The organism is Streptomyces sp. NPDC048434, assembly GCF_043200375.1.
Taxonomy (GTDB): Bacteria; Actinomycetota; Actinomycetes; order Streptomycetales; family Streptomycetaceae; genus Streptomyces.
This window is the reverse complement of sequence record NZ_JBICXQ010000024.1, coordinates 56,586-112,408: the sequence shown is the minus strand read 5'-3', so window position 1 is coordinate 112,408 and position 55,823 is coordinate 56,586. Positions and strand designations below refer to the sequence as shown.

The 55,823-nt window shown below is 71.8% G+C and carries 49 protein-coding genes, 1 tRNA gene, 2 pseudogenes and 1 riboswitch (2 of these 53 cut by a window edge); of the genes and pseudogenes, 29 read left to right on the top strand and 23 right to left on the bottom strand.

Annotated elements, in window-relative coordinates:
• On the top strand, positions 1-605 hold the 3' end of the coding sequence (locus ACGFWI_RS26730; protein ID WP_393908568.1) for a DoxX family membrane protein. The gene continues 1,039 nt to the left of window position 1, outside the view; 605 of the gene's 1,644 nt are visible here — the last part of the coding sequence; the start codon falls outside the window, past its left edge; it ends in the stop codon at positions 603-605.
• Positions 606-1,183: 578 nt separating this feature from the next.
• Here ACGFWI_RS26730 and ACGFWI_RS26725 read toward each other — a convergent pair.
• The 3 genes from ACGFWI_RS26725 to ACGFWI_RS26715 all read right to left on the bottom strand — a co-directional run bounded on the left by ACGFWI_RS26725 (position 1,184) and on the right by ACGFWI_RS26715 (position 3,710).
• Complete coding sequence (locus ACGFWI_RS26725; RefSeq protein WP_393908567.1) at positions 1,184-1,912, bottom strand: NDP-sugar synthase; 729 nt, start codon at positions 1,910-1,912, stop codon at positions 1,184-1,186.
• 30 nt (positions 1,913-1,942) lie between these two features.
• Positions 1,943-2,356, bottom strand: coding sequence for a hypothetical protein (locus ACGFWI_RS26720; protein ID WP_393908566.1), 414 nt, complete (start codon positions 2,354-2,356; stop codon positions 1,943-1,945).
• A gap of 217 nt (positions 2,357-2,573) precedes the next feature.
• A complete protein-coding gene (locus tag ACGFWI_RS26715; protein WP_393908565.1) occupies positions 2,574-3,710 on the bottom strand; it encodes an ABC transporter ATP-binding protein in 1,137 nt (378 codons plus the stop codon).
• A 176-nt stretch (positions 3,711-3,886) separates the two neighbouring features.
• On the opposite strand from ACGFWI_RS26715, the gene ACGFWI_RS26710 reads away from it, so the two are divergent.
• Positions 3,887-3,960 (top strand) — tRNA-Thr (locus ACGFWI_RS26710).
• A gap of 322 nt (positions 3,961-4,282) precedes the next feature.
• Complete coding sequence (locus ACGFWI_RS26705) at positions 4,283-5,599, top strand: aromatic acid exporter family protein (RefSeq protein WP_393908564.1); 1,317 nt, start codon at positions 4,283-4,285, stop codon at positions 5,597-5,599.
• A gap of 161 nt (positions 5,600-5,760) precedes the next feature.
• On the opposite strand, the gene ACGFWI_RS26700 is transcribed toward ACGFWI_RS26705, so the two are convergent.
• Together ACGFWI_RS26700 and ACGFWI_RS26695 are read right to left on the bottom strand one after the other, a co-directional pair.
• Positions 5,761-7,194, bottom strand: a complete 1,434-nt coding sequence (locus ACGFWI_RS26700) for a sensor histidine kinase (protein WP_393908563.1) — start codon at positions 7,192-7,194, stop codon at positions 5,761-5,763.
• 1 nt (position 7,195) lies between these two features.
• Positions 7,196-7,924, bottom strand: coding sequence for a response regulator transcription factor (locus ACGFWI_RS26695; protein WP_393908562.1), 729 nt, complete (start codon positions 7,922-7,924; stop codon positions 7,196-7,198).
• A 205-nt stretch (positions 7,925-8,129) separates the two neighbouring features.
• Between ACGFWI_RS26695 and ACGFWI_RS26690 the strand changes: the two genes are divergently transcribed.
• From ACGFWI_RS26690 to ACGFWI_RS26665, 6 genes and pseudogenes are all read left to right on the top strand, one after another.
• Complete coding sequence (locus tag ACGFWI_RS26690; RefSeq protein ID WP_393908561.1) at positions 8,130-8,825, top strand: DUF3159 domain-containing protein; 696 nt, start codon at positions 8,130-8,132, stop codon at positions 8,823-8,825.
• On the top strand, positions 8,822-10,021 hold the full coding sequence (locus ACGFWI_RS26685; protein ID WP_393908560.1) for a cytochrome P450: 1,200 nt from the start codon (positions 8,822-8,824) through the stop codon (positions 10,019-10,021). Before ACGFWI_RS26690 ends, ACGFWI_RS26685 begins: the two co-directional genes overlap by 4 nt.
• 62 nt (positions 10,022-10,083) lie before the next feature.
• Positions 10,084-10,278, top strand: coding sequence for a ferredoxin (locus tag ACGFWI_RS26680; protein WP_393908559.1), 195 nt, complete (start codon positions 10,084-10,086; stop codon positions 10,276-10,278).
• A 5-nt stretch (positions 10,279-10,283) separates the two neighbouring features.
• A pseudogene (locus tag ACGFWI_RS26675) lies at positions 10,284-11,584 on the top strand (NAD(P)/FAD-dependent oxidoreductase).
• A 75-nt stretch (positions 11,585-11,659) separates the two neighbouring features.
• Positions 11,660-12,763, top strand: a complete 1,104-nt coding sequence (locus ACGFWI_RS26670) for an aminopeptidase P family protein (RefSeq protein WP_393908609.1) — start codon at positions 11,660-11,662, stop codon at positions 12,761-12,763.
• A 192-nt stretch (positions 12,764-12,955) separates the two neighbouring features.
• Complete coding sequence (locus tag ACGFWI_RS26665; protein WP_393908608.1) at positions 12,956-13,600, top strand: pentapeptide repeat-containing protein; 645 nt, start codon at positions 12,956-12,958, stop codon at positions 13,598-13,600.
• Positions 13,601-13,665: 65 nt separating this feature from the next.
• Here ACGFWI_RS26665 and ACGFWI_RS26660 read toward each other — a convergent pair whose 3' ends face one another.
• Together ACGFWI_RS26660 and ACGFWI_RS26655 are read right to left on the bottom strand one after the other, a co-directional pair.
• The gene (locus tag ACGFWI_RS26660) at positions 13,666-14,163 is read right to left on the bottom strand and encodes a hypothetical protein (protein WP_393908558.1); all 498 of its coding nucleotides are present in this window, start codon (positions 14,161-14,163) and stop codon (positions 13,666-13,668) included.
• An 85-nt stretch (positions 14,164-14,248) separates the two neighbouring features.
• A pseudogene (locus tag ACGFWI_RS26655) lies at positions 14,249-14,641 on the bottom strand (M24 family metallopeptidase); the annotation flags it as partial.
• A gap of 84 nt (positions 14,642-14,725) precedes the next feature.
• On the opposite strand from ACGFWI_RS26655, the gene ACGFWI_RS26650 reads away from it, so the two are divergent.
• Positions 14,726-14,995 carry a helix-turn-helix domain-containing protein gene (locus tag ACGFWI_RS26650; protein WP_393908557.1) on the top strand — a complete coding sequence of 90 codons (270 nt, stop codon included), beginning with the start codon at positions 14,726-14,728 and terminating at the stop codon, positions 14,993-14,995.
• Between the two features lie 114 nt (positions 14,996-15,109).
• Here the strand turns inward: ACGFWI_RS26650 and ACGFWI_RS26645 are convergent, their stop codons facing one another.
• Positions 15,110-15,685 (bottom strand): TerD family protein, encoded by a 576-nt coding sequence (locus ACGFWI_RS26645; RefSeq protein WP_393908556.1) that lies wholly within the window; start codon positions 15,683-15,685, stop codon positions 15,110-15,112.
• A gap of 202 nt (positions 15,686-15,887) precedes the next feature.
• Here ACGFWI_RS26645 and arfB point away from each other — a divergent pair, with 202 nt between their 5' ends.
• The gene (gene arfB, locus ACGFWI_RS26640; RefSeq protein WP_393908555.1) at positions 15,888-16,316 is read left to right on the top strand and encodes an alternative ribosome rescue aminoacyl-tRNA hydrolase ArfB; all 429 of its coding nucleotides are present in this window, start codon (positions 15,888-15,890) and stop codon (positions 16,314-16,316) included.
• Between the two features lie 38 nt (positions 16,317-16,354).
• Here the strand turns inward: arfB and ACGFWI_RS26635 are convergent, their stop codons facing one another.
• Positions 16,355-16,855: a flavin reductase family protein gene (locus ACGFWI_RS26635; RefSeq protein WP_393908554.1), complete on the bottom strand. Its 501-nt coding sequence runs from the start codon at positions 16,853-16,855 to the stop codon at positions 16,355-16,357.
• 428 nt (positions 16,856-17,283) lie between these two features.
• Here ACGFWI_RS26635 and cdgB point away from each other — a divergent pair, with 428 nt between their 5' ends.
• Both cdgB and ACGFWI_RS26625 read left to right on the top strand, forming a co-directional pair.
• Entirely contained in the window at positions 17,284-18,957 is a 1,674-nt protein-coding gene (gene cdgB / locus ACGFWI_RS26630) for a diguanylate cyclase CdgB (protein WP_393908553.1), read from the top strand.
• 261 nt (positions 18,958-19,218) lie between these two features.
• Complete coding sequence (locus tag ACGFWI_RS26625; protein WP_393908552.1) at positions 19,219-20,124, top strand: carbohydrate-binding protein; 906 nt, start codon at positions 19,219-19,221, stop codon at positions 20,122-20,124.
• 605 nt (positions 20,125-20,729) lie between these two features.
• Here ACGFWI_RS26625 and pfkB read toward each other — a convergent pair.
• The 3 genes from pfkB to ACGFWI_RS26610 form a co-directional block, all read right to left on the bottom strand.
• Positions 20,730-21,665, bottom strand: coding sequence for a 1-phosphofructokinase (gene pfkB, locus ACGFWI_RS26620; protein ID WP_393908551.1), 936 nt, complete (start codon positions 21,663-21,665; stop codon positions 20,730-20,732).
• A gap of 197 nt (positions 21,666-21,862) precedes the next feature.
• Positions 21,863-23,074 (bottom strand): N-acetylglucosamine-6-phosphate deacetylase, encoded by a 1,212-nt coding sequence (gene nagA / locus ACGFWI_RS26615; protein WP_393908550.1) that lies wholly within the window; start codon positions 23,072-23,074, stop codon positions 21,863-21,865.
• Positions 23,074-24,000 (bottom strand): ROK family protein, encoded by a 927-nt coding sequence (locus ACGFWI_RS26610; protein WP_393908607.1) that lies wholly within the window; start codon positions 23,998-24,000, stop codon positions 23,074-23,076. Before ACGFWI_RS26610 ends, nagA begins: the two co-directional genes overlap by 1 nt.
• A gap of 312 nt (positions 24,001-24,312) precedes the next feature.
• On the opposite strand from ACGFWI_RS26610, the gene ACGFWI_RS26605 reads away from it, so the two are divergent.
• The 4 genes from ACGFWI_RS26605 (at position 24,313) to ACGFWI_RS26590 (ending at position 27,783) form a co-directional block, all read left to right on the top strand.
• Positions 24,313-25,533: an ABC transporter substrate-binding protein gene (locus ACGFWI_RS26605; protein WP_393908549.1), complete on the top strand. Its 1,221-nt coding sequence runs from the start codon at positions 24,313-24,315 to the stop codon at positions 25,531-25,533.
• Positions 25,534-25,630: 97 nt separating this feature from the next.
• On the top strand, positions 25,631-25,927 hold the full coding sequence (locus tag ACGFWI_RS26600; RefSeq protein ID WP_393908548.1) for a DUF3263 domain-containing protein: 297 nt from the start codon (positions 25,631-25,633) through the stop codon (positions 25,925-25,927).
• A 98-nt stretch (positions 25,928-26,025) separates the two neighbouring features.
• Entirely contained in the window at positions 26,026-26,937 is a 912-nt protein-coding gene (gene otsB / locus ACGFWI_RS26595) for a trehalose-phosphatase (protein ID WP_393908547.1), read from the top strand.
• Positions 26,938-27,246: 309 nt separating this feature from the next.
• Entirely contained in the window at positions 27,247-27,783 is a 537-nt protein-coding gene (locus ACGFWI_RS26590; protein WP_393908546.1) for a hypothetical protein, read from the top strand.
• A 42-nt stretch (positions 27,784-27,825) separates the two neighbouring features.
• Here ACGFWI_RS26590 and ACGFWI_RS26585 read toward each other — a convergent pair whose 3' ends face one another.
• From ACGFWI_RS26585 to ACGFWI_RS26575, 3 genes are all read right to left on the bottom strand, one after another.
• Positions 27,826-29,301: a trehalose-6-phosphate synthase gene (locus ACGFWI_RS26585; RefSeq protein ID WP_393908545.1), complete on the bottom strand. Its 1,476-nt coding sequence runs from the start codon at positions 29,299-29,301 to the stop codon at positions 27,826-27,828.
• 215 nt (positions 29,302-29,516) lie between these two features.
• Positions 29,517-30,128, bottom strand: coding sequence for a hypothetical protein (locus ACGFWI_RS26580; protein WP_393908544.1), 612 nt, complete (start codon positions 30,126-30,128; stop codon positions 29,517-29,519).
• A gap of 283 nt (positions 30,129-30,411) precedes the next feature.
• Positions 30,412-31,374 (bottom strand): glucosyl-3-phosphoglycerate synthase, encoded by a 963-nt coding sequence (locus tag ACGFWI_RS26575; RefSeq protein WP_393908543.1) that lies wholly within the window; start codon positions 31,372-31,374, stop codon positions 30,412-30,414.
• A 170-nt stretch (positions 31,375-31,544) separates the two neighbouring features.
• Positions 31,545-31,707, top strand: a riboswitch (SAM riboswitch).
• 17 nt (positions 31,708-31,724) lie between these two features.
• Between ACGFWI_RS26575 and thrC the strand changes: the two genes are divergently transcribed.
• The 5 genes from thrC (at position 31,725) to ACGFWI_RS26550 (ending at position 37,318) form a co-directional block, all read left to right on the top strand.
• Positions 31,725-33,008: a threonine synthase gene (gene thrC, locus ACGFWI_RS26570; protein ID WP_393908542.1), complete on the top strand. Its 1,284-nt coding sequence runs from the start codon at positions 31,725-31,727 to the stop codon at positions 33,006-33,008.
• A 77-nt stretch (positions 33,009-33,085) separates the two neighbouring features.
• Positions 33,086-33,364 (top strand): MoaD/ThiS family protein, encoded by a 279-nt coding sequence (locus tag ACGFWI_RS26565; RefSeq protein WP_393908541.1) that lies wholly within the window; start codon positions 33,086-33,088, stop codon positions 33,362-33,364.
• A gap of 423 nt (positions 33,365-33,787) precedes the next feature.
• The gene (locus ACGFWI_RS26560; RefSeq protein ID WP_003986833.1) at positions 33,788-33,991 is read left to right on the top strand and encodes a cold-shock protein; all 204 of its coding nucleotides are present in this window, start codon (positions 33,788-33,790) and stop codon (positions 33,989-33,991) included.
• A 346-nt stretch (positions 33,992-34,337) separates the two neighbouring features.
• Positions 34,338-35,963: a chaperonin GroEL gene (gene groL / locus ACGFWI_RS26555; RefSeq protein WP_393908540.1), complete on the top strand. Its 1,626-nt coding sequence runs from the start codon at positions 34,338-34,340 to the stop codon at positions 35,961-35,963.
• A 1,145-nt stretch (positions 35,964-37,108) separates the two neighbouring features.
• The gene (locus ACGFWI_RS26550; RefSeq protein ID WP_393908539.1) at positions 37,109-37,318 is read left to right on the top strand and encodes a hypothetical protein; all 210 of its coding nucleotides are present in this window, start codon (positions 37,109-37,111) and stop codon (positions 37,316-37,318) included.
• A 260-nt stretch (positions 37,319-37,578) separates the two neighbouring features.
• Here ACGFWI_RS26550 and ACGFWI_RS26545 read toward each other — a convergent pair whose 3' ends face one another.
• The 3 genes from ACGFWI_RS26545 to ACGFWI_RS26535 form a co-directional block, all read right to left on the bottom strand.
• Positions 37,579-39,234, bottom strand: coding sequence for a PTS transporter subunit EIIC (locus tag ACGFWI_RS26545; protein ID WP_393908538.1), 1,656 nt, complete (start codon positions 39,232-39,234; stop codon positions 37,579-37,581).
• A 130-nt stretch (positions 39,235-39,364) separates the two neighbouring features.
• Positions 39,365-40,303 (bottom strand): N-acetylmuramic acid 6-phosphate etherase, encoded by a 939-nt coding sequence (gene murQ, locus ACGFWI_RS26540; RefSeq protein ID WP_393908537.1) that lies wholly within the window; start codon positions 40,301-40,303, stop codon positions 39,365-39,367.
• A gap of 129 nt (positions 40,304-40,432) precedes the next feature.
• Positions 40,433-41,380 (bottom strand): MurR/RpiR family transcriptional regulator, encoded by a 948-nt coding sequence (locus ACGFWI_RS26535; RefSeq protein ID WP_393908536.1) that lies wholly within the window; start codon positions 41,378-41,380, stop codon positions 40,433-40,435.
• Between the two features lie 128 nt (positions 41,381-41,508).
• Here ACGFWI_RS26535 and ACGFWI_RS26530 point away from each other — a divergent pair, with 128 nt between their 5' ends.
• The 3 genes from ACGFWI_RS26530 (at position 41,509) to ACGFWI_RS26520 (ending at position 42,934) form a co-directional block, all read left to right on the top strand.
• A complete protein-coding gene (locus tag ACGFWI_RS26530) occupies positions 41,509-41,871 on the top strand; it encodes a hypothetical protein (protein ID WP_393908535.1) in 363 nt (120 codons plus the stop codon).
• A 51-nt stretch (positions 41,872-41,922) separates the two neighbouring features.
• Positions 41,923-42,198, top strand: coding sequence for a DUF4031 domain-containing protein (locus ACGFWI_RS26525; RefSeq protein ID WP_393908534.1), 276 nt, complete (start codon positions 41,923-41,925; stop codon positions 42,196-42,198).
• Positions 42,199-42,391: 193 nt separating this feature from the next.
• Positions 42,392-42,934, top strand: coding sequence for a pyridoxamine 5'-phosphate oxidase family protein (locus ACGFWI_RS26520; protein ID WP_393908533.1), 543 nt, complete (start codon positions 42,392-42,394; stop codon positions 42,932-42,934).
• 221 nt (positions 42,935-43,155) lie between these two features.
• On the opposite strand, the gene ACGFWI_RS26515 is transcribed toward ACGFWI_RS26520, so the two are convergent.
• Both ACGFWI_RS26515 and ACGFWI_RS26510 read right to left on the bottom strand, forming a co-directional pair.
• The gene (locus ACGFWI_RS26515; RefSeq protein ID WP_393908532.1) at positions 43,156-44,511 is read right to left on the bottom strand and encodes a Cmx/CmrA family chloramphenicol efflux MFS transporter; all 1,356 of its coding nucleotides are present in this window, start codon (positions 44,509-44,511) and stop codon (positions 43,156-43,158) included.
• A gap of 243 nt (positions 44,512-44,754) precedes the next feature.
• The gene (locus ACGFWI_RS26510; RefSeq protein ID WP_393908531.1) at positions 44,755-45,438 is read right to left on the bottom strand and encodes a hypothetical protein; all 684 of its coding nucleotides are present in this window, start codon (positions 45,436-45,438) and stop codon (positions 44,755-44,757) included.
• Positions 45,439-45,787: 349 nt separating this feature from the next.
• Here ACGFWI_RS26510 and ACGFWI_RS26505 point away from each other — a divergent pair, with 349 nt between their 5' ends.
• On the top strand, positions 45,788-46,510 hold the full coding sequence (locus tag ACGFWI_RS26505; RefSeq protein ID WP_393908530.1) for a copper homeostasis protein CutC: 723 nt from the start codon (positions 45,788-45,790) through the stop codon (positions 46,508-46,510).
• 149 nt (positions 46,511-46,659) lie between these two features.
• A complete protein-coding gene (locus tag ACGFWI_RS26500; RefSeq protein ID WP_393908529.1) occupies positions 46,660-48,804 on the top strand; it encodes a serine/threonine-protein kinase in 2,145 nt (714 codons plus the stop codon).
• Positions 48,805-48,823: 19 nt separating this feature from the next.
• On the opposite strand, the gene ACGFWI_RS26495 is transcribed toward ACGFWI_RS26500, so the two are convergent.
• The gene (locus ACGFWI_RS26495; RefSeq protein WP_393908528.1) at positions 48,824-51,079 is read right to left on the bottom strand and encodes a HelD family protein; all 2,256 of its coding nucleotides are present in this window, start codon (positions 51,077-51,079) and stop codon (positions 48,824-48,826) included.
• A 370-nt stretch (positions 51,080-51,449) separates the two neighbouring features.
• Between ACGFWI_RS26495 and ACGFWI_RS26490 the strand changes: the two genes are divergently transcribed.
• Both ACGFWI_RS26490 and ACGFWI_RS26485 read left to right on the top strand, forming a co-directional pair.
• Positions 51,450-51,659 carry a hypothetical protein gene (locus ACGFWI_RS26490; protein WP_393908527.1) on the top strand — a complete coding sequence of 70 codons (210 nt, stop codon included), beginning with the start codon at positions 51,450-51,452 and terminating at the stop codon, positions 51,657-51,659.
• Positions 51,660-51,934: 275 nt separating this feature from the next.
• Positions 51,935-53,137, top strand: coding sequence for a glycosyltransferase 87 family protein (locus ACGFWI_RS26485; RefSeq protein ID WP_393908606.1), 1,203 nt, complete (start codon positions 51,935-51,937; stop codon positions 53,135-53,137).
• A 42-nt stretch (positions 53,138-53,179) separates the two neighbouring features.
• Here ACGFWI_RS26485 and ACGFWI_RS26480 read toward each other — a convergent pair whose 3' ends face one another.
• Both ACGFWI_RS26480 and ACGFWI_RS26475 read right to left on the bottom strand, forming a co-directional pair.
• Positions 53,180-54,832, bottom strand: coding sequence for a DNA repair helicase XPB (locus ACGFWI_RS26480; protein ID WP_393908526.1), 1,653 nt, complete (start codon positions 54,830-54,832; stop codon positions 53,180-53,182).
• Positions 54,833-55,061: 229 nt separating this feature from the next.
• Positions 55,062-55,823: the end of a helicase-associated domain-containing protein gene (locus ACGFWI_RS26475; RefSeq protein ID WP_393908525.1), read on the bottom strand. Its footprint extends 1,788 nt past the window's final position; only the last 762 of its 2,550 coding nucleotides appear in the window; its start codon lies beyond the right edge, outside the window; it ends in the stop codon at positions 55,062-55,064.

Genomic DNA, 55,823 nt, shown 5'->3' with positions numbered 1-55,823 from the left:
CGGGTGCCCCCGTCTACTCCATGGACGGACGGCTGGCCGGCGAGGCGTGGAGGCGTCTCGGCCCCCGCGTCGAGGTGGCCGACCTGCGGCGCCGGGTGCTGCGCCGCGGCGCCGTGATGACCGCGGTGGTGGCCGGACTGACCCTGCTCGTCGGCTCGCTGCTCGGCGGCGCCGTACGGTCCGCGACGGTCGCGACCGTGCCGCGGCCCGGCGAGCCCGCGATCAACAACCTCCCCGGCTCCCCGCTGCCCCGCCCTGGCAAGCACGCCACCCGGCCCGGCCAGCGGCACAAGGGCAGCGCCGCACCGCGTCCCGGAACGCCCTCGGCAAACGCCTCGCACAAGGCCCGCAAGCCCGGCACGCCGTCCGCGTCGACCTCCGGCACGGGACGGTCGACGGGCAGCACCAGCGGCCTCTCCCAGCAGCCGGGAGCGACCACCAGCGCACCCCAGCAGACCGTGCCGACCCACGCCCCGGCACCGACCCGGGTGCCGACCTCGGCGGGCGGCACCGGCGGCGGCACCACCGGCACCGGCAGCACCGGCACCGGCGGCTCCGGAGGCGACTCCGGCCGCGGCGACACCCTGGGCGGCCTCCTGGGCTGACCGGCTTCCCCGCACCTGTCCCCGATCGCCCCGCTCTCTCCGTACGGCCCGGATCCACCGGCCGTTACGGGGAGGGGAGCGGTCGGGGACAGGTGTGTGCGGGGGCATCGAGGGCGGGCCAGCGGGGGCGTGGCCGGCGGGGCGGCAGCGGGGCGGGCGCCGCGGCGGGACAGACGCGGAGGTGCAGGGGGAACGGACACGGACGCACAGGGGGAGAGGCGCGGGCCCTCGGGGGCGTGTCGGGGCGCTGGGAGGCGGCTTCGGGGCCTCGGTGCCCCTCTGAGGCCCTCTTTGAGCGGCACGCCGCGGGGTGCCGCTTCTCGACGTCCCTGGATGCGGCTCCGTGCCCCCTGGGCCCGGCTCAACGCCCTTGGGGCGGCCCGACGCGTCCCGTGCCGTCACGTCGCCCCTGCGGGGGCTCCACGCGCCCCCGTGCGGGCTCAGTCCCTGTACGGGCTCAACCCCCGTGCACGCTCAACCCCCGTGCACGCTCAATCCCCGTAGGGGCACAACCTCCCGCGCGCGCTCGACCCCGTACGGGCTCAACCCCCGTCCCGGGTCCAACCCCCGTCCCGGGCTCAACCCCCGTGTGCGTTCAGCTCGTTGGCGGCCTCGGTGAGGTCCTTGGCGGTGTCGATGGCGCGCCAGTAGGCGCCCTGGGGCAGCGGGAAGCCGGCCAGGCGGCGTTCGCGGGCGAGGCGCGGGAAGGTGGTGCGCTCATGGTCGCCGCGGGTGGGGAGCAGCTCCGTGAAGGCGGCGGAGAAGACGTAGACGCCGGCGTTGATGAGATACGGCGAGGGCGGCGACTCGATGAAGTCGAGGACGTGCCCGAACGCGTCGGTCTCCACGGCGCCCCAGGGGATGCGGGGGCGGGCCAGCGCGAGGGTGGCCTCGGCGCCGCGCTCGTGATGGAAGGCGGCCATCTCGCGGAGCGGGAAGCGGGTCCAGATGTCGCCGTTGGTGGCGTACCAGGGCTCGTCCGGGCGGGGGAGGGACCGGGCCGCGTACTTGAGGCCGCCGCCGCGGCCCAGCGGCTCGGTTTCGACAACGGTCGTGACGCGCAACGGGAGTTGGGCGTGCTCCAGCCAGTCCTGGAGTACCCCGGCGAGATGCCCGCAGGAGACGACGGCGTCCGTGACGCCTTCCTCGGCCAGCCAGTTCAGCTGATGGCCGATGATCGGGGTCCCGGTGCCGGGAATCTCGACCATCGGCTTGGGGCGGTCGTCGGTGTACGGGCGGAGACGTGAGCCCTGGCCGCCGGCCAGGACCACGGCCTGCGTGGGGTAAGGATGCTGGGCACCTGTCATGGTTCGCACCCTATGCGGTGCGAGCGGGGGTCACTGGGCGGCGGCGACGCCGGTGGCGAAGGAGGTGTCGCAGACCGGGCGGGAGAAGGCCTGGGCGCGGTGTGCGGCACCGTACTTGGCGACCGCGGCACGGCCGAGGTCACGGGCGATGGAGACGCAGTGCTTGGCCAGCGAGGGCCGCTTGGTGGTCGCCTCCTGGAGGTGGGTCAGGGCGACGCCCGGATCCTTCTCCTGGAGCTCGACCAGGAGACGCTTGCGCAGGGCGTCCTCGGGGGCGAGGGAGCCGGCCTTGGTGGCCTTTCCGGAGGATGCGGTCAGCACCTGGGAGTCGGTGGCCGTCGATGCCCACGGGACGCGGGTGACCGCGAGGGTCCCGGACAGCACGAGGACGACGGGAAGGACGAGGGCGAGAGTTCTGCCGATGTGGCGGGCTGCGGAGTTCACGGTCGAGATGGTAGCGAGGAGTGATGATTTGGCGACATTTGGTCACCTTATCGAGGGACGCAATGACTCATCGGTGCGGTTCCGATGTTGACGTACTGGTACGAAAAGCCCGGTTATGTCCCTATGGCGGCGCCGTGCCATGGCCGGACCACGCAGCGGCGGCGGTCCCGGGCATGACCCGGAACCGCCGCCGCTCTCACTCGCTCCTCGGCCCGTATCAGTCGGTGAGGCGCTCCCCGGACGACGTCGAGAAGACGTGCGTCTCGCCCGGCCGTGGCACGACGTGCAGCCGGGTGCCCTTGTCCGGGACCTGGCGGCCGTTGACCCGTACGACGAGGTCCTTGACCTCGTCGCCGACCTCCGCGGTGCCGTACACATAGCCGTCGGCGCCGAGCTCCTCGACGACGTTGACCGTAATGGCCAGGCCGGCCGGTGCGTCCGCGGACTCCTTGGACAGCGACTTCGCGGCGGCGCCGTTCTGCTCGACGATGTCGAAGTGCTCGGGGCGGACGCCGACCGTCACCGTCCGGTCGCCCTTGTCGGCGGCCGTGGACAGCGCCTCACGATTGACGGGGATGACGCTGTTGCCGAACTTCACGCCGCCGTCCGTGATCGGCACCTCGACCAGGTTCATGGCCGGCGATCCGATGAACCCCGCCACGAACAGGTTGGCCGGCCGGTCGTACATGCTCCGCGGCGAATCGATCTGCTGGAGCAGGCCGTCCTTGAGCACGGCCACCCGGTCGCCCATGGTCATGGCCTCGACCTGGTCGTGGGTGACGTACACCGTCGTGATCCCGAGCCGGCGCTGCAGCCCCGCGATCTGTGTACGGGTCTGGACGCGGAGCTTGGCGTCCAGGTTGGACAGCGGCTCGTCCATGAGGAAGACCTGCGGCTCCCGGACGATCGCCCGTCCCATCGCGACCCGCTGCCGCTGACCGCCGGACAGTGCCTTGGGCTTGCGCCCCAGGTACTCCGTGAGGTCCAGGATCTTGGCCGCGTCCTCGACCTTCTGCCGGATCTCGGTCTTCGGCACCCCGGCGATCTTGAGCGCGAAGCCCATGTTGTCGGCGACCGTCATGTGCGGGTAGAGCGCGTAGTTCTGGAACACCATGGCGATGTCCCGGTCCTTGGGCGGAAGGTGGGTGACATCGCGGTCCCCGATACGGATGGCGCCTCCGTCGACGTCCTCCAGCCCCGCGAGCATCCGCAGAGAGGTGGACTTGCCGCATCCGGAGGGGCCGACCAGGACAAGAAATTCGCCGTCTTCGATGGCGATGTCCAGTTTGTCGACGGCGGGCTTGTCGGAACCCGGGTAGGTGCGGGTTGCCTGGTCATAGGTGACCGTAGCCATGGTGAAAGTCCCTTCACCGGCAGGAACGTGCCGGACGATCCGAGTAAAGGAGTGGTGTAGTCCACTGATATGGACTCTCCGTGACGCTACCCGCGGCGGCCCCCGGTGTCAGTAGCCCAGCACTCACGAATTTGGGAACCTCCACCCGGCCCACCTGGGTACACTGCTTCACGCACGCCTCCTTAGCTCAGCTGGCCAGAGCACCGCTCTTGTAAAGCGAAGGTCGTCGGTTCGAATCCGACAGGGGGCTCTGAGCTTGAACAGGGAAGAAGCCCCGGGCCGGGAATGGCGGCCTGGGGCTTCTGGCGTTTTGGGGGGCTCGGCGCCGCTGGTCGGTTGGGATCAGTCGTGGTCGAGTCGGCGTTTTCGTGGTCGGTCTTCCGACGGTCGTCGCAGCGTCGTTCTTGAGTGTCAGTGCGGGCTTTCTGTGGCTTCCTGCGGCGTTCGGCGACGGGTCAGCAGGGACCCCCCGTTCCGGCGTGGATGTCGTGGCGATCGGCGGGTAGCGGGACGGGACGGGCGCGGAGTCGTTGGAACGGGGTGGTGGGGGCAGGAACGGACGGAGTGTGGGCATGGCCGAGGGCGAGGGGCGGCGGGAGCGGCCCGCGCAGCAGGGGCGGGGCCACCGGGCGCGCCAGTGGTGGCGGCGGGCGTGGGGGTCGGCGGGCCACGAGCGTGACACCCTGCTCCTGACCGGCAAGAGCACGCTGGCGGCCACGGTGGCGTGGGTGATCTCGTACCACCTGCTGAATGCGCAGTCGCCGGCGTTCGCGCCGTTCTCCGCGGTGCTGATCATGCAGGTGACCGTCTACCAGTCGCTGGTGCAGTCGCTGCGTTACGTGGGGGCCGTGGTGACCGGCGTGGCCGTGCAGGCCGCCCTGGGGTTTCTGGTCGGCCCCGACCTGCCGACGTTCGTGCTGGTGGCACTGGTCGCGCTGATCATCGGGCGGTGGCCGGCACTCGGGTCGCAGGGCTCCCAGGTCGTCACGGCGGCGTTCTTCGCCTTCTCGACGTATATCTCGGCCACTTCGGACCTCGACAAGGTCACCCAGCTCGGGCAGATCATTCTGCTGGTCCTGATCGGCTGCGGCGTAGGCGTCGTGGTGAACGTCGCGGTGGTGCCCCCGATGCGTTACCGCAGTGCTGAGCACGGCATCCGCACCCTCGCCCATGCACTGTGCGACCTGGTCGGTGACATGCATCCGGCGCTGCGCGAGGGCGAACTCGACGCGGAGCGCAGCAACCACTGGCGGACCCGGGCCGCGCAGACCGAAGAGCTGATCTCGCAGGCCAGGTCCGGGCTGCGCACCGCCCGGGAGAGCCTCTACTACAACCCCCGGCGGCTCTTCGGCCGGCACCAGGGGCCCACCACGTTCCAGGGGTACGGCGCGGTGCTGGATTCGCTGGAACGGGCGCTGTATCAGGTGGCGTCGCTCACGCGGAGCCTGGACAAGTGGCAGGAGGTCGAGGAGAGCCACCCCTACCGGGCCTTCCTCGGGCGCTACGCCGACTTCCTGGAAGCCGTCTCCGAGATCACGCGGGTCCTCGGCACGCTCGACGAGGACCGTCTCCACGAGCAGGCTCAGGAGTTGTGTCGGCTGGCGGACGCCGCGCAGCGACGGTGCCGCCAGGTGACCGAGGAGGCCGAGCGGGCCGAACTGCCGCTTGCCGACCCGGCCCGCCCGTACGGGGTCCTGGTCGTCGAATCCACCCGGCTCATGGACGAGTTCCAGTACACCTGCGACGTACTCCGGCGCTACGTCGGCCAGGGAGAAAGGGAAGGGGATGGGAAGGGGATGGGGATGGGGATGGGGATGGGGATGGGGAAGGGAAGGGGATGGGGAAGGGCTAGGGGGCGGAGCTTGCGCCGCGCTGAGCGGGACGCCTGACGGGGGAGGCCTGCCGGTCGGTCGTTCTCCGAGGTGCGAGCAGTTGGTGGCGGGAGGAGGGCTGCCGGCTGTTCTTCGTGGTGCGGGCAGTTGTGGCTGGGAGGCCCGTCGGCCCTTCTCCGTGGCGCAGCCAGTTGTGGCGAGGAAGCCCTGCCGACCCTTCACCGTGGCGCAGGCAGTGTGACGGTGAAGGTGCTGCCCTTGCCCGGTGCGGTGCGTACGGTCACCGTGCCGCCGTGTGCTTCGGCGATCGACTTGACGATGCTCAGGCCGAGGCCCGTGCCGCCGGCGGCCGGATCGCGGGACTCCTCGCCGCGGTAGAAGCGTTCGAAAATGCGGTCCGCGGTTTCGGGGGCCATGCCGGGGCCTTGGTCGGCGACCGTCAGCTCCACCGTGTCGCCGGGCAGTGAACGCGCCGCCACGGACACGGGGGTGCCCGGCGGGGTGTAGCGCAGCGCGTTGCTCAGGAGGTTCTGCAGCACCTGCCGGAGCCGGTCCTCGTCACCGCAGGCGAAGACCTCGCCCTGCACCTCGACGGTGACCGGCTTGCCGGGGTCGCGGACACGGGCATCGGTGGCGGCGTCCTCGGCGATCGCGCCGAGGTTCACCGGTGCGTCGGCGAGCGGGCGGCCCTGGTCGAGCCGGGCGAGCAGCAGCAGTTCCTCGACCGTGGCGTGCATCCGGGCGGCCTCGCCCTCGATGCGCAGCATCGCCCGCTCGGTCAGCTCGGGATCCCGGGCCAGGCCGTGCAGATGCAGTTGAGCCCAGCCGCGGATCGTGGTCAGGGGGGTGCGCAGCTCGTGCGAGGCGTTGGCCACGAACTGCCGTAGCTGTTCCTCGGACCGCTGCCGCTCGTCGAAGGCCCGGTTGAGGGCGGTGGCGACCTCGCCCACCTCGGAGTGGCGCCGGGCGACCTCGATGCGCTGGTCGACGTCGCCGTCGGCCACGGCCGTTGCGGTGGCGGCCATGTCCCGCAACGGCCGCAGGCCCACCCGCAGTACGCCGCGGCTGAGGAGCACGATGCCCCCGAGCGCGGCGAGTGTGGCGGCGGCATCGGCGCCGATCAGCCAGTACACGACGTCTTCCGCCGGCTGCAGACTCCTGGCGACCACGACCGTGCTGAACCGCTGGGGCGGGGTGCCGGGCGCGGGCCGGATCGTGGCGTGGGGGCCGACGGGGAAGCTCAGGGCGCGGTAGCGCGGTACGGGCCCGCCCTTCGCCGACAGGGTGAGGGGCTGTTTGGCGAACCCGTCCGGGACCGGCTTCGGCAGGTCGGGACGGGGCCGGAGCTGTCCGTTGAGGTCGCGTGCCGGTGTCTGTGCGACCACTCGGCCGCGGTCGTCGACCAGTGCGAGGTAAAAGCCGTCGGGGACCAGGGAGTTGAGACCGGCCTCGTCGACGGGGGCCGCCTGGCCGCGGGCCCGGTGCTGCACGGTTTCGCGGGTCTTGGCGAGAGCGGTGTCGGCGACATCGATGAGGTTGAGCCGCAGTCCGATCAGCGACACCGCGTTGACGGCCACCATGCCGCCGGCCGCCAGCAGGACGACCCCGAGCATCAGCCGGGCCCGCAGGGAACCGCGCCAGGCGCCGGCCATCTCAGCCCCCTCCGGGGAGCCGCAGACTGTAGCCAAAACCGCGCATCGTGTGGATCAGGGCAGGGGCCTGCGCGTCCACCTTTGCCCGGAGCCTGGACACCAGCTTCTCGACGACGCCCTCGCCGAAGTGGTGCTGCCACACATGGTCCATGATCTGTTCCTTCGACATCACGTGGTCGGCGTTGAGGAGCAGATACCGCAGCAGTTTGTACTCGGTCGCCGACAGCGCGATCAGCCGGTCCCCGCGGCGCACCCGCCTGCTGCGCTCGTCCACGGTCAGATAGGCGAAGCGCAGCAACGGGCTCGGCTCCGCGGACCGGCCGGCCCGCCGCAACAAGGCATGCACCCTGGCCAGTAGCTCGGGCAGGCTGAACGGCTTGGTGAGGTAGTCGTCCGCGCCCATGGCGAAGCCCGTCACCCGGTCCTCGACGGAATCCCGCGCGGTCAGGAACAGCACCGGCAGCCGCGCCCCGTTCTCCACCAGCCGCCGGCACACGGTGAAGCCGTCCAGGTCGGGCAACATGACGTCGAGCACCAGCAGATCCGGGGGCTGTGCCTCGTACGCGCGCAGGGCCTCGGCGCCGCAGCCCGCCCTCGCCACCGTGTAGCCCGCGAGGCTCAGGGTGGTCTCCAGAAGCTCCGCCGTCCGCGGGTCGTCATCCACGACGAGCAGGCGCTGCCCGGTCCCCCGGGGCAACGGCGCGCCGGTCGTCGGGGAGGCGGAGGGCATGGCAGGCACCAATCGGGTCATGGAGTCTGCGACGACAACGAGCCGCCCCGCCCGCCGGTTCCCTCGGGGCGGCGGACGTTCTCCGGGGCCCGCGGAGGCCGTCAGGCAACGGTCAGGTTGCTGACCGGGGCGGGTCAGCGGGGCCGGTTTCTCTTGAGGCACGAAACCGGACCGAGCATCGTCCGCCGAGAGGCCTGGAGATCCCGTGGACCCTGCCGCACCTCAGGAAACCGGCGGTACGGACGCCGTCCCGACCGCCGTGCGGGACCGGCTGCGCAGCACCGTGATCGACATCGCGCCCGTCTTCGGCTTCACCCTGACCTTCGCCCTCACGCACCGGCTCGCCGTCGCGCTGACGCTCGCCTTCGCCGTCGGGGCCGGGGTCTTCGTGCACCGACTGGTCCGCAGGGAGCCCGTGGGGCGTGCGCTGGGAATCCTCGGCCTCGTCTGTGTCCAGGGCGCGTTGGCCGCACGGACCGGGCAGGCCACCACCTTCTTCCTCCCGCATCTGGTGCTGCACTGCGTGATGGCCGTGGCGTCGCCGGTGCTGATCCTCCTCGGGTGGCCGCCGATGGGGCTGATGGTGGGGCTGCTCACGGGGGAGCGGAGCGGGTGGCGCCGCTGCGCGGTGCGCCGCCGGGCCTTCGCCAAGGGCAGCCTGGTCCTCTTCACCGGCAATGTCCTGATGCTGGCCGTCCAGCTCCCGCTGTTCCTGTCCGGCCAGGCCGTCGCCCTCGGCTCGGTCGATGTCTTCGGGCCTCTCGTCTTCGCACTCGGCGCACTGCTGGGGTGGCGCGTCTACCGGCGCGCCGTCGGTGCGCACCGCTGCGACGCCTCCCTCCCCGCGCCCGCCGATATGAGCGCCGATCCGTCACACCCTCTGGAAAGGACCGTCCGATGACCGACACCCAGCCCGCCACCCGGCCCCAGCCCACTACGCGGACCTGCCCGTTCAACCCGCCCGAGGAGTACCGGACGCTGCGCGAAGAGGAACCGGTCACCCCGGTGACCTTCCCGGACGGTACGCACGGCTGGCTGGTCACCAGGCACGCGGACGTACGGGCGGTGCTCGCCGACCCGCGGTTCGGGGCGAACCGCCGGCCGGCGCGGACCGGTGCCCCCGCGCCCGTCGGCACACCGGTGCCGCCGCCCCCGCCGGGAATGTTCCTCATGATGGACCCGCCGGAGCACACCCGGATCCGACGGCTGCTCACCGGCCAGTTCACGGTGCGCCGGATGCGGCAGCTGGCCCCCGCGGTGGAGCGGATCGTCGCCGAGCGGCTGGACGCGATGGCGTCCGCCACGCGGCCGGTCGACCTCGTCCAGGCCTTCGCGCTGCCCATTCCCTCGCTGGTGATCTGCGAGCTGCTCGGGGTGCCGTACGCCGACCGTGCGGACTTCCAGCGGAATTCGGGCACTCTGCTCAGGCTCGACGCGAGTCAGGACAAGGTCCTGGAGGCCCACCAGGCGATGAACAGCTACATCCGTCAACTGGTCGTCGCCAAGCGCGCCCACCCCACCGACGACATCCTCGGCGGACTGGTGCAGGACGGTCTGCTCACCGACGAGGAAGTGGCCGGGGTGGGGGCGTTGTTGCTGCTCGCCGGGCATGAGACGACAGCGAACATGATCGCGCTGGGCACCATGTGCCTGCTGGGCAACCCGGACCAGCCGGCGGCGCTGCGCGCGGACGCCTCGCTGATGGACAACGCCGTCGAGGAGCTGCTCCGCTACTTGACGATCATTCAGTTCGGCCTGCGCCGGGTGGCACGGGAAGACCTGGAGCTGGACGGCCACCGGATCGAGGCCGGCACCACGGTGCTCGCCTCCCTGACGTCGGCGAACCGTGACGCGACGCAGTTCCCCGGCGACCCCGACCAGTTGGATGTGCGCAGGCCGTACAGCCCGCACCTGGCCTTCGGGCACGGCGTGCACCAGTGCATCGGCCAGCAGCTGGCCCGGGTGGAGATGAAGGCCGCGCTGTCCGCGCTGCTCGACCGGTTCCCCACCCTGCGGCTGGCGGTACCGGCGGAGCAGGTGCCGATGCGCGACGACATGCTCATCTACGGCGTCCACGAGCTGCCCGTGACCTGGTAGCCGGTACCCCGGCCGCCCCGCGACACCGCATCCACAGGAGAAGCAGGAGAAGGGGAATCCCGATGAAGGTCACCATCGACGAGGACAAGTGCGTCGGCGCCGGGCAATGCGTGCTGGCCGCCGCCGAGGTCTTCGATCAGCGGGAGGACGACGGCATCGTCGTCCTCCTCGACGCCCTCCCGCCGGACGCGCTGCGCTCCTCGGTGGAGGACGCCGCGGCCCGCTGCCCGGCGCTGGCCATCGAGGTGCTGACGTAGTGCCCGTGAGGGAACGGATCGTCGTCGTGGGTGCGTCGGCCGCGGGTCTCACCGCGGCCGACGCCCTCCGGCGCGAGGGCTTCGCCGGGACGCTGACCATGGCCGGTGCGGAACTCTGGGCGCCCTACGACCGGCCCCCGCTGTCCAAGCAGGTGCTGGCCGGCCACCGGGAACCGGAGTCGACCGTGCTGCGCCAGGAAGCGGACCTCCGGCGCCTGGACGTCGACCTGCGCCTGGGCTGCCGGGCGACCGGCCTGGACCCGACGGCGCGCACCGTCACCCTCGCGGACGGGGACCGGCTGCCCTACGACGGCCTGGTCATCGCGACGGGGCTGCGGCCACGCCGGCTGCCCTTCGGCCACGACCTGGCCGGTGTGCACGTGCTGCGCACCCTCGACGACGCCCTTACGCTGCGTGCGCAGTTGCTGGGCGGCCGCGGGTCGTGGTGATCGGCGCCGGATTCCTCGGCAGTGAGATCGCCGCCACCGCACGGGGGCTCGGCCTGGACGTCGCGCTCGTCGATGTCGCGCCCACCCCGCTGGCCGGGCAAGTCGGCACCTGGGTCGGCGGATTGGTGGCCGGTCTGCACCGGGACCACGGGGTCCGGCTGCACATGGGTCGCGGGGTCACCGGCCTGACCGGCGGGAGCGGCCGGGTCACCGAGGTGGTGCTCGACGACGGCACCCACCTCCCCGCCGATGTGGTCGTGGTCGCGATCGGCTCGGTGCCGGCCACCGACTGGCTGGCCGGCTCCGGCATCCCCCTGGGGGACGGGGTGCGCCGTGACAGCCACTGCCGGGCCGCGCCCGGGATCTATGCGGCAGGCGACGTCGCCAACTGGCCGCACCCGGCCACCGGCGACCGCGTCCGCCTCGAACAACGCACGAACGCCACCGCACAGGCCCTCGCCGTCGCCAGGAACCTGCTCGCCGGCCCCGGGGGCGCGGTGCCCTACGCGCCGGTCCCGTTCGGCTGGACCGACCAGTACGACGCCAAGATCCAGTTTTACGGCCGCTGCCCCGAGGGCGCCCGGATCACCTGCGTCGACGGCGATCCCCAGGAGGGCCGGTTCGTCGCGCTCTACCGGGACCGCGGCCGTGTGGTGGGCGCGCTCGGCTGGAACAGCGCACGCGCCCTGCGCGCGTACCGCGGCCACATCGGCGAGCAGGCGCCGCGCACGGCGCTGAGCGGTGAACCGGAGGCGCCGGGTGAGCCGAGGAGGGAGGGGGAGGTGGCGGGGCGACCTGGCAGGGCCTACCGGGGGATGAGCCGTAGGGGCGACCGGGACGGTGAACTGGAGGGGTGAAGGGGTCGGTGGGGGAGGGGTTTTGACGAGCCGGGAGGGGCGTGGCGGCGTAAGTTCACCGGCATGGTGACTTTGATGACGCACGAGGACTACGAGCGGCGGATGGACCGGGCGGGCCGGGCCGCCGCCGACGCCGGGCTGGCCGGGCTGATCGTGACGCCGGGTCCGGATCTGCTGTGGCTGTGCGGTTACCGGCCGCCCGCGGCGACCGAGCGGCTGACCGCCCTGGTGATCGAGCCGGGGCGGCGCTCGCGGCTGCTGGTGCCCGTACTGGAGTACCCCGATGCGGAGCGCTCGCCCGGGGCGCCGGCGATGGAGGTGTCGGGGTGGACCGACGGCTCGGAACCGTATGCGGAGGTCGCCAAGTGGGTGGATCCGCAAGGGCGTTACGGGGTGTCCGACTCGACATGGGCGTTGCATCTGCTGGGGCTGCAGCGGTCGCTGCCGGGGGCCGGCTACGCCGCGCTGACGGAGGCGCTGCCGATGCTGCGCGCCGTCAAGGACGCCCATGAGGTGGCGCGGCTGGCCGCGGCCGGCGCCGCCGCGGATGCGGCGTACGAGGGGATCCTGCGGGTGCGCTTCGGCGGCCGGCGGGAGTCCGACGTGGCGGCGGATCTGGCGCGGCTGCTGACCGAGCACGGGCACAGCCAGGTGGACTTCACGGTGGTCGGGTCGGGCCCCAATGGCGCCAATCCGCACCACGAGGCCGGGGACCGGGTCATCGAGGACGGCGACATGGTCGTGCTCGACTTCGGTGGCCTCAAGGACGGGTACGGGTCGGATACGTCGCGGACCGTGCACGTCGGGGAGCCGGGCGCCGAGGAGCGCAAGGTGCACGACATCGTGCGGGAGGCGCAGCAGGCGGCGTTCGAGGCGGTGCGGCCGGGCGTCGCGTGCCAGGACATCGACCGGGTGGCCAGGAAGGTGATCAAGGCTGCCGGGTACGGCGAGTACTTCATCCACCGGACCGGGCACGGCATCGGGGTGACGACGCACGAGCCGCCGTATCTGGTGGAGGGCGAGCATCTGCCGCTGGTGCCCGGGATGTGCTTCTCGATCGAGCCGGGGATCTATCTGCCGGGGCGGTTCGGGGTCCGCATCGAGGACATCGTGACGTGTACGGAGTCGGGCGGGCGGCGGCTGAACGAGACGGCGCGGGGGATGGCGGTGGTGCGGTAGGGCCCCGGCCGCTTCGGCGGAGGACGGCCGCGGCCTGGGCAAGCCGTCGATGAACCGGGTGTTTCTGCAGGTCAGGGCCGCGTTGTCAGTGGTGTGGTTCACGATGGGGTGTGCAGGCGTGGACAGGCACGGCGGACCGGTAGGGCCGGCAGGGAAGGCGGTGATCGCGTGGCAGGGCGCGGCAAGGAGACGGTGCGGGCGGTGCGGCGGCCGGAGGTGCGACTGCCGGAGCTGGCGGCGTACGACGGCGCGGAGCTGGAGACCGAGGGGGATTACGACGGGCTGGAGTTCGCGGACGCCGACTGGGCGGGGCAGTCGGCGCGCGGCGCGCGCTTCATGGACTGCGCGGTACGGCGGTGCACGCTCGACGAGACGGTGCTCAGCCGGGCGCGGATCATCGACAGCGTGCTGAGCGGGGTGCGGGGGGTCGGCACGGACTTTTCCCAGGCGTCCCTGCGCGATGTGGAGGTGTCGGACGCCCGGCTCGGCGGGACGCAGCTGCACGGTGCGGTGCTGGAGCGCGTCGTGGTGCGTGGCGGGAAGATCGACTTCCCGAATCTGCGGAAGGCGAAGCTGCGGGATGTCGCCTTCGAGGGGTGTGTGCTGGTCGAGGCGGACTTCGCGGGGGCCGAGCTGGAGCGGGTGACGTTCGACGACTGCACCCTGGCGCGGGTGGATTTCTCCGAGGTGCGGATGAAGGACGTCGATCTGCGGGGTGCGGCCGCGTTGGATATCGCGCGCGGGATCGAGCGGCTGTCGGGTGCGGTGATCAGCGCGTCCCAACTGCTCGATCTGGCCCCGGCGTTCGCGGCGCAGGCAGGGGTGCGGGTGGAGTGAGCCGTCCGGGCCTGTCCTGCGGATCAGGGGATGACGGCAAGTTCCCTGGCCGGCCCTGCCGGTGCTCAGATGCGGGGGAAGCGGGCCTGGAGGTCCCAGATGGCCGGGTTGTCGTCGAGGCCGTCGTGCATATCGGTGAGGTCGGCGATCAGGTCGTGCAGAAAGTCGCGGGCCTCGCGGCGCAGCGCGGAGTGGTTGAAGGTGAGCGGGGCCTCGTCGGCCGACATCCAGTCGGCATCCACGTCCACCCATCCGAAGCGGCGCTCGAAGAAGATCCGGTCCGCGGATTCGGTGAAGTCCAGCTCGGCGTGGACCGGGCGGGCGGAGCGGTTGCCCCGGGGGTCGGTGTCGAGCTGCTCGACGATGTCGCACAGCGCCCAGGCGAAGTCGAGGACCGGTACCCAGCCCCAGGCCGTGGACAGCTCGCGGTCCTTCTTCGTGTCGGCGAGGTAGACATCGCCGCAGAAGAGGTCATGGCGCAGCGTGCGCACGTCCGCGGTCCGGTAGTCCGTCTGCGGCGGATCCGGAAAGCGGCGGGAGAGGGAGTAGCCGAGGTCGATCACGTCTTGATGGTGTCACGCCGGTGCGGCGGACAGGCGCCCGCATCCGCCTCGCCGGCGCCCGTCCCCCGCCCTCCCGGCTACGTCATGTGTCCATGAGCCGCTGGTCCTCGGCGCGGGCGGTGCCGACCGTGAAGCTGATGGCCGCATCGCCGGCCCAGCCGTCCACGAGGGCGCCGCAGCCGATGCTCACCAGGTCGCCGTCGCGCAGCCGGGACCCGTCCGGGATGCCGTGCACGATCGCGTCATTGACGGAGGCGCAGATGACGGCGGGGAAGGGGGTGGGGGCGAAGGACGGGTGGTAGCCGAGGAACGGTGAGTCGGCGCCGGCCTCGCGCAGGACCGCACGGGCGACCTCGTCCAGGTCCAGCAGCCGCACGCCCGGGGCGGCCGCCGCACGCACCGCGGCCAGCGCGTCGCCGACGACCCGGCCCGCCACCCGCATGGCGTCCAGTGCCGCATCCGTCTTGATCTCCACCATGTGTACGACCTCCCGCTCGTCCCCGCCCGCACCGCACAGCGGCAGCCCGGGCGGTATTTCTTTACCGGTATTAGTGTCACGGGCATGGTGCGCACTCCACTGACTCCTTGGGAACGCGAACGCGGTGAGCGGCTCGGCGCGCTGCTGCGCAGGGCGCGCGGCGAGCGGAGCATGGTCGAGGTCGCGGCGGCGGCGGGGCTGTCCGCCGAGACGCTGCGGAAGATCGAGACCGGCCGGGCTCCGACACCGGCGTTCTTCACGGTCGCCGCGCTGGCCGGCACGCTCGGGCTGTCACTGGACGAGGTGGCGGTGCTGGCCGTGCCCCCCGGGGCGGCCGAGGACGCGGTCGCCTGAGCGGGGCCGCACAGCGCCCACCGCGGCCCCCTCGAACACGCCGAGGGCCGGCCCCCGCATGGGGAACCGGCCCTCCGTTGCGCTGACCTGGCCGCGCCAGGTTGCAGGCGTGGCTCAGACGTTGACGCCGAAGTCCTGCGCGATGCCGACGAGGCCCGACGCGTAGCCCTGGCCCACCGCGCGGAACTTCCACTCCGCGCCGTTGCGGTACAGCTCACCGAAGACCATGGCCGTCTCGGTGGCCGCGTCCTCGCTGAGGTCGTAGCGGGCGATCTCGGCGCCACCGGCCTGGTTGATGATGCGGATGAAGGCGTTCCGCACCTGGCCGAAGTTCTGGCTGCGGTTCTCGGCGTCGTAGATCGAGACCGGGAAGACGATCTTCTCGATGTCGGCCGGCAGCGCCGCCAGGTTGACGTTGATCTGCTCGTCGTCGCCCTCGCCCTGGCCGGTGACGTTGTCGCCGGTGTGCACGATCGACTGGTCCGGCGTGGCCTTGTTGTTGAAGAAGATGAAGTGCTGGTCCGAGTAGACCTTGCCGCTGGGGTTGACCGCGATCGCGCTGGCGTCGAGGTCGAAGTCCGTGCCGGTGGTGGTGCGGACGTCCCAGCCAAGGCCGACCGTGACGGCGGTCAGGCCCGGTGCCTCCTTGGTGAGCGAGACGTTGCCACCCTTGGACAGGCTTACAGCCATGGGATGTCCCTTTCCTTGTCGACTCGTCGAAGCGTCGGGCTCCGTACTGCGGACGAAGCTACCGTCACCCACCACAACGCCATCAGGGGACCGCCAGGTTCCAGCAGTCTTTACTCTCTTTGCCGAATCCTGATGTGGACGTCCGGCGATGACCCCGAAAAGCGGGTGACGGGGCCCGGTGACACGCGGGATCATAGGACTCATGTCCGGGCCCTATGTCATCCGCGGTTCGGTCGCTCTTCCAGAGGCCGAGCTCGTATGGCGTTTCTCGCGTTCCTCAGGTCCGGGCGGCCAGCACGTCAACACCAGCGACAGCCAGGTCGAGCTGCGCTTCGACCTCGACAAGACGCAGGCACTGCCGCCCGTGTGGAAGGAGCGCGCCCTGGAGCGGCTGGCGGGCCGGCTGGTCGACGGCGTGCTGTCCGTACGCGCCTCTGAGCACCGCTCGCAGTGGCGCAACCGCGAGACCGCCGCCGTCCGGCTGGCGTCGCTGCTGGCCGAGGCCACCGCGCCACCGCCCAAGCCGCGCCGTAAGTCACGGATCCCACGGGGCATCAATGAGCGGCGGCTGCGCGAGAAGAAGCAGCGCGGCGACACCAAGCGCGGCCGCTCGGGCCGCGACTGGGGCTGACCGCCCCCGCCGCCCCCGGCCGCCCGTGCCCTCCGGACTCACCCCAACTGCCGGTACTTCCCCCGGAAGTACGTCAGCGGCCCGTCGTCGTCGCTGGAGAGCGTCGTGGCCAGGACGCGGGCGATGACGAGCGTGTGATCGCCGGCCGCGACCCGCTGCTCGGTGCGGCACTCCAGGGTCGCCAGCGCGCCGCCGATGAGCGGAGCGCCGGACACTTCGCCCCGTACGGACGGAATGTCCTCGAAGAGAAGCCGGTCGCTGATGCGGCCCTTCATCGCGAACCGTCCGGCAATCTGCCGTTGATGTCCCGAGAGCACCGACACGGCCCAGAGCGGCTGCAGCTCCAGCAGGTCGTCCATCCGTGAGTCGTTGCGAACGCTCACCATCACGAGCGGCGGGTCGAGGGATACGGACAGGAACGCCGTGGCGGTCATGCCGACGTCCTCGCCGCGCGGCCCGTCGTCCGGGTCGTGGGCGGTGATCAGCACCACGCCGGCGGCGAGGCGGGACAGTGCGGCACGGAATTCGTCGTCACTCACCCCAACAGAATGCGGGATGGGCGGGCCGCCCGGCACGGAGGTGAGGGCGACGGCGGGCGCGGAAGGAGCGGCGGCCTCGGAGGCCGCCGCATCGGCAGGGCTTTTCGTGAACACGCCATAAACGCTAACTTCGCCCGCCCCCGGCGCGCATCGGGCCCGGGGACCACCCGCGTCCTAGGTCTGACGACGGAAGTCCGGAACGTTCGGGAAATTTGCGTTCAGGAAGTGTAGAAATAATGAAGGCGCGCTCCCCTTTCGGATTGATGGAAGATCGCCAAACGTTCCGCAGGGTTTGTGACTTGAGTCACAGCAGGCGCTAATTGTTGACCCTGTGTACCGGGTGAACAGCTCACTGTGATTCAGTGAGCTGGGAATCGGACGACAAAGAATCGTGGAGTTTGCTGTCGAGGTCTCAGGGAGAGCGAGCGATGGAGACCGAGTCGGAGCCATACGTCCGTCTTGCGACCCTGCGGCAGCTGCACCAAGTGGTCGCCGAGCTGAATACCGCACGCAGCCTCGCGGACACCTTGCAGACGGTCGCCGACGGCGCGATCACCGGGCTCGGCTATGAGCTGGCCGCGGTCAATCTCGTCCGCCCCGACGGCGATCTCGTGGTCGCCGCGGTCGCCGGCAGCGCGGGCGCCGAGGCGCTGATGGCCGGGCGGGTCGGCTCCCGCACCTCCTGGGACCGCAGGCTGTCCATGGGCGAGCGCTGGGGCGACCTCTGCTTCATCTCGCACACCGAGGGCTGGGTGCTCGATGACGACGACGTACCGCAGTGGCACACGGCCGGACCCGCGCCCCGGTTCCACGACGAGTGGCACCCCATGGACCGCCTCTTCGCGCCCATGTACACCACGGCGACCGGCGGCGAGCTGCTCGGAGTGATCTCCGTCGACCGGCCGCGCAACGGCCGGCGGCCGGGCCCCTGGGGCCAGGAAGCCCTGCAGATGTACGCCTTCCAGTCCGGCATCGCGATCAGCAACGCCCGGCTGCGGGCGAACATGCAGCGCGCCCTGGTCCGGCTGGAGCGCGAGCAGCAGGCGCTGCGCGCCAGCGAGGAGAGCTTCCGGGCGGCGTTCGAGTACGCCCCGAGCGGGATGGCCGTGGCCGAAATGGGCGGTGAAGAGCACGGGCGGCTGCTACGGACCAATGACGCGCTGTGCCGGCTGCTGGGCCGCCCGGCCTCCGGGATGCGCCGCTACTCCTTCTCCGACCTGGTCCACCCCGAGGACATCGGCACGCTGCTGCGCACCTCCGCCGAGGGTGGCCGCGCCGAGCTGCGGCTGGCCCGCAGGGACGGCACCTACGTGTGGGTCTCGCTGCGCAACTCCGTCGTCGCCGACACCGCCGACGGGCCCCGATTCCTGCTCACCCACGTCGAGGACATCGAGGAGCGCAAGCGGCACGAGCTCCAGCTCGCGCACCGCGCCAGCCACGATTCGCTGACCGGGCTGCCCAACAGCGCCGAGCTGCGGGCCCGGCTCGGCGCCCGGCTGTGCTCGCGCGCGCCGGGCTCGATGGCGGACGCCTACGCCTCCTCGGGCGGCCTCGGCTCCGCCTCCCGCGATCCGCACGGCTTCCGGCCGGACGGCAAGGAGCCGTTCGACGGGCTCGACGGCTTCGAGGGCGGGCCCCCGGCCCCGTTCGACCACCACGTCCATCTCGCCGGCCCCGCGGACGGTCCGGCCGACGACGGCTCCAAGGGGCTCGCGGTCCTCTTCTGCGATCTCGACGGCTTCAAGTCGATCAACGACCGCTTCGGGCACAACACCGGCGATGCGGTGCTGATCGAGGTCGCCCGCAGGCTGACCAGCGGCGTCCGGGACGGCGATACGGTCGCCCGGCTCGGCGGCGATGAGTTCGTGGTGCTCGCCGACGGCCTCGGCACCGCCGACGCCCAGGACCTCGCGGTCCGGCTGCGGAACGCGATCATCCCGCCGATCCGGGTGGAGGGCCGGGCGGTCCGGGTGGGTGCCAGCTTCGGCATCGGCTGGGCGAGCTGCGGGATGTCGGCCGAGGAAGTGCTGGAGTCGGCCGATCAGCGGATGTACGTCGAGAAGCGCTCCCGCTCGAAGGCGAACCGGCGGGCGGCGGGCTGAGCAGTCGGCTGCCCGCCGCGACGGCCCGGCCCGGTGCCGCGTATCTCACACCGGGCGCGCTCCGGCCCCCGCACCAGCAGTTCACCGATCCGTAGCGATCTTGTGGCCCTCCGGGCTCGGTGTGTGCAGGCCTTGAGGGGGTAGGCTGCGCCGATGCGGCGCGGCGCCGACGGGGGCCCGAAAGACAGTTCGCGCAGAAGACGACAGCGCACGCGGGCAGACGCGTACAGACGCGCACAGATCGCTTGGGAGTGACACGGAATGACGGCCGGCAACAACGGCGCGGACACGCCGGAGAACGACGACCCGTTCGGCTACCTCTACCGCTCGGAAGGCGGCGAGGGCGGCGCGGCGGGCCCGTCGGGCGACGGTGCGGCGGCGCGGCAGCCGGGCGTCCCGCGTACCTCCTACAACCAGGTGCGGACGGTCGGCCAGCGCCAGTACGGGCAGCAGGCCCCGCAGCAGGTGACGTACGGGCAGCAGAACGCCCACTACGCCGCCCCGGAAACGCTGCCCGGCGGTGACCGTACGCGTTCCGTCCCGGCCCCCGGCAACGGCGGCCCGGAGCCGCGCCGCGGCCGTAACGGCCTGCTGATCGGCGCCGTCGCGGTGGTCGCGGTGGTCTGCATAGGCATCGGCGTCGCAATGCTCACCAACGGCAAGAACAACAAGGACACCGCGGGCAAGCCGGGTCCGACGGCCGGTGACACGGTGGCCCCCGGTGACAAGCCCAAGAAGCCCGCTCCCGGCAAGCTGCCCAAGCAGGACGCGGGTAGCCTGCGGCTGGACGGCGGGGCGACGACGGCGAAGGACGTCCCGGGCGCGCGCTCGCCCGGCGGGACGTATGTGGGGGGCATGAGCACCCCCGGCGCGGCGGCCACGTGGACGGTTGATGTCAAGGCTCCCGGCAAGTACAAGCTCTGGGTCGGTTACGGCGTTCCCGGCAAGGACGCCAACCTCACGCTGAACGTGAACGGCGCTGCGGACGGCCGGCCGATCAACATGGGGAACTTCGCGCACGCCCCGGAAGGCTCCTGGGAGAAGGGCTGGACCAGGACCTGGTCGTATGTGCAGCTCAACAAGGGCACCAACACCGTCAAGTTGTCCTGCGAGAGTGGGAACCAGTGCGATGTGAACCTGGACAAGGTGTGGCTGGCCAGGCGCTGACGGGCCGGTGGCGGCGCCGCTGAGAGGCGGCCCCATGACGCTCAACAGGGAAGGCACGTCGGCCACTTGGACGGTCGAGCTCCCCACGCGTGAGGGATACGCCTTCTCGCCCAACGTGGCCTCCGCTCGGTCGGACTAGATACGGCCACCCTCCACGCAGGCAGCGGCGACCCACCCCGACCTGTTGCCCCAGACGACCTTGAGCCAATCGTTGTCCGACGGGCCCCCACGCCAGCAGGTGTAGGAACCGCCGTTGTTGTTCCTTACGCACGGGGTGTGAGTGCAAGCAACCTTCGCTTCAGGGTTGCTGATGGTCGCGAGCTTGGCTGATGACGTGCTTGCGCCGGCTCGGATGGTGAAGGAATGCCCGTCCACTGCCCAAACACCGGCTCGGTCCGCGGCAACTGCGCCGGCCGTCGTCGCGGTGGCGCCCATGGCGGACACGATCCCGAGTGTGGCCACCCCGGTCGCCGCGATGCGTGCGAGCTTCCTCGTGGTCTTCATCTTTGCCTCCCAGAGATAATGATCAAGGTGAGGCGACGCTAACCGTCCGAGAATCTCGCCACAACGTGCATATAGGCCAACGCAATTGAAGGGAAGTTACTTCACCTACCGCGTGCCTCCGGCGGAGGCGCTGCCACCCTCACCGTCCGCAGCAGCTCTTCATACGTAGCCGCGTCGAACTCGCCCGCTGCCGGGGCCCGTACGGTCGCCGCGGACAGCGCCACCGCGCGGGTCAGCCGGTCCGGCCAGGGCAGCTCCTCCACCAGCCCCGACAGCAGGCCGGCCACCGCGGAATCGCCGGCGCCGGTCGGGTTGCCGGCGATCCGCCGTGGCGGGGTGGCCTGCCAGGTGCCGTCGGCGGTCACCGCGAGCATGCCGTCCGGGCCGAGTGAGGCGGCCACCGCATGGGCGCCGCGGCGGCGGGCGTCGCGGGCGGCGCGCAGTGGTTCGGTGCTGCCGGTGAGGGCGGCGAGTTCATCGGCGTTGGGCTTGGCGAGGTCGGGGCGGGCGGCCAGGCCGCGGCGCAGCGGTTCGCCGCTGGTGTCCAGCAGGACCGGGACGCCGGCGCTGCGCGCGGCGCGGGTGAGGCGGGCATAGACATCGACCGGAACGCCCGGCGGCAGGCTGCCGCACAGGGCCACCGCCCGTGCCTCGCCCAGCAGTTCGCGGTAGGTGCCGAGGAAGGTGTCCCATTCGGCGGGGGAGACGGTCGGGCCCGGCTCGTTGAGCTGGGTGGTGTCCCCGCTGCTCGCGTCGACGACGGCGACGGTGCGGCGGGTGGCGCCGCCGACCGGCACCAGTGCGTCGGTGACCTCGGTCTCCGCGAGCAGCGCGTGCAGCGCCTCGCCGGTGCCGCCGCCCGCGAAGCCGGTGGCGACCGTGCGGTGGCCGAGCGCGGCCAGCACCCGGGCGACGTTCAGGCCCTTGCCGCCGGGGCGTTCGGACACCTCGGTGATCCGGTTCGTGGTGTGCGGAAGGAGCTGGGGAACGCGGTAGGTGATGTCCAGGGCGGCGTTCAGCGTGACCGTGAGGATCATGGTCGCCCCTCCGGGCAGTCATGGCCGGGCGGCCGGGCGTCGGACAACCGCGCACGCGGCGGCGGCATACGGACAAGTGCGCGAGCGATCATGCCATCGCCGGTGGTGGTTGGCCCAGACCCGGGAACGCCGCCGGATGCTCCGGGGCCGGCCGGAGGGCCGGCCGGCCGTGCGGCTGCCCGCCGCCGGTACGTGCGTCAGACGCCCGCCGGACGAACCAGCCACTCGCCCCGGCGCATGACCCCCACCAGGTCGTACGCGGCGTCCAGCACCACCAGGTCGGCGTCCTTGCCGGTCTGCAGGGAGCCGGTGCGCCCGTCGATGCCCAGGAGGCGGGCCGGGGTGGCCGAAAGTGCCTGTACGGCCTGGTCGATGGTCAGGCCGTCGAGGGTGACGGCGCGTCGGAAGGCCCGGTCCAGGGTGAGGGTGGAGCCGGCGATCGAACCGGCCGTGGGGCCCTCGCTGATCCGCGCGACCCCGTCCTTGACCTCGACCTGCATCGGGCCGAGCGGATACATCCCGTCGTTCATACCGGCCGCGCCCATGGCGTCGGTGATGAACGCGACCCGACCGTCGCCGGCCTCGCGGACCGCGAGCTGCAGGATGGCGGGGTGCAGATGGGTGCCGTCGTTGATGAGCTCGACGGTGATCCGCTCGTCCTCCAGGAGCGCGGCGACCGGGCCGGGCGCGCGGTGGCCCAGCGCGGGCATCGCGTTGAAGAGGTGGGTGGCGACGGTGGCGCCGGCCTCGATGGCCTGACGCGTGGCGTCGTAGGTGGAGTCGGTGTGGCCGATGGCAGCGATCACCCCGGCGTCGGCGAGCAGCCGTACGGACTCCAGGCCGCCGGGCAGTTCGGGCGCGACGGTCATCATCGCCGCGGTGCCGTGCGCGGCGCCGATGAGCTTGCGGACGTCGGCCGGGTCCGGGTCGCGCAGCAGCTCCGGCTGGTGGGCGCCGCAGCGCTGCGCGGAGATGAACGGGCCCTCGAAGTGGATACCGGCCAGCTCGCCCTGCTGGACCAGCTCGGCGAGCACCGCGGCCTGCCGGGCGAGGTCGGCCAGTTCGCCGGTGACGGTGGAGGCGAGCATCGAGGTGGTGCCGTGCCTGCGGTGGGTCTCCACCACCGTCATGCACTCCTCGGGGTCGGCGGACGAGAACGAGCCGCCGCCTCCGCCGTGCACATGCATATCGACGAAGCCGGGGACGATGAGGTGGCCCGAGAGGTCCACGACGCGTCCGGACGCCGCCTCGTCCAGTTCGGGGTCACGGCTGTGGACATCGCCGATCCGGCCGCCCTCGATGGTGATCCGGCCGCGCTCGACGACGCCGGACGGCCGGGCGACCCGGGCGCCGGCCAGAACGGTGCGCCCGGGGTCCGAGGGCCGCTGCGCGGACTGTTGCTGTGCCATCAGGCGGTTACCTCCGTGGAGAGAAGATCCCAGGCGAGCAGTCCTGCGCCCAGGCACCCGGCGGCGTCCCCCAGGGCCGCCGGAACGATCGAGGGGAGCCGCTGGAAGGTAACGCGGCGGCGGACCGCTTCCCGCAGAGGTGTGAACAGCGTGTCGCCCGCCTCGGCGAGCCCGCCGCCGATGATCAGCGTCCGCGGGTCGAGCAGGGTGAGGCCGGTGACCAGACCGTCGGCGAGGGCGTCCACGGCGTTCTGCCAGACGGCGCGGGCCCGCTCGTCGCCGGACTCCACGGCCTTGGCCGCGTCCGCCGCGCTGGCCTGCGGGTCGTTGCAGACCGCCGCCCAGTCACGGCCGACCGCGGCGGCCGAGGCCAGCGTCTCCAGACAGCCGCGCTGACCGCAGCCGCAGACGCGTCCGCCGGGCCGCACGACGATGTGGCCGATCTCGCCCGCGCTGCCGTGCGCCCCGGCCTCGATCCGGCCGCCGATGCCGATGGCGCCCGCGATCCCCGTGCCCAGCGGTACGAACAGGAACCGGTCGGCGTCCCGGCCGGCGCCGATCCGGCCCTCGGCCAGGCCGCCGGTGCGGACGTCATGGCCGAGGGCGACCGGCACCCCGCCGAGCCGCTCGGACAGCAGCGCCCGCATCGGTACGTCCCGCCAGCCGAGGTTCGCGGCGTAGACGGCGGTGCCGGAGTGCTCGTCGACGATGCCGGGGACGGCGACGCCGGCCGCTTCGGCGGGGACGCCGAAGCGGGCCGCGCCGAGGTCGCGCAGCTCGGCGGCGAAGCCGAGGATGGCCTCGACCACCGCGTCGGGGCCCCGCTCGCGGCCGGTGGGGCGCCGTGCCTCGTAGAGCAGAACGGGCGGACCGGCAGCTGTCCCCCCGGAAGGCGCCGTGTCCACCCCTACGAGGGCGGCCTTCATGCCGGTGCCGCCCACATCAAGGGCGATGACGTGTCTCACGGGAACAGTTTTGCGCGATCCGGCCCGAAAGGTCTAGTCCACTCACCGGGTGGATCGCACGGAGTGAACGGCGCGGAGGGGGTACCTCCGGTAAACGGGGGGTGGTGTAGACCTTGTAAAGAGCGCGGGGGAGACTCGCTGTTCATGCCGTTGGAGGGGGACCCCTGAGACGGCGGGGTAATACCCGGCAAGCACGGAATTTCAGAACAAAGGGCGGTAACAGCGGTGCAGCGGCGGTACTTGAGCCTGGCGGCGGCGACGATCGCCACTTCCATGACACTGACTCTTACCGGTTGTGGCCTCGGCTCGGGCGACGGCGATGTCACCCTCAAGCTGATCGCGGCGGACTACGGCGACAGCAAGTCCAACGGCTCCCAGCAGTACTGGGACGGACTCGTCCGCGCCTTCGAGAAGAAGAACCCCGGCATCAAGGTCGATGTCCAGGTCTACAGCTGGACGGACGTCGACAAGAAGGTCGAGCAACTGGTCAAGGACGGCCACGCCCCGGACCTCGCACAGACCGGCGCGTACGCGGACTACGCCGCCAAGGGCAAGCTCTACAGCGTCGACAAGCTGCTCAACGTCACCACCGAGAGCAACTTCATCCCCTCTCTCGCGGAGGCCGGCGAGTACGAACGGGTCCAGTACGGCATGCCCTTCGGGGCCAGCACCCGCCGGCTCTTCTACAACAAGAAGCTGTTCGCCCAGGCCGGCATCACCGCCCCGCCGCAGAACTGGGACGACATAGCCCACGACGCCCAGCTGCTGAAGGCCCACGGCGTCAAGATGCCCTTCGCGCTGCCGCTCGGCCGGGAGGAGACCCAGGCCGAGACGATGCAGTGGATGCTCAGCGGTGGCGGCGGCTACACCGACAGCATCGGCAAGTACACGATCGACTCGCCGGAGAACGTCAAGACCTTCAACTGGCTGAAGGAGAACCTCGTCGGCAAGGGCCTGACCGGCACCGACCCGGCCAAGCTCAACCGCAAGGACGCCTTCCAGGGCTTCGCCGAAGGCAAGGTCGGCATGCTCAACGGCCACCCCACCCTGATGAAGCAGGCCGCGGCCAAGGGCGTCGACTACGGCAGCATCGAGCTGCCCGGCGCCCACGGCAAGGCCAAGGCCACCATGGGTGTTGCCGACTGGATGATGGCGTTCAAGCAGGGCGGCCACCGCGCCCAGGTAGGTAAGTTCCTCGACTTCGTCTACAGCGACAAGAACGTCGAGAAGTTCTCCGGCGACTACGGCCTGCTGCCGGTCACCAGCCTCGCCTCGCAGGCGATGCTGGCCGACGACAAGTACGCCAAGCTGCACAGCTTCCTCAAGCAGCTCGCCAACGCCGAGTTCTACCCGGCCAACAAGACCTCGTGGCCACTCATCTCCAAGACGGTCAAGGCGAAGATGGGCGCCGCGGTCGGACCGCGGGGCAACCCGGCCGGGGTGCTCACCGACATCCAGAACACCGCGGACGCGGCGGACAACACCGGCGAATGACGGTGGGGACGCGGGGGTGCGGGCGGGCGGCCGGGCCGGTGCCGGCCGGGGCGACGGGCCGGGCGTTGTCCGACCGTGCGCTTATCGTGGAAGCGTGATGACAGGCGGTACGGAAGGCACGGGCGGCCCGGCCGGTCCGGGCGGCGGTACCGGGGCCGGTGAGAGCTTGGCGGGGCTCTCCGCCCGCGACGAGGCGGTGCTCGCCGTCGAGCGGCGCTCCTGGCCGGGTCCCGGCCCCAAGGAGCGCGCCATCCGCGAGCGGCTCGGCCTCTCCCCGACCCGCTACTACCAGCTCCTCAACGCCCTGTTGGACGACCCCCGGGCGCTCGCCCACGACCCCGTCACGGTCAACCGCCTGCGCCGTGTCCGGGACGCCCGCCGCGCCCGCCGCTGACGCGGGCGCCCGGCCGCCGCCCCGATGCGCCCGTGCACCCTCGCCCTGCCGCCGGGAGCTCCCCCCGGCGCCCGTTCCACCCCGGTAGGGTCGGCGCCATGGGCAGCCCCCCGAACGCCGCGCCGCACTCCCAGCCGACACCCGGATCCGTGCCGGCCCCGCGCACCCCTGCCGGCCGCGACGGCCTCGCCGCGCTGCTGGCCCACCCGGAACGCGCCGTCATCGCCCTCGACTTCGACGGCACCCTCGCCGATATCGTCCCCGACCCGGAGAAGGCCCGTGCCCATGGCGGCGCCGTCGCCGCCCTCGGCCGTCTGGTGCCCCGGCTGCGCGCCGCCGCGGTGATCACCGGCCGCCCGGCCACCGTCGCGGTCCGCCTCGGCGGCTTCGCCGACGTACCGGGCCTGGACCATCTCACCGTCCTCGGCCACTACGGCGCCGAGCGCTGGGAGGCGGCCACCGGCACCGTCCACGCGCCTGCGCCGCACCCCGGCGTCGCCGCCATACAGGGCGAGCTCCCCGGCGTCCTGGACGCCTCCGGCGTCTGGCACGGCACCTGGGTCGAGACCGCCATCGAGCGCAAGGGCGGCCGCGCCATCGCCGTACACACCCGCCGTGCCAGCGACCCCCAGGGCGCCTTCGACCGGCTGCGCGGCCCGCTCACCGCGCTCGCCGAACGCCACGGCCTGATCGTCGAGCCGGGCCGTCTCGTCCTGGAGCTCCGCCCGCCGGGCATGGACAAGGGCGTCGCCCTGGCCGACTGGGTCCGCGAGACCGGTGCCGCCACCGTCCTCTACGCCGGTGACGACCTGGGGGACCTGGCGGCCTTCGCCGCCGTCGAAAAGCTGCGTTCCGACGGCCTCAACGGTGTCCTGGTGTGCAGCGGCAGCAACGAGGTCGCCGAGCTGGCCGACCGCGCGGATCTGGTGGTCGACGGCCCGACCGGGGTCGTCGGGCTGCTCGCCGCCCTGGCCGACCGGCTGGACGAGGGCCAGGGCGCGCGCTCCTGAGGGTGCCCTCGCGCGCCGCAGCATGCTCGACCTGAAGAGCCGTGGCCGTACGGTCACGGCCTGCGCGGGCCGTGGTGGGCGACCGGTCCCGGGCTGTGATGTGCGTCCCGTTGCCGCTCAGCCGGCCGCCGCAGGCCCGGCCGTGCGCGCCGACCGGCCCCCGGCTGTGATGTAGGTCCTGTCACCGCTCAGTGCCGCCGCTCTACGCTCCTACCTGCCACGCGCGCCCCTGGGCGCGCCGAGTGCCCGCGGCCGGATCACGCACAGGTGACAGCGCCCCGGCGGGCACATGTGAAGGACGGTTCCGCCATGCCCACTGCTCTCTCGCCCGTCATAGCTGCCTCCACCCGCTGGCTGCTGTCGGCATTCCCGTCGGCGGCCGGCCCGCTGGACGATGCCCTGGCCGAGGCTCAGGCAGGTCACGCGGTCACCATCGCCGCCGCCCTGCGCTACCCCACCGAGCTGGACGCCGAACTGGTGATCCTGCTCGGCCCCGGCGGCTCCGCCCGGCTGGACTTCGTCACCGGCGCCGATGCCCCTCCGCCGGAGGGAGCCGCAGACGCCTGGCGCAGCTGGGTGGACGAAACCGTCGTCAGCTGGGCGGCCTGCCTGCTGGCCGACGCCGATCTCGCCGTGGTGGCGGCGGCCTGCCTGGCCGCAACCCATCACGGCGCGGACAACGTGGGCACCGCCCGCCGGCTGACGATTCCCAGCCCTCGCGATCACCGCGCGGCGCCGCTGCTGCGCCACCCGGACCTGGTCGGCCCGATCGCCGACCTGCACCGCGAGACCCTGCGCGGCCTCCTCGACGCCGCCCCGGCCGGCGGCTCCCCCGAGCGAACGTAACCACGCGGCCCGCAGACCGGAACGGCCGTCGCGGAGAACGGCTCAGGGGGCATCCCGCTTCGGGGTGTCCTCCTTCAGCGCCCGCAACTGCTCCAGGAACCACTGCGCCGGCGGCAGCGCCGTGGCGGCAGCGGCCAGCCGCGCCGTGCGCTCGCTGCGTTCCCCGGCCGCCATCGACAGCGCCTCGTGCAGCGCCCGCGCGGTGCCGCTGACGTCGTACGGGTTGACCGTGAGGGCGTCCTCGCCCAGCTCCTCGTGGGCCCCGGCCTCCCGGGAGAGCACCAGCACACAGCCATGGTCGGAGACCACCGGGATCTCCTTCGCGACCAGATTCATCCCGTCCCGGATCGGGTTGACCAGCGCCACGTCCGCCAGGCGGTAGGCGGCCAGCGAGCGCGCGAAGTCATCCTTCACATGCAGCACGACCGGCTGCCAACTCTCCGTGCCGTACTCGGCGTTGATCGCCTCGGCGAGCCGTCCGACCTGTGCCGTGTACTCCCGGTAGACGGCCAGGTCCTGGCGCGACGGATAGGCGAACGCGACGTGTACGACGCGCTCGTGCCACGACGGGTGTCCCGCCAGGAACTCCCGGTAGGCGAGCAGCCCCCGCACGATGTTCTTCGACAGCTCGGTCCGGTCCACCCGGACGACGGTCCTGCGTGCCGTCCCGTCGGGCCCCGCGCCGATCTGCTCCCGCAGGGCGGTCAGCCGCTCGTTGACGTCCGCCTGTTGCGACCGCTCCCGCAGGAACCCGGCATCCGCCCCGAGCCCGTGCACACCGATCCGGGTCTCGCCGGTGCCGTCGACCACCTCGGCGCAGCACGCGCGGAACGCGTCCGCCCAGCGGTGCGTCAGGAACCCCAGCCGGTCGGCGCCCAGCATCCCCCGCAGCAGCTGCTCGGCGATGTCGTCCGGCAGCATCCGGAAGTACTCCGGCGGCGCCCACGGCGTGTGCGAGAAATGGGCGATCCGTACGTCGGGCCGCAGCGCCCGCAGCATCCCCGGGACCAGGGACAGGTGGTAGTCCTGCACCAGCACCGCCGCACCCTCGGCGGCCTCGTCGGCCAGCGCCTGTGCGAAGGTGCGGTTGTACGCCTCGTACGACGTCCACTGCTCCCGGAACTGTGCACCGAAGGCCGGCTCCAGCGGCGTCTGGTACAGCATGTGGTGGACGAACCACAGCACCGAGTTCGCGATGCCGTTGTAGGCCTCGGCATGCACCTCGGCCGGGATGTCCAGCATCCGGACGCGCTGTCCACCGGTGTCCCCCGGCTCCAGCGCACCGCCCGTCCGCCGTACGGCCTCCCGGTCCCCGTCGCCCAGTGCGGCGCACACCCACACCGCGTCCGTGCCGGGCCCGATGGCCGACAGCCCGGACACCAGCCCGCCCCCGCCCCGCTTGGCGGTGAGCGTGCCGTCCTCCGTCAGACCGTAGGAGACCGGCCCGCGATTCGACGCGACAAGAACCTCGGCACCTGCAGGGACCGCATTGCCTTCAGAGACCCTCTCGGAGACCATGACGCCAGATTAACCACCCGCAGATCCGCGCAAACGTACGGAACTCGGCCAGGTCGTGTCCGAGGGCGGTCCCGGTCATGTGCCGGTACCCCGGCGGTCTGCCCGGCCGGGCTCCGCCGCCCCGCGGAGGGAGCGCCCCCGGCTCCTGGCCGGCCGGAGCCTGCCAGGAGCCGGGGGCGCAGCGGTTGCGACGCGCTCCATCCGCAGTGCGGGACTCAGTCGAGCTCGACGCCCATGTTGTGGGCGAAGCTCTGCCACTTCTCGACGGCGAAGCGCTTGTTGAGCGAGTCGGGCACGCTCGGATGGGTGACGTAGCCCTCGACGTGGAGCTCCAGGTAGCCCTTGGAGTCCGTGTAGAAGTTGAAGTAGACCTTCGAGCCCTTGCCGTCGAAGTGGCCCTTCTCCGCGGTGAAGTACCAGGCGTTCCTCATGGAGCCGATGCCGTGGTAGCGCACCGGAGCGTCCTTGCAGGCGAAGAAGACTGCGCAGGCCTCAAGGTTGATCCGCTGGTTCTCCTTCGGGAACTTCTTGGGCGCCCCCTTGACGGGGAACGTGCAGTTGAAGCAGTGCTTCAGCGACTTCATCGCCTTGTCCGGGCTCACCTTGAGCCCCGGGTAGTGCGCGTTGTTGGGCTTGACGGTGAAGCGCTCGTCGTACAGCTTGCGCAGGCCCGCCGCCGCACCCTTGGTGCCCGCGGACGGGGCGGCGGCAGCCTTGGTCACGAGCTGCTGCGCCGAGTCGCCCGACTGTGCCTGAGCGGGCGTCGCGGTGGCCAGCACGCCCACTGCCGCCACGGCGGTGAGGATCTGCCCCGTAGAGATACGCATGAAAAGACTTCCCCCTGGTCACAAAGCAAGATCAAGAACGCCGTCACCCTACCCGCTCCGACTACCCGTCAGTAACTGAATATGGCTTCCCCTCCGGGAAGTTCGGGGGATGTCGCCCGTGGCCTGCCCGGCTCGACCAGGGGGGCGGTGCGGGCGTGCGGATTGCGGCAGGACTGGGCGTCACGTCCGGTGCGGCTGCCTGTGTGCGCGGGCGATGGTGCGTGGCCGACGGCAGGCCCGCGGAGCGGGTTCACCTGCCGTCCGTGGAAGAGGCCGCGGGTCTTCAGGCCGCGCGCCGCTCCGCGTACTCCGGGATTTCGGCCATCGGGGGGCGCTCCTCGGTGTCGACCTCCGTGGTGCGCGGGACGAAGCCCTGCTCGCCGCGGTCGAACTGGGTGAGCCGGGGGCGCACCAAGTGGCCGCGGGTCAGGCGCAGTTGCGCGGTCCGGTAGATCGCGGCGGCCATCCGGCCCAGGGCCTGGCCGTCCTGGTGGCGGTGTTTGCGTACGCCGACGTCCACCTGGGCGAGGGCGTCGAGGCCGACAGTGTGCAGGGCGTCGACGAGCAGGCCGAGCTCGACGCCGTAGCCGACCGGGAACGGCAGCCGCTCCAGGAGGGAGCGGCGGGCCGCGTACTCGCCGCCCAGGGGCTGGACGAAGCCGGCCAGCTGCGGCCAGTGCAGATTCAGCAGCGGACGGGCGACCAGCTCCGTCACCCGGCCGCCCTGGCCGGCCCCGGCGCCCTCGGCGCCGGTCTCCAGGGGGCGGTCGTACATCGCCTTCACGAACTGGATGTCCGGATCCGTGAGCAGCGGGCCGACGGTCCCGGAGACGAAGCCGGCGGAGAATTCGCGCAGGTCGGCGTCGATGAAGCAGACGATGTCGCCGGTGGTGACCAGCAGGGAGCGCCACAGCACCTCGCCCTTGCCGGGGAGGGCGGGCAGCCGCGGCAGGACGCTGTCGCGGTGGACGACCCGGGCGCCGGCCGCCGCCGCGACCTCGGCGGTGCGGTCGGTGGAGCCGGAGTCCAGCACCACCAGCTCGTCGACGAGCGGGACGGTGTCGGTCATCAGCTCGGCGCGGATCACCGACACGATCGCCCCGACGGTGGCCTCCTCGTCGAGCGCGGGCAGCACCACGCTGACCGTGCGGCCCGTCTGGCGCTTCGCCTCCAGCAGCTGCCCCAGCGGGCGGTCCGCGGCGGACCAGGAGCGGCTGCTCAGCCAGCCCTCCACCTCTTCCAGCACGTCTACGACTCCTCGGTCGCCGCCGGATCGGCGGCCTGTGTGATCCATCTCGCGGTTCGGACGACTATCTCAACAGTCACGGCCTTCGGTTACAGTCTTGAACAACGCGGATGGCCGTCGCATGTCGGGGTCCGCGCCACAAACGCCTGGGTTTCGGCCCAGCGCCATACCGCTCATCCAGAGGGGCAGAGGGATACGGCCCGTTGAAGCCCCGGCAACCCTCCAGCCGGTCTTGCCGCCAGGACGCTGAAATGTCCCGCGTGCGCGAGGCTCCCGGCTTGGGAAGGTGCCAAATCCGTCTCGTGGCGAGATTCGTCGCGAGGAAGATGAGGAGAAAGGGCCTCGCCTCCATGGCTGTGCAAGTCACCGAAAACACCCCCACCGTCGCTCTGGGCCCCGCCGCCGCGCTGTCCTGCCGCGAGTGCGGCCAGCGCTTCCCGCTCGGCCCGATCTTCGCGTGCCAGGAATGTTTCGGGCCGCTCGAAGTCGCGTACGACCTGCCGAGCGGCGACCCCGAGGGCCTGCGGAAGCAGATCGAGGCCGGTCCGGACAACATCTGGCGCTACGCCCCGCTGCTGCCCGTCCCCGCCGACGTGGCCGACAAGCCCAACCTGAACCCCGGCTTCACCAAGCTCGTCAAGGCCGACCGGCTCGCCGCCGAGCTGGGCGTCACCGGCGGTCTGTACGTCAAGGACGACTCCGGCAACCCGACGCACTCCTTCAAGGACCGCGTCGTGGCGATCGCCGTCGAGGCCGCCCGCGCGTTCGGCTTCACCACGCTCTCCTGCTCCTCCACCGGCAACCTCGCCGGTGCGGTCGGCGCCGCGGCCCGCCGCGCCGGTTTCGAGTCCTGCGTGTTCATCCCGCACGACCTGGAGGCCGGCAAGGTCGTCATGGCCGCGGTCTACGGCGGTGACCTGGTCGGCATCGAGGGCAACTACGACGACGTCAACCGCTTCTGCTCGGAGCTCATCGGCGATCCGCTGGGCGAGGGCTGGGGCTTCGTCAACGTCAATCTGCGCCCGTACTACGGCGAGGGCTCCAAGACCCTCGCGTACGAGATCTGCGAGCAGCTGGGCTGGCAGCTCCCGGACCAGATCGTCATCCCGATCGCGTCCGGCTCGCAGCTCACGAAGATCGACAAGGGTCTCAAGGAGCTGATCGCCCTCGGCCTGGTCGAGGACAAGCCGTACAAGATCTTCGGCGCCCAGGCGGAGGGCTGCTCGCCGGTGTCCACGGCCTTCAAGGCCGGGCATGACGTCGTGCGCCCGCAGAAGCCGAAGACCATCGCCAAGTCGCTGGCGATCGGCAACCCGGCCGACGGCCCGTATGTGCTCGACATCGCCCGCCGTACGGGCGGCGCCGTCGAGGACGTCAACGACGAGCAGGTCGTGGACGCGATCAAGCTGCTGGCCAGGACGGAAGGCATCTTCGCGGAGACCGCGGGCGGGGTGACCGTCGGCGTGACCAAGAAGCTCGTCGAGGCCGGTCTGCTCGACCCCTCCCTGACCACCGTCGTCCTGAACACCGGTGACGGCCTCAAGACACTGGACGCGGTCGCCCCGACCTCCGGACCCACGGCGACGATCCGTCCCGATCTGGACGCGTTCCGCGCGGCCGGCCTGGCACGCTGAGGCTGTCGGCCGGTCCGCGGACGAGGCCGCGCCACAGCCCCCGAACTCGTACTCCGTCATTCCTGGAAGGCACCACCATGAGCGTCAAGGTCCGCATCCCCACCATCCTCCGCACGTACACCGACGGCCAGGCCGAGGTCCCCGCCGAGGGCGCGACCCTCTCCGAGGTGATCACCGACCTGGAGAAGAACCACCAGGGCATCGCGGCCCGTGTGCTGGACGACGCCGGCAAGCTGCGCCGCTTCGTGAACGTGTACGTCAACGACGACGATGTGCGCTTCGAGCAGGGCCTGGAGACGCCGACCCCGGACGGCGCGGGCATCTCGATCATTCCTGCGGTGGCCGGCGGCTGCTGATTTGCGCCATCTCTTCCCCTACTTGACCGGAATTGCCCCGTCCGCCAGAAAGCGGACGGGGCAATTCCGTGTTGTGAAAGGGGATACCATTGGGGTGATCCCCCTCCGCTATAACGCGTGCGTGTGCCGAACGCATATGAGGCCGCGATCAGTTGTGCCCAAAGTGTGTGCAGCATTTGTCGCTTAGGTGCGCTATGCCCGGCCCGACTTGCCCGGGAGAACCGGGATTTCACTGCATATTGCCGATTCTCCGGCCCCAGAATTCTCGTCCGATTGACCTGTTGCGCTGGGCATCTGTGCAGATACATTCAGCGGCGGTCGACGCGTTCCGGCGCACATCCCACGGGATTTTCGCGGGGTGAGGTCTGACCCGGGTCCGCGGAGTGCGGTCCTGCGCAAGGGCCAGTAATAGGGGAGTTAGGCATGGCTCAGGGCACCGTCAAGTGGTTCAACGCGGAGAAGGGGTACGGCTTCATCGCGGTCGACGGTGGTGCGGATGTTTTCGTCCACTACAGCGCGATCCAGATGGACGGTTACCGCACCCTCGAGGAAGGCCAGCGGGTCGAGTTCGAGATCTCGCAGGGTCAGAAGGGGCCGCAGGCGGACATGGTCCGGGTGGCCGGCTGAGGCGCCGACCGACTGCAGCGTAGTGAAGGCCCGCGCCCCTGAGGGGTGCGGGCCTTCTGCTGTCCGCCGTCGGCGGACGGCCGGGCGGCCCCCCGGGGCGCCCGTGCTCACCCGTCACTCGGTCACCACTCCAATGGGAGGCTTCTTCGAAGCCGCCTTGCACTCAAGGGGTGCGAGTGCTAATCATTGCGTTAGCACTCTCCCAGTGAGAGTGACAAAAGAAGGACCGGGTCGGTGAGGCCCGCAGGCCGAGTGGGGCAAGGAACCACACGGGTTTGCAGGTCGTCCGTCGCGGGCGCCAGCGCGGTCCGGAGCAATCCACCCCAGTCCGGGAGGACCACTTCACATGGCCAAGATCATCGCGTTCGACGAGGAGGCACGGCGCGGTCTCGAGCGCGGGATGAACCAGCTCGCCGACGCCGTCAAGGTCACCCTCGGCCCCAAGGGCCGCAACGTCGTCCTCGAGAAGAAGTGGGGCGCCCCCACGATCACCAACGATGGTGTTTCCATCGCCAAGGAGATCGAGCTCGAGGACCCGTACGAGAAGATCGGCGCCGAGCTGGTCAAGGAGGTCGCGAAGAAGACGGACGACGTCGCCGGTGACGGCACGACGACCGCGACCGTCCTGGCCCAGGCTCTGGTCCGCGAGGGCCTGCGCAACGTAGCCGCCGGCGCCAACCCGATGGCCCTCAAGCGCGGTATCGAGCGTGCCGTCGAGGCCGTCTCCGCCGCCCTGCTGGAGCAGGCCAAGGACGTGGAGACCAAGGAGCAGATCGCTTCGACCGCCTCCATCTCCGCCGCTGACACCCAGATCGGCGAGCTGATCGCCGAGGCCATGGACAAGGTCGGCAAGGAAGGCGTCATCACCGTCGAGGAGTCCCAGACCTTCGGTCTGGAGCTGGAGCTCACCGAGGGTATGCGCTTCGACAAGGGCTACATCTCGGCGTACTTCGCCACCGACATGGAGCGTATGGAGGCGTCGCTCGACGACCCGTACATCCTCATCGTCAACTCCAAGATCAGCAGCGTGAAGGACCTGCTGCCGCTCCTGGAGAAGGTCATGCAGTCCGGCAAGCCGCTGCTGATCATCGCCGAGGACGTCGAGGGCGAGGCCCTGTCGACCCTGGTCGTCAACAAGATCCGTGGCACCTTCAAGTCCGTCGCCGTCAAGGCCCCGGGCTTCGGTGACCGCCGCAAGGCCATGCTCGGCGACATCGCCATCCTCACCGGTGGCACCGTCATCTCCGAGGAGGTCGGCCTCAAGCTGGAGAACGCCGGTCTCGAACTGCTCGGCCGCGCCCGCAAGGTCGTCATCACCAAGGACGAGACCACCATCGTCGACGGTGCCGGCGACAGCGAGCAGGTCCAGGGCCGGGTCAACCAGATCCGTGCCGAGATCGAGAACAGCGACTCGGACTACGACCGCGAGAAGCTCCAGGAGCGTCTGGCGAAGCTGGCCGGCGGCGTGGCCGTCATCAAGGCCGGTGCCGCCACCGAGGTCGAGCTCAAGGAGCGCAAGCACCGCATCGAGGACGCCGTTCGCAACGCGAAGGCGGCCGTCGAAGAGGGCATCGTCGCCGGCGGTGGCGTGGCCCTGCTCCAGGCCTCCCAGGTCTTCGAGAAGCTGGAGCTCGAAGGCGACGAGGCCACCGGCGCCAACGCGGTGAAGCTCGCCCTGGAAGCCCCGCTGAAGCAGATCTCCGTCAACGGCGGCCTTGAGGGCGGCGTCGTGGTGGAGAAGGTGCGCAACCTGCCCATCGGTCACGGCCTCAACGCCGCGACGGGTGAGTACGTCGACATGATCGCCGAGGGCATCATCGACCCGGCGAAGGTCACCCGCTCCGCGCTGCAGAACGCCGCCTCCATCGCGGCGCTCTTCCTCACCACCGAGGCCGTCATTGCCGACAAGCCGGAGAAGGCCGGCGCGGCCGGCGCTCCGGGCGGCATGCCGGGCGGTGACATGGACTTCTGATCCACTGGATCAGAGCTGATCCTCCCGGATCACGTCCACACGTACGTCGGGGCGGCACCCTCCTCCCAGGGGGTGCCGCCCCGGCGGCGTTTCCGGGCACAACCAACCGGCGGTGCCGTGCACGAGCGCCGTCCGATGCCCGTCGGGCGTGCTACCGCCGACAGCCGATGAGGCAGCCCGCGACGCACGGGGCCCCGGCCTCGGCCGGCATCCCCGCTCCCGCTGAGGGGGGCCGGTCCGGGCGGGCCGTCGCGATCCAAGACGGCCTCGAAGGCGACTTGGAGCACGGGAGGCCTGTGGGCCGCCGCGGGTAGCTGGGCGGTGGCGGGTACGGCCGTGGCGCTCACGTTCTCGTGCCGCCCCGTCGGCGGTCGGCGCGAGAACGTGAGTGCCATGGCCGGCCTGGCGCGCCAGGGGCGGCGTGACCCGGAGCAGCATGCCGCCGACGTTGCTGCTGTGCCGATGCGGGCGACGGCGGTCCGGTCGCACCCCGCTCCGGTACCGCGGCTTCGTGCCTGGTTCGCCGCTCCAGGATGGGGCTCCGCACCTCCCTCGTGGGGCTCTTGTGGGTCAACTGCCGCACAGGTGCTGGGGGGAAGCGGCCGTTCCGGTCCGCGGCGGTCCGGACGCCTCGGTGAGCTGTGGACGGCCCAGTGCAGTCGGCAGGGAGCAGGGAGCAGGGAGCCCCGGGAGCAGGCAGCAGGAGAGGCCCGCGCCTCAACCTTGTCCCGTTTGACGGCGTGTTCCCTCTGCATCCGCCGTGTCACTGTCTCCAGTCGGCCGGTGCCACGAGCCGCCGGCGAAGCGGGGGACGGTCGGGTTGCTCCTCGGTGAGGCCCGGCCGTGGTCTCGGTGGGGCCCGGTCTCGGTGAGTCCCGGCCCTGGTCTCGGTGAGGCCCGGCGCCTCCCGCTGGTGTCGTAACTCGGCCCCGAGCGTGGCGCGGGGTGACGAGGACGGGGCGTGGGGCTGGGTTCCGGGCATCGCGGCAACTCCCTGTTACACACGATCGGTTGTTGGATCCGCTTCTCTCTGCAGGCTAGGCCCGCAACCGCCACGCTGTGTGCACAGTGGGAACACTCAGCGTGGAAGGTGATGAGGCGAAATGTTGACGGCGCGTGATCGGGTACGGCAGGCCGAGGGTGTTATGGCGGAACTGCACACCGCACTCCAGGCAGTGGGAGTCACCCTGCCTTCCCTCTGCGTCGACCCGGTGTCGTGCGCGAGCACCGTCATGGCGCCACTGGTCGAGCTGGGGCGCTGCAATCTGGACACCGCCCAGCGGCTGGCCGACGTATTGGTGGACTACGCCAAGACCGCCGCTCCCGGCCACGGCCCGGAGGAGGGGCAGCCGTGATCCCGTCGTTCGGCAACTATGCGGTGGACAGGCGGGACGGGCGTGTCGGCCGGGTCGTGGGCCACCAGGGGGCGTTGCTGAAGCTCCGCCCACCCGGTGGCGGCCGACCGTGGACCTGCCCGCCGTACTTACTGCACACCGCGCCGCCGTCCACCGTACTGGCGGCGCGCGTCAGCGAGCTGAACCGGGAGAGCCGGATGCCCTGACGGATAGCCCCAACGGGCGTTCTTTCATGAACCTCGCAGGCCGGGCCGGGCCGCTCAGCGTGCCCCCAGGCCGGCCGGGGTGCCGTGTGTGGTGGGACCTTCAGCGGCTGCGGGGTCGGTCTCCGCGGATACGGATGCGGATGCGGAGGCGGGGCCAGGGGCGGTGTCGGTGTCGGGGCCCGTGTTGAGGTCTGCCCGCATCTGCTTGCTGAAGCCGAAGAAGTAGGTGGCGAGGAAGCCGGTGAGGTAGCCGACGGCCAGGCCGAGGGCGTAGATGACGAGGGTGGTGGCGATGTTCTGGTCGCCCTTGACCAGGGGGAACAGGGCCCAGCCGGAGGGGCCGATGGCGGTGGAGCCGACGGCGTCGCCGAGTTGGTTGAAGAGGCCGATGAAGCCGCCGCCGAATGCGCCGCCGATGCAGGCGGTGATGAAAGGGCGGCCCAGAGGGAGCGAGACGCCGTAGATCAGCGGTTCACCGACGCCCAGGAAGCCTGCGGGGAGGGCGGACTTGATGGTCGTACGGATCGAGCGGTTGCGGGGGAGCCGGAGGTAGACGGCGAGGGCGGCGCCGACCTGGCCTGCTCCTGCCATGGCGAGGATCGGGAGCAGGACCGTATAGCCCTGCTGCTCGATGAGGGTGGTGTGGATCGGGATCAGGGCCTGGTGAAGGCCGAGCATCACGAGGGGCAGGAAGAGGCCGCCCAGGATGAAGCCGGCGAAGGCCCCGCCGTGGGCCAGCAGCCAGTTGGCGAAGGTGCCGATGGCGGTGGAGACCTCGCCCGCGACGAACATCAGGCCGAAGATCGTGACCAGGCCCGTGACCAGGACGGTCAGGGTCGGGGTGAGGAGGACGTCCAGCGCCTCGGGTACCAGTTTGCGGCACCACTTCTCCACCCGGACGGCGAGCAGTGCCGCGGCCAGTGCGCCCAGTACACCGCCCTGGCCCGGTGCGAGCTGCTGGCCGAAGGCGGTGATCTGGGCGATGCCTGGGAACACGATGACCGCGGCGACCGCGCCGCCGAGGATCGGTGTGCCGCCGAACTCCTTGGCGGTGTTGTAGCCGACGAAGACGGCGATGAGGGACATGAAGCCGGAGGCGATGGCCGCGAGCGCCGGGACGACGGGCGGCAGCCAGCCGAGGTTGGCCAGCAGACCGTTGATACCGGCGACGATGCCGCAGCCGATCAGGGCCGGGATCAGCGGGACGAAGATATTGGCGATCCGGCGGAGGAACAGCTTCACCGGGGTGGAGTTCCTGGCCTTCTGCCGCGCCTTGAGGGCGGCGCCTTGAGCGGCCAGCTCCGCGGCGGTGGTGGGTGCGGGGGCAGGCTCGCGAGTGGCTGTGGTGCCGGTGGGCGCCGTGGGGGCGGCGGCCTCTGGTGGGGGTTCCGGCGCGGATGTGGGTGTCGTGGCCCGGGGGCCGACGGTCGTGGCCTCCGGTGCCGTGGTCCGGGACTGTTCGACCAGACGCGTGAACTCGGGGGTGACCCGGGCGACCGTCCCGGGGCCCAGCACGATCTGGTACGTGTCGTCCTCGACCACGCCCATGACGGCCGGGAGCGCCTTGAGGGCTTCGTCCTGGACCAGGGAGCGGTCCTGGACGCCGAGGCGGAGCCGGGTCATGCAGTGGGCGATGGAGGTGAGGTTCTCGGCGCCGCCGACGAGGGGGAGGATCGCGGCGGCGGTGGCGCGGTTCTTGTCTTCGGGCATATGCGGTGCCTTGCTGTGGAGACAAAACAGGAGCAGGGGTTGGGGGCGGGGCCGGGACCGGGGCCGGGGTGAGGTCCGGCCCGGGGGGTGTGAACGGTGCGAACTTTGGGGCCCGGCGGGCCCCGGTGTCTCAGTGGGGCTTGGCGGCCTGGAGGGCTTCGCGCAGATGGCCGTTGGCGGCTTCGAGGAGACGGGCGGCGGTGGGGCCGTCGACATCGCCGAGGAGGGTGAGGATGGCGTTCTTCACCTCGCCGTCCGTGCTGCTCAGTGCCGTCTCGATCTCCAGGTCCGTGGCGCCGGTGGCGAGCGCGACGATACGGCGCGAGCGGGCCCGCAGCTTTTCGTTGGAGGCGCGGACGTCGACCATCAGATTCCCGTAGGTCTTGCCCAGGCGGATCATGGTGATGGTCGAGAGCATGTTGAGCACCAGCTTTTGGGCGGTGCCCGCCTTGAGCCGGGTGGAGCCGGTCAGCAGCTCGGGGCCGACCACGATCTCGATGCCGTGCTCGGCGGCCGCGGCCAGCGCCGAATCGGCGTTGCAGGACAGGCCGATGGTCAGGGCGCCCAGGTCACGGGCGTATTCGACGGCTCCGATCGCGTACGGCGTGCGGCCGGAGGCGGAGATGCCGACGACGGTGTCCACGTCGGTCAGGCCGATCCCGGTCAGATCCTCGACGGCGAACTTCTTGCTGTCCTCGGCGCCCTCGACGGCGGTGACCATGGCGGAGGGACCCCCCGCGATCAGCCCGAGGACTTCGGACGGGTCGGTGTTGAAGGTCGGCGGGCATTCGCTGGCATCCAGCACCCCGAGGCGGCCGGCCGTACCGGCGCCTGCGTAGATCAGCCGGCCGCCGCGGGCCATGCGCGCGGCGGTGGCGTCGATCGCGGCGGCGATCTCGGGGAGCCGTCGGGCGACGGCGGCGGGGACGGTGGCGTCCTCATCGTTCATCGTGCGGGCGATGTCCAGGGTGGAGCGGCGGTCGATGTCCGCGAGCTCGGGCCGGAATGCCTCAGTGGTGAGGGTGTCCAACTGGGCGCGCAGATGGGCGTAGTCGGCGGTGGAGGTCATGGCAATGACGGCTCTTTTCGAGTCGGGCTCGTCGGGGGGCCGGTGCTTTTCGGCTGCCTCGTCGCGGGGTGCCGCCGTGCCGCCCGTCCGCCGGCGCGGCACGGGCCACAACGGCGGGGCGGCGTGAGGTCAGCGCTGGTTGTTGCGTGGTGAGTGGCGGTGGGCGAGGGCCTCGTAGGAGGCGGAGAGCGCGGGGGCCGCGGTCTCGTACGTACGCTGCGCGACGCCTATGAACAGGCAGTCCACGACCAGCAGCTGGCTCGTCCTGGACGACATCGCGGCCGGCCGCAGCTCGCTCTCGCGGGCCGTGGACGTGGTCAGGATGTAGTCGGCGTACGAGGCGATCTCGCCGTCCGGGCGGCCGGTGATGGCGATGGTCGTCGCGCCGTGGTCGAAGGCCACCCGCAGTGGCTCTATGACATCGGTGGTCCGCCCGGAGTGCGTGATCGCGATGGCGGCGTCACCCGTCCGCATCTGCACCGCGTTCGTCACGGCCAGATGCGGGTCCGCGTGCGCATGCGCGATCAGGCCGATGCGCAGCAGCTTCTGGGCGAGGTCCTGGCCGACGAGATTGGAGGCCCCGATGCCGTACACGTCGATGCGGCGGGCCCCGGAGAGCGCGGTGACGGCGGCTTCGAGCTGGGTGACGTCCAGTGCCGCGGCGGTGTCGGCCAGGCACTGCTGCTCCTCCTGCGCCAGCTTCGCGACGACATCGACGAGGGAGTCGTCGACCGCTATGTCGGCGGTCACCGCGGGCGCGCCGCCGGCCGCCTGCTGCGCGGCGACCGCGGCGAGGGCGAGCCGCAGATCGCGGTAGCCCGGATAGCCGAGCAGCCGGGACGTCCGCACGACGGTGGCTTCGCTGGTGCCCGTGCGCTCCGCGAGGCCGGTGACGGTGAGGGCGGCGCAGCCGGCCGGGTCGCTCGCGACGGTCTCGGCGACCCGCTGCATGGAGCGGGTCATCGTCGGGGCGAGGGTGCGGACCTTGGCGGCCAGTGCGGCGGGGGCGGGTGGGGCCGGGGCCGGTCGGGTCTCGACGGCCACGTCCTTGAAAGTTTCCTTCACGCTGCTGCTCACGCTTGAAAAGTAATTTCATCGACGCCCGGCGTCAATACCCTCTGTGAGTGCTGTGGACAGAGCGCATGATCCGCCTCGGCCTGTGGACAACGCCGTTCGTCGGTGGGTGGCCGGGGGACAATGGGGGCATGGAGCTGGAACAGGCATTGCACGCCGCGCGGGCGCTGGTGCTCGCCGACCTGATGGCGGACAAGGTGGCCGACGCCGACATCGTCTCGCTCGTGGAGGACGCGGTCGTCCACCGCCGGTGGTGGGTGGAGCAATGGCCTGAAGGCGCGGAATTCGTCGCGGGACTGATAGCGCAGGACGTCCAGGACGCCCTTCTGGACCGGTACGGCCGCTGGCCGCTGTGCCCCGTGTGCACGGAGTCGGGCGATCCCCATGCGCTCGATGTCGAACCGGAGTTGGGGCCCGACCCGCATTGGGTCTGCCCCAAGACGGCGGTGGCGGTGGCTCGGGTCGGGCGGCTGGGTGCCCCCGTGGAGGGGTGAGGCGGTTGAGGGTGTGGCGGGCTGAAGCGGTGATCCGGCCGGAGGGCTGACGTGGCGATCTTTATCGATCCACCCACCTGGCCCGGCCACGGCCGGATGTGGTCGCATCTGGTCAGTGACCACTCCTTCGACGAACTGCACGCCTTCGCTGCGGGGATCGGCGCGCCCCGCCGGGCGTTCGAGCGCGACCATTACGACCTGCCGGCGGAGCGGTACGGCGACGCGGTGCGTGCCGGGGCCGTGGAGGTCGGCAGCAAGGAACTGCTGCGCCGGCTGACGGCCGCGGGGTTGCGCCGGCCCAAGAACCGGCCGGCGCCGCAGAGGTGAGTCCGTCGCCGTCGGCTGTGAGGTCGTCGCCCGCGGTTCTCCGGCACCCCGGTTCTCCGGCACCCCGTTGCCTCGGCTTCGCCCCCGTGGTGCCGTAGCCCGTAGCGCCCGCTGCGGCGCGTCGTAGCGGCGGCGTGATGGCGTGCCCCCGCACGATGGGCCTAACCGTGCGCCGCATCGGAAGGGGACAGTCATGTCAGCCAGCGAACCGGGCCGGGAACCGGCCACCGATCTCGACCCCAACTACAGCAGTGAGGGCGCCACGGCGACCGGATGGCCCGCGGCCGTCGGCGGTATGACCGAGGCGGAGATCTTCTGGCTCACCACCGTCCGGCCTGACGGCCGGCCGCATGTCACCCCGCTGCTCGCCGTCTGGTCGGACGGCGCCCTCCACTTCTGCACCGGCCCCGGCGAACGCAAGGCCAAGAACCTCGAAACCAACGCGCACTGTGTGCTGACGACCTCGACCGCCGGTGGCAACGATCTGCACGTGGGGCTCGATGTGGTCGTCGAAGGCGATGCGGTGCAGGTCAGCGATGAGCCGACACTGCGCCGGCTGGCCGATCTGTACGCCGGGAAGTACGGCAGCGACTGGCACTTCGATGTCCGCGACGGCGCGTTCTACGGGCAGGCCGACCGGGCCGTGGTCTTCCGGGTCGAGCCGGTCACGGCCTTCGGGTTCGGACGGGGAGAGACGTACAGCCAGACGCGCTGGAGGTTCGAGGGCGGGGTGTGAGGCCCGTGTGACGGCCGGGGGTGACGGGGCTGCCATGGTGCCGGCGCCCGCGGTGCTTCCCCGGGTGGTGCCCCGAGGAACCCGGGTGGTGCCCCGAGGAACCCGGGTGGTTCCTCCGCTCCTCTGGGCGGTGCCCCAGGCCTTCCCGGGTGGCGCCCGCGCTCTCCCCGGCCGGTGCCCGGCGCTTCCCCCGGGGCCTGCCCCCTATGCCCTAACGCGGCTCAGTGCCGCCCCGCTGTGTCCCCGGCCTCTGCCGTCTCTGCTGTGATCGCCGTCCCTGCCGTCCCTGCCGTCCCTGCCGTCACCGCCGTCACCGCCGTCACCGTCGTCTCCGCTGTCCTGGGTGTCGCCGGTGCGGCGGTGGTCGTCGCCGAGGAGGCGATCAGCCGGGAGTGGCTTGTTGCGCGGTGCAGCCGGAAGGCGAGAGCAGTGGTGACGACGGCGGCCGCGGCCAGTGCGGCGCCGGTCCAGGCCACGGACGGGTAGCCCCAGCCTGCGCCGATGGCCAGACCGCCGAGCCAGGGGCCGAGGGTGTTGCCGATGTTGAAGGCGGCGGTGGTGGTGGCGCCGGCCAGCGTCGGCGCGGCGTTCGCCACGTTGAACATCCGGGCGTTGAGCGCCGGGGCGGTGGTGAACGCGGTCAGCCCGAGCATCAGCGAGAGCGCGACGGCGGCGGCCGCGCTGTGCGCGGTCAGTGCCAGGACCGCCAGCACGATCGTGGAAGCGGCGATGCCGCCGAAGAGCGTCCCGAAGAGGTGCGCATCGGCGATCCGGCCGCCGATGAACGTACCGATCAGTGCGCCGACGCCGAACAGTGCGAGCACCGTCGGCACCCAGCTCTCGGCCAGGCCGGCGGTGTCGGTCAGCAGCGGCGAGAGGTACGAGAAGAGCGCGAAGACCGCGGCGCCGTTCAGGGCGGTGGCGGTCAGCGCCAGCCAGACCTGCTTGTCCTTGTAGATGGTCAGCTCGCGGCGCAGCTGCGGGCGGTCGTCGCCGGTGGGCACGGCCGTACGCGGCACCAGCGCGATCACACCGAGCAGGCCGATCGCGGACAGACCGGCGACGGCCCAGAACGCGGCGCGCCAGCCGGCGTGCTGCCCGAGCAGTGCGCCGGCCGGGACGCCCGCGATGTTGGCGATGCTCAGGCCGCCGACCATCACTGCCATCGCGCGGGCCCGTGCGGTCACCGGTACGAGAGAGATGGCGACGGCCGCGCCGACCGCCCAGAAGCCGGCGCAGGCCAGCGCGCTCACGACGCGTGAGACGAACAGCACGCCGTACGAGGGGGCCAGGGCGCCCGCTACCTGGCCCAGTCCGAAGGCGGCGAGCAGTGCGATCAGGGTCGTCCGGCGCGGGAGCCGGAGCGTCGCGGCGGCGAGCACCGGTGCGCCGACCACCATGCCGATCGCGAAGGCGGAGACCAGGAGTCCGGCCTGCGGAATCGAGACCTGCAGGTCGCGGGCGAGCGGCTGGAGGATGCCGGAGAGCATGAACTCGGACGTGCCGAGAGCGAAGACAGACAGGCCGAGGACGTACACGGCTATGGGCAGGCGGGCGCGGTCGGACGGTGCTGGCATGTCAGCTACTAACAGTGGTAGGACGGCTTACATTCCCGGTCGGACGGTGCCGCCGGGCCGCGGACGGGGACCCCCGCGGACGGGAACTCCCGCGGCAACCACGAGCCCCGCCCGCCCCGGCCCCGCAGCGCCGTACGGGCACAGACGAGACCCTCGGCCAGGCGCCGGCCCCGCCCGGCCGCACGGTACACACGAGACCCCGCCCCGCCCGGTCTCACCGGCCCCGAAGCCAACCCACAAGCCCTACGCCCCCCGCAGCAGATCCAGCTCCGTGGCGAGGTTGCGGCGGGCGAGGTGTTCCCAGCGGTCGTAGCCGCGGGGGGTGCGGAACAGGCGGGGGAGGGAGAGGAGTTGGGACAGCACGGCGGAGCGGCCGGCGAGGAAGTCGGGGTCGGGGACGAAGCCGTACTCGGCGCGGACCGCGGCGGCGTAGGCCGCGTACTCGTCGGGGGAGCCGGCGAGCACGGCGAGGTCGGCGTCGCACAGGACTTCGCCGTCGGGGTCGTCGGGCGCCGGGTCGTGGGTGACGGTGAGCCGCACCAGGCGGGCGACCTCGGCCGTGCGGGCCGGGCCGATGCCGAGCTCGGGCAGTGCGCGTTCGGCGAGGGCCGCGCTGCGCTCCTCGTTCTCGGAGCGGTCCGGGCGGTAGACGGCGTCGTGGAACCAGGCCGCCAACTGGACGGTGGGCAAGTCGTCGGCGTATCCGGCCAGTTCGTCGATGCGGTAGAGGACCGCCGTCAGATGGTCGACGGTGTGATAGCGGCGTTGCGGTTCGCGCCAACGGGACAGCAGGTTGTCCGCGTACGGGGCGGGGTCGGGTGCCGTGGGGTTCTTGGTGCCGCGGGCCTTGGCGACGGTGACGGCCCAGCGCTGCCGCAGCTCCGGCGCCGGGTCGGTGGTGTCTGCCGTACGGGACACGGGGGTCATCCCGCCATTGTGCCTCGGGCACCGGGGAAACCGGGGCGGAGGGCGAGGTCCGGTCCGGCCCGGGGCGGTCGCGGCAGGAGGGGGCGGCGGGCGTGCGTGCCCGCCGGTCGAGCCCCTGCCGAGGGGCGGCGGGTGTGTGCGTGGGCCCCCGGGGTGAGCCCCCGTCCTCGGTCGGCGGTCGGTGATCCGGGTAGGTGTACGGGTAAGGCGTATGGGCGGATTCCGGTCGTGCCGGTGGTGCGGTGGCCTCCGGGGCGCCGGGTGGCCCGTAGTCTGGGATATTGGACTAGACCTGTTGTCTGTGGCGGTCCGTCCGTCTCGTCACGTCGTCATCGAAGGATTGGGTCATATGAGCAAGCGCGCGCTGCTGGAGGTGATCGCGCTCGGCCCGCAGGACGCGGTCGCCGCCCAGGCCGGCGGGGCCGACCGCCTGGAGCTGGTCACGGACATGGCGGCCGACGGGCTCACCCCGCCCCGGGCCACGTTCGCGGCGATCCGGGCGGCCGTCGGCCTTCCGCTGCGGGTGATGCTGCGGGCCGCCGACGGCTTCGCGGCCGGTGACGTGGCGGCGCTGTGCGAGGAGGCCGCGGCGCTGCGGGCGGAGGGTGCCGAGGAGTTCGTCCTCGGATTTCTGACGCCGGACGGGCGGCCGGATCTCGATGCGGTGGCGGCGCTGGCCGAGGTGATCGACGGCTGCCGGTGGACCTTTCACCGGGCCATCGACCGGGCCGCTGACCGGGACGCGCTGCGCAAGGAGCTGGCGGGGGCGCCCGGCACCGCGGGGCTCGACACCTATCTGACGGCCGGTGCCGCGCAGGGCGTCGACGCGGGGATGCCGACGCTGCTGGCCGAGCGGGCCCGTGCGGCAGCGGGCGAACCCGGCTATGAGCCGCGGATCCTGGTCGGCGGCGGGCTCGGGCTCGGTCAGCTGCCGGCGCTGCGCGCGGCCGGCCTCGACGCGTTCCACATCGGGGGCGCCGCCCGGCCCGCCGGCTGGTCGGCACCGGTGGATGCGGCGGCGGTGCGGGCGTGGCGGGAGGCGTTGGACCAGCCCGTCGCGCAGCGGGCCTGAGCCGTCGCCCGGCGGGGCCGGGCCGCCGGTGCGCCGGACGGGCCACTCGCGCCCTCGGGCTCCCCGCTCGCCCGCTTCCTCAACTCCCGTCGCCGTGCCACTGTTTGACAGGTGTCACGGCGGTGGGACCAGGGGGAGGGTGGCACGGCATGACCGGCATCGGAATGAAGCCGCTCGGTGGCGATGATCCGCAGCGGCTCGGCGTCTACCGGCTACTGGGGCGACTCGGCTCGGGCGGTATGGGGCGGATCTATCTGGCGCGGTCCACGGTGGACGGCTCGCTCGCGGCGGTTAAAACGCTGCTGGCCGAGGGCCTCGTCAGCGATACCGACCGGCGGCGGTTCGCTCGCGAGGTGACGCTGGCCCGGCGGATCGACAGCGCGTTCACGGCCCGGGTGCGCGGTGCCGACCCGGACGCCGAGCAGCCCTGGATGGCCATCGAGTACATACCGGCACCCGCGCTGTCCGAGCTCGTCCGCAGCGAGGGGCGGCTGCCGGGCTCGGCGGTGCGCTGGATCGCGGCGGGCACCGCGCAGGCCCTGGTGATCCTGCACGACGCGGGCATCGTCCACCGGGACGTCAAACCCCAGAACATCCTGCTGCCCCTGGCCGGGCCCCGCCTGATCGACTTCGGCATCTCGCACGCCAACGACATCACCCGCACCTCGCTGACGCTGGGGACCATCGCCTTCACCTCGCCGGAGCAGGCGCGCGCCGAGCCGTCAACCACGGCGTCCGATGTGTACTCGCTGGGCGCCACGCTCTTCCACCTCGCCGTCGGCCGCCCGCCCTACCCCGACACCGTGGACACGATCCGGCTGCTGACCCTCGTACAGCGCGGCGCCCTCGACCTGACGGGGCTGCCCAAGGAACTCGCCCCGCTGATCCGCCCCTGTCTGGCCGCCGACCCGGACGACCGGCCCCAACCCGCCGACGTCCTGCGGCAGTTCCTGGAGGAACTCGACCGGGCACCTACGTCGCAGCGCGGCGAGCGCTGGCTGCCGCCGCGGTGGACCGCACTGATCGAGGCGTACGAGGCCCAGGGGCGGGCGTTACGCGAGGACGGGGGCGGGGAGGGCGCGGCGGGGCCGACGGCGGACGAGCGGACGCGGCAGGTGCCGCCGCCGGGGCCCACCCGCGTCTACACCCAGGAGCGGGCCGCGCGGCAGGAAGAGGCAGCGCGCGCCGCGCGCAAGGAGCAGGAAGAGCGGGACCGCGCCGAGCGGGAGCGCACGGCGCGCGAGGCCCGGGAGCACAAGGAGGCGGAGAACCGCAGCCGGGCGGCGGCCAGGGCACGGGCGACCGCCGAGAACGAGAAGAAGCAGCGCCGCGAACGCAAGGAGCGGGAGCGGCAACAGCGCGCCGAACAGGAGCGGCGGGAGCGGCGCGAGCAGCGGGCACGGGCCTCGGGGCAGGCGGGCACGGCCTCCTCGCCGCGGCCGTCCGCCGGCCCGAAGACCGGTGCGAGCACCCCGTCCCCGACTCCGACCTCGTCTCCGTCCCCGTCCGCTTCGCAGAGCGCCGGTTCCTCATCCGGTTCCTCATCCGGCTGCTTCTGGGCGGTGATCGCGGTCATCGCGTTCGTGGTCTTCATCTGGAAGCCCTGGGACGGCAGCGACACCGCCGGCTCGACCAGCAGCGGCACATCTAGCAGCGCATCGAGCGGTACGTATACGAGCGGCGGGACCGGTTCCGCGCCGACGAGCGGTACGTACACCAGCGGGGGGACCGGTTCCGCGCCCACGAGCGGCACGTATACGAGCGGCGGGACGGCTTCGGCGCCCACGACCGCCGCATCCCGCACCCCCAGCGCGGCCGACCAGGCCTTTGCTTCCGTACGGACCGGTGACTGCCTCGACGCCTACCAGAACGGCTACGGCAGTTGGAGCCGTCCGGCACCGCAGCAGGTCGGCTGTGGTGCGGCCAACGCCTATCTGCGGGTGCTGCAGGTGACCCGGAGCGGGGGCGGCTGCGCGTCCGGCGGCGGACGCGGCAGCTGGTGGCACACGGGGTTGGACTACGCGTTCACCAACCTGTGTGTGGAGCGGCAGTTCCGGACGGGCCAGTGCTTCCTGGCCAAGTCGGCGGGCGGCCGGCCCGGCCCGGCGAACCTCCTCACCGCGTGGAACTGCAGCGCCGGCCAGGTCCCCCGGGAGTTCAGCTACATCATGCAGGTCACGGCCCTTCTGCCGTCGTCGGCGGGCACGAATGCCTGCCCGGGGGAGCCGGGCCGCTACCGCTACTCGTGGAACGTCTACGACGGCCGGACCATGATCTGCGCCAAGGTCGCCTGACGCCCCCGGTGGCCGGTCCTCAGCGGCCGGCCAGCTGTTCCGGCAGCGCCGCCGCATGGACCACCGTCAGGCCGGACACCGCCCGGGTCAGGCAGACGTACAGGCGGCGCAGGCCGGTCCGTTCGTCGGGTTCGCCGTCGACGATCGCGGCCGGCTCGTCCAGGACGACGTAGTCGTACTCCAGTCCCTTGGCGAGCGTGGCGGGCACCAGCGTCAGCCGGGCCTCGGCCGAGGTCTCCTCGCCGGGAGCGAGGCAGGTCACGCCGGCCGCCTCCAGAGCCGTGCGCAGCGTCGGAATATGGGCCTCCGCGGCGATCAGGCCGACCGAGCCCTCCTTCGTCAGCGCATCGTCGCAGGCCGCGAGGGTGGCGGTGGTCAGATCCGCCGGTTCGACCGTACGGATCTCGAAGTCGCCCGCCGACTCGCGGATGGAGGTGGCCTCCGTCAGGTCGGGGGCGATGGCGGGCAGCAGCCGGGACGCGTAGGCGATGACCTCGCGCGGTACTCGGAAGCCCTGGGTGAGCTCCTCGACGGTGGAGCCGGGCTTGCCCAGGTGGGTCAGCGCCTCCTCCCAGGTGTCGGTCGCCCAGGGGGTGGTGCCCTGGGCGATGTCGCCGAGGATGGTCGCGGAGCCCGTCGTGCAGCGGCGGCCGACCGCGCGGTACTGCATGGGGGAGAGGTCCTGCGCCTCGTCGAGGACCACATGGCCGAGGGAGTGGGTGCGCGCGACCAGGTCCATCGCCTCGTCGATCAACACCGCGTCCGCGGACGACCACTTGGCGCTCTTCACGCTACGGGCCGGCTTGGTCCACAGGATGGTCTTCCGCTCCTCGGCCGTCAGGACCCCCTCGGACTGCTCGGCCAGGAACTCCGCGTCGCCCAGCAGCCGCAGCACCAGCTTTGCCGGGTCGACCGGCGGCCAGACCGCCTTGACCGCGGCCTTCACTGCGGGGTTTCGGGCCACCGCGTCCTGCACCCGGTCGTCCGGGGCCTCGCCCGCCTGCTCCATCCGGACCAGCACGGCGTGCGCGATCCGCTGCGGCAACGCCTCGCGGGCGGCTCCGTAGCGGATGTTCCGGTCCATCAACTCCCGTACCAGCTCTTCGATTTCGTACGCCGGTACGCGCCAGCGGCGGGAGCCGCGGACGACCATGCAGGGCTCCTGCGGCATGGTGATGTGCGAGCGCACCGCACGCCGCAGCACCGTTGCCATGCGGGCGTCGCCCTTGACCGTCGCGGCGGCCGTCTCGTCCGTGCCGCGTACGTCCACATGGCCGACCAGGTCGTCGACCGTGGCCTGCTTGACCTCCAGCTCGCCGAGGGCCGGCAGCACCTGCTCGATGTAGTGCAGGAACGAGCGGTTCGGGCCGATGACGAGGGTGCCGGAGCGGGCCAGCCGCTCGCGGTGCGCGTACAGCAGATACGCGACCCGGTGCAGCCCGACGGCCGTCTTACCGGTGCCCGGCGCACCCTGCACGCAGACCGAGCCGCCGATGCCGGCGCGCACGATCTCGTCCTGCTCCGGCTGGATCGTGGCGACGATGTCCCGCATGGGGCCGACGCGCGGGCGCTCGATCTCGGACTGCAGGAGCCGGCTGGTCCGTTCCGCCTCCGCGGGGTCGGAGAGGTGCTCGTCCTCGTACGCGGTCAACTCACCGGCCGTGTAACCGAAACGGCGGCGCAGCCTGAGGTCCATCGGGTCCTTCTTGGAGGCCCGGTAGAACGGCTGGGAGACGGGCGCGCGCCAGTCGATGACCATGGGGTCGCCGTCGGCGTCGTGGACATGCCGCCGGCCGATATAGAAGTTCTCGCCCTCGCGTCGCGCACCATCACCCTCGCCGGAGGCGCTTTGCGTCGCCCGTCGTGATGCGCCTTCGGCGAGGTCGAGGCCGGGGGCGTGGAGATAGTCGAGGCGGCCGAAGAAGAGCGGGGTGTGGGAGAGGTCGGCGAGCGCCTTGATCCGGGCGTCGATCTCGCCCTGGAGGACCTCGGCGTTGACCCAGTTCGCGGTGACATCGGCGATATTCAGCGCCTCGGCGTCCTCGCGCATGGCACGCAGGGCCGCCCGGGAGGCGGCCAGATGCGACTTCTCGCGCTGGAGGGGGTCCGAGCTCGTCCCGGCCCCGGCCGGGGCGGGGGACTTGCCGGGGTGGTCGGTCCTGGCGTGTGGTGCTGTGGTGGAGGGGTGGCGGTCGGGTGACGGGGGAGAGCTTTCGGCGCGTAGCGCCGTCGATGAGGGGTGGCGGTCGGGTGACGGGTGGGCGTGCGAGGGCACGGCGTTGCCTCCGGTGGCGGGTACTTCGGCGGGCGTGCCAGGACGAGCGGGCGCGGCGGGCCGGTGTCGGTACGTGGCGCAGGTCGTGCGAGGCGCGGGTCAGCGGCGTGAAGCGAAGGACCGTCCGGTTTCCGACCGGTCGGCGGCACTCCTCAACGGGAGGCAGGCAGACGCGCGATTGTAGTCAGCAGCTCAGGAGGGCGCCAACGGATTTCCGGCGGCCTGCGGCGGTCCTTCCGGGCCCGACGGACCCTGAGAGCGCCGTAGACCTCCCGTAGGGGCGGGATGGGTCTGGAGATGGACGTCCGGCAGCTCAGGGATGGACCTATGGACCGATGTGCTGCAATCGCGTGAATTTCATCATGGAGACATGAGCAGCGCAGCGATTCCCCCAGGTTCTGTCCACCCCATCTCCCTCCACCCGGTCGAGGGCGCCACGGCCCTCTGCGAGGACCCAGGGCGCGGTGTGGCGGCCGGCCACGAGCACCGCTATTTCGTGGGCAACGCACTCCACGCGATCAAGGTCTTCGCCACGGCCGCCTTCAGCGTCGTCGTCATGGGCGAGTACGCGGACGACTGATCCCACGGACGCCCGACTCCACGGGAGCCCGAGTTCACGCATGTCTCACCCCACCCGCGCCTGCCACGATGCCCGATTCCGCGGTCCCCGCCTCGCCATCCGGATGACCGGAAACCGTTACGGCCCGTCGGCCCCGATCCACTAGCGTCGCCGCGGAGAGCGCACTCAGGGCGACGGGGAGGGGACAACGGGTGTCTGCCGACGGGACGCGGACGTGGAGACGGACCTGGGGGCAGGGCCTCGCCCGCCCCCGCCGCTTGGTGCTCGCAGCGGCGCTGCTCATGGCGTCACTTGCCGGACTGTGGTTGCTGTACGAGGTGCAGCCGCTGCCGATGTCCGATCTGGCGGTCTACCGCGCCGAGGGCCAGGCGGCCTCGGGCGGCGGCGATCTCTACGGCTTCACGGTCACCAAGTGGGCACTTCCGGCCACCTATCCGCCCTTCGCGGCCGTGCTCTTCATACCGACCACCTGGCTCTCGCTCGGCACCCTCAAAGTCGTCGGTGTGCTCGTCAACGCGGCCCTCCTCGCGCTGCTGATCCACCTCTCCTGCAAGGCCGCCGGTCTGCGCAGGGCCGCGTGCGCCGCGCCCGTCATCCTCGCCGCCACCGCGCTCGGCCTCTGGCTGGAGCCGGTCTTCCAGACCTTTGTCTTCGGGCAGGTCAACCTCGTCCTGACCTGCCTGGTCCTGTGGGACCTCTCCCGTCCGGACGGCGCCCGCTTCAAGGGGTTCGCCACCGGCATCGCGGCGGGCATCAAACTCACACCCGCGATCTTCGGCGTCCATCTCCTCGTCACCGGCCGGGTGAAGGCCGCCTTCACGGTCCTCGGCGGGTTTCTGGCCTCGGTACTGCTGGGCTGGCTGGTTCTGCCCACCGCGAGCATCGAATTCTGGACACGGCGGATGTTCGAGACCGGCCGGGTCGGCAAGGTCTGGATCATCGACAACCAGTCCCTCCAGGGCCTGATCACCCGCGTGCTGCACAACCCCGAGCCCGGCCTCCTCTGGGCGGTGCCCGCGCTGCTGACCGCCGCGGCCGGGCTCTACGCCGCCCGCCGGGTGTATCTGCGGCGCGGCCTGGACGGCTGGGGTGTGCTGTGTACGGCCGTCACGGCGCTGCTGGTCTCGCCGATCAGCTGGTCCCACCACTGGGTCTGGTGTGTGCCGCTGCTGGTCGCGCTCGCCGCCCACACCCGGCGCAGCCCGTGGCGCAGGGCGCTGCTGGCCGCCGTCACCCTCGCCTTCACCGCCCGCACGATGTGGATCGTCCCGCACTCCGGCGATCTCGACCTGCACTTCTCGTGGTGGCAGCAGCCGTTCGCGGCCCCGTATCCGCTGCTCGGTCTCGCCCTGCTGGCGGCCGTGGTCCGGTGGACGCGGCAGCCCGCCGGCGCGCCCGGCCCCGCCGGCGCCCCGGGCGGCCGGGTGCCGACGCCGCGCGCCGAGCAGGAGCTGCCCAGCCGGTCCCGGGCGGTCTGAGCCGGGACCCGCCGGGCGGCGACGTCCGCCGGGGGCGCCGGCTCAGACGTCCTCGTCCGCCGCCAGCAGCTCATCCGCATCCACGATGCGGTACGCATAGCCCTGCTCGGCCAGGAAGCGCTGGCGGTGTGCCGCGAAGTCCTGGTCGATGGTGTCGCGCGCGACGACGGAGTAGAACCGCGCCTCGTGCCCGTCCGCCTTGGGGCGCAGCACCCGGCCCAGCCGCTGGGCCTCCTCCTGGCGCGAGCCGAAGGTGCCGGACACCTGGATCGCGACCGTGGCCTCCGGAAGGTCGATGGAGAAGTTCGCGACCTTGGAGACGACGAGCACCGAGATCTCGCCCTCCCGGAAGGCGCCGAAGAGCTTCTCGCGCTGCGCATTGGTGGTCTCGCCCTTGATCACCGGCGCGTCCAGATGCTCGCCCAGCTCGTCCAGCTGGTCGATGTACTGCCCGATGACCAGCGTCTGCTCGCCCTGGTGCCGGCGGACCAGCGCCTCGGTCACCTTCTGCTTGCTGGCGGTGGTCGCACAGAAGCGGTACTTCTCCTCGGTCTCGGCCGTCGCATACGCCAGCCGCTCCGAGTCGGTCAGATTGACCCGGACCTCGACACAGTCCGCGGGGGCGATGTACCCCTGTGCCTCGATCTCCTTCCAGGGCGCGTCGAAGCGCTTGGGCCCGATGAGCGAGAAGACGTCCGACTCCCGGCCGTCCTCGCGCACCAGCGTCGCGGTCAGCCCCAGCCGCCGCCGCGCCTGCAGATCGGCGGTGAACTTGAAGACCGGTGCGGGCAGCAGATGCACCTCGTCGTAGATGACCAGACCCCAGTCCCGGGAGTCGAACAGCTCCAGGTGGGGGTAGACGCCCTTCCGCTTGGTCGTCAGTACCTGGTACGTGGCGATGGTGACCGGCCGGATCTCCTTCTTCGTCCCGCTGTACTCGCCGATCTCGTCCTCGGTCAGCGAGGTCCGCTTCACCAGCTCGTGCTTCCACTGCCGGGCCGAGACCGTATTCGTCACCAGGATCAGCGTGGTCGCCTGGGCCTGCGCCATCGCGCCCGCCCCGACCAGCGTCTTTCCCGCGCCGCACGGCAGCACGACCACACCCGAGCCGCCGTGCCAGAAGCCCTCGACCGCCTGCTGCTGGTACGGCCGCAGCGCCCAGCCGGTCTCGTCCAGCGCGATCGGGTGCGCCTCCCCGTCGACATAGCCGGCCAGGTCCTCGGCCGGCCAGCCCAGCTTGAGCAGTAGCTGCTTGATCTGCCCGCGCTCCGACGGGTGCACCACGACGGAATCCGGGTCCAGCCGCGCGCCGACCAGCGGCTGCACCTTCTTCGACCGGAGGATCTCCTCCAGCACCGGGCGGTCGGTGGTGGTCAGCACCAGCCCGTGTGTGGGGTGCTTGGCGAGCGTGAGGCGTCCGTAGCGCGACATCGTCTCGGCGATGTCGACGAGCAGCGCATGCGGCACCGGATACCGCGAGAACTGCACCAGCGCGTCGACGACCTGCTCGGCGTCGTGCCCGGCCGCCCGCGCGTTCCACAGTCCGAGCGGCGTCACCCGGTAGGTATGGATGTGCTCCGGCGCCCGCTCCAGCTCGGCAAAGGGCGCGATGGCCCGCCGGCAGGCGTCCGCCAGCTCATGGTCCACCTCCAGCAGCAGCGTCTTGTCGCTCTGGACGATGAGGGGTCCGTTCACGCGCCTCGCCTTTCGCTTCCCGGCCGGCGGTCGCCGGGGACCGGCCGCAGACCTCGACCGTTGATCACGACCGCAGACATCGACCGCACATACGGCCAAACGTCCAGTGTGCCGCATTGCCGCGGCGGTCGTCAGCGATGGACGGCGGACCCTTGTGCGACAAGGGGGGAGCGCCGGCCGGCATCAACGGCGGCCGGGTCGGCAGCGGCGCCCCGCACCGGCCCGCTTCTCAGACCGAGTCGTCCGCCAGCTCCGCCACACCCGTGATCCGGTGCAGCGGGTAGGTACGGACCTCGTCGGAGGTGTGGTCGTAGGCCGTCACAAAGCCGCCTTCGACGCGTACGGGCGCGATGACGCGCTGGCTGGCGGCACCGTCGGCGTTGACGTAGCCGATCCACAGGGCGGAGTGGGTCAGGACCGCGGCCTGCATGGTGGCGAGGGTCTCGGACGAGGTGGTGCGGGGGAGGGCGCCGGGGGCCGGAGCGGGAGCGTGGACGGGCTTGCGTTCCGCGGTGGCGGCGAGGTCGCCGGCCCGGATGGCACGGACCGCCGCGGCGAGCAGGGTGGGGTCGGGGGACGGCGGGCCGTCCGGCACCGGGGCGGGCGCGGTGCGCGGCGGGGTGCGGTGGGTGTCGGCGCGGGCGATCAGCACGTCACCGGCGGCGGACTCGGCGGCCGGGGCGTAGCCCATCGCCCGGAGCCCGTCGAGGAGTTGGTCGGGGGAGGTCTGGGCGGCGAGCACGGTCGGGGCGAGCCGGCGCAGCCGCAGGGGCGCGGCGCGGCGGTCGGCGAGGATCTCGGAGAGCAGCGCGTCGTCGTCACAGCGGACGTAGGCGGTGGCCGCGCCGATCCGCAGCCGGCCGTGCTTACGGGCCACATCGTCGATGAGGTAGGCGAGTGGCTGGGGGACCGGGGTGCGGGAGTGGGTGGTGAGGAATTCCTGCAGCTCGGCGGCGGAGCGTCCGGCGTCCAGGGCACGGCGTACGGAGGA

Coding starts and splice junctions, on each gene's coding strand:
- ACGFWI_RS26505 (WP_393908530.1), top strand. CDS start 45,788: ATGAGCAAGCGCGCGCTGCTGGAGGTGATCGCGCTCGGCCCGCAGGAC.
- murQ (WP_393908537.1), bottom strand. CDS start 40,303: ATGACCTCCACCGCCGACTACGCCCATCTGCGCGCCCAGTTGGACACC.
- ACGFWI_RS26645 (WP_393908556.1), bottom strand. CDS start 15,685: ATGGCTGTAAGCCTGTCCAAGGGTGGCAACGTCTCGCTCACCAAGGAG.
- pfkB (WP_393908551.1), bottom strand. CDS start 21,665: ATGATCCTCACGGTCACGCTGAACGCCGCCCTGGACATCACCTACCGC.
- ACGFWI_RS26580 (WP_393908544.1), bottom strand. CDS start 30,128: ATGCGTATCTCTACGGGGCAGATCCTCACCGCCGTGGCGGCAGTGGGC.
- groL (WP_393908540.1), top strand. CDS start 34,338: ATGGCCAAGATCATCGCGTTCGACGAGGAGGCACGGCGCGGTCTCGAG.
- ACGFWI_RS26515 (WP_393908532.1), bottom strand. CDS start 44,511: ATGCCAGCACCGTCCGACCGCGCCCGCCTGCCCATAGCCGTGTACGTC.
- ACGFWI_RS26500 (WP_393908529.1), top strand. CDS start 46,660: ATGACCGGCATCGGAATGAAGCCGCTCGGTGGCGATGATCCGCAGCGG.
- ACGFWI_RS26590 (WP_393908546.1), top strand. CDS start 27,247: ATGCCCACTGCTCTCTCGCCCGTCATAGCTGCCTCCACCCGCTGGCTG.
- ACGFWI_RS26715 (WP_393908565.1), bottom strand. CDS start 3,710: ATGGCTACGGTCACCTATGACCAGGCAACCCGCACCTACCCGGGTTCC.
- ACGFWI_RS26670 (WP_393908609.1), top strand. CDS start 11,660: ATGACGCACGAGGACTACGAGCGGCGGATGGACCGGGCGGGCCGGGCC.
- ACGFWI_RS26705 (WP_393908564.1), top strand. CDS start 4,283: ATGGCCGAGGGCGAGGGGCGGCGGGAGCGGCCCGCGCAGCAGGGGCGG.
- ACGFWI_RS26610 (WP_393908607.1), bottom strand. CDS start 24,000: ATGAAGGCCGCCCTCGTAGGGGTGGACACGGCGCCTTCCGGGGGGACA.
- ACGFWI_RS26520 (WP_393908533.1), top strand. CDS start 42,392: ATGTCAGCCAGCGAACCGGGCCGGGAACCGGCCACCGATCTCGACCCC.
- ACGFWI_RS26565 (WP_393908541.1), top strand. CDS start 33,086: ATGAGCGTCAAGGTCCGCATCCCCACCATCCTCCGCACGTACACCGAC.
- ACGFWI_RS26585 (WP_393908545.1), bottom strand. CDS start 29,301: ATGGTCTCCGAGAGGGTCTCTGAAGGCAATGCGGTCCCTGCAGGTGCC.
- ACGFWI_RS26560 (WP_003986833.1), top strand. CDS start 33,788: ATGGCTCAGGGCACCGTCAAGTGGTTCAACGCGGAGAAGGGGTACGGC.
- otsB (WP_393908547.1), top strand. CDS start 26,026: ATGGGCAGCCCCCCGAACGCCGCGCCGCACTCCCAGCCGACACCCGGA.
- ACGFWI_RS26650 (WP_393908557.1), top strand. CDS start 14,726: ATGGTGCGCACTCCACTGACTCCTTGGGAACGCGAACGCGGTGAGCGG.
- ACGFWI_RS26545 (WP_393908538.1), bottom strand. CDS start 39,234: ATGCCCGAAGACAAGAACCGCGCCACCGCCGCCGCGATCCTCCCCCTC.
- arfB (WP_393908555.1), top strand. CDS start 15,888: ATGTCCGGGCCCTATGTCATCCGCGGTTCGGTCGCTCTTCCAGAGGCC.
- ACGFWI_RS26510 (WP_393908531.1), bottom strand. CDS start 45,438: ATGACCCCCGTGTCCCGTACGGCAGACACCACCGACCCGGCGCCGGAG.
- ACGFWI_RS26530 (WP_393908535.1), top strand. CDS start 41,509: ATGGAGCTGGAACAGGCATTGCACGCCGCGCGGGCGCTGGTGCTCGCC.
- ACGFWI_RS26685 (WP_393908560.1), top strand. CDS start 8,822: ATGACCGACACCCAGCCCGCCACCCGGCCCCAGCCCACTACGCGGACC.
- ACGFWI_RS26680 (WP_393908559.1), top strand. CDS start 10,084: ATGAAGGTCACCATCGACGAGGACAAGTGCGTCGGCGCCGGGCAATGC.
- ACGFWI_RS26600 (WP_393908548.1), top strand. CDS start 25,631: ATGACAGGCGGTACGGAAGGCACGGGCGGCCCGGCCGGTCCGGGCGGC.
- ACGFWI_RS26490 (WP_393908527.1), top strand. CDS start 51,450: ATGAGCAGCGCAGCGATTCCCCCAGGTTCTGTCCACCCCATCTCCCTC.
- thrC (WP_393908542.1), top strand. CDS start 31,725: ATGGCTGTGCAAGTCACCGAAAACACCCCCACCGTCGCTCTGGGCCCC.
- ACGFWI_RS26550 (WP_393908539.1), top strand. CDS start 37,109: ATGGCGGAACTGCACACCGCACTCCAGGCAGTGGGAGTCACCCTGCCT.
- ACGFWI_RS26700 (WP_393908563.1), bottom strand. CDS start 7,194: ATGGCCGGCGCCTGGCGCGGTTCCCTGCGGGCCCGGCTGATGCTCGGG.
- ACGFWI_RS26625 (WP_393908552.1), top strand. CDS start 19,219: ATGACGGCCGGCAACAACGGCGCGGACACGCCGGAGAACGACGACCCG.
- cdgB (WP_393908553.1), top strand. CDS start 17,284: ATGGAGACCGAGTCGGAGCCATACGTCCGTCTTGCGACCCTGCGGCAG.
- ACGFWI_RS26695 (WP_393908562.1), bottom strand. CDS start 7,924: ATGCCCTCCGCCTCCCCGACGACCGGCGCGCCGTTGCCCCGGGGGACC.
- ACGFWI_RS26605 (WP_393908549.1), top strand. CDS start 24,313: ATGACACTGACTCTTACCGGTTGTGGCCTCGGCTCGGGCGACGGCGAT.
- ACGFWI_RS26725 (WP_393908567.1), bottom strand. CDS start 1,912: ATGACAGGTGCCCAGCATCCTTACCCCACGCAGGCCGTGGTCCTGGCC.
- nagA (WP_393908550.1), bottom strand. CDS start 23,074: ATGGCACAGCAACAGTCCGCGCAGCGGCCCTCGGACCCCGGGCGCACC.